We start from the raw sequence: 57671 nt of genomic DNA, 5'->3' as shown, positions 1-57671 counted from the left end.
TTTCTAATAATGAACCAAATGGTAAAATTTCTTATGTAACAATTATTTTATCAGATCCTTCTAAATAATGATAAGAGTTTGTGGATTTTGTATATAAAATACTACAGTATTAAAATTTAAACCAAACCATATTAAACGTATATTCATACTTTTTTACCTAACAAATTACTTTTGTTAGTGATTTCCATGAATATACGTTTAACTTTAATTTTCTATCTCTAATTTTTCTATTTTTATAGATGGTATTTTATGCTCTACATTGCTTTCATCTTTAATCACCGAGCTACCTACTTCCCCTATAACTTTAATCTTATCATTTTCTTTTAGTTGATACGATTTATCATAATCTCCAACTATTCCAACGATTTTTGAATCAGCAGCACAGCATGTCATTATAATCCTTCCTATAATTATTTGATCTTTATTTAAGTAATTTTCTTTACATACAAATCCATGTATTTCTAACTTTTTCCCTATATATTTTTCTGGATTAATCCGTATATCATCAAGCATTGTAGGATTATGTTCGTCAATTCTTATAGTTTCTTCATTGTTTCTTATGTTGCTCTTATTAAAATTATACTCAAATTCATGTTCATATAATGACTTTCTATCAATAACACTTGTTTTGTTTTCTAAAATTTCTAAATTCAGCTCTGAATGTTTAAATGTTTGCTGCTTATTAATAGATATGAAACCTATTATTAAGGCTAGTATTATTGGAAACAATTTTATTTTAATATTCATGCTGCCTTTAGGTGTAAATATATTTTTTATTTGAAAAACAGTAATTATACTTATCATTATTATAGTAATATAAAAATATTTAATCATATTACTACCTATATAAAAACCTATACTTCCAGTAGATATTAAATATATTATAGAGAAATCTAACAATATAAGAACAATAAACCATAAAAACTCATCAAAATTAAATCTTTTCACTTATTTTTCAGCTCCTTTTTATATTTAAATTGCTATCATTTAAAGTGCATCTTTATATTCCGCACATCATGAATAAAAAGGAGATTACAAATACAACAACTATTGTACTTATACTTAATTTAAGTACAAAACTTTTTTTAAAGGCTCCAATAATCATAATAAGATTTTTCAAATCAAGCATTGGACCTAAAATTAAAAATGCTGTAACTCCACTAAGTGAATAGTTAGTTAAAAAACTTTTTCCTACGAATGCATCCACTTCTGAACAAAGAGATAAAAAGAATCCAAGCAACATCATTGCAACTATTCCTAGAATCTTATTATTAGAAATAAAGTTTATTTCTCCATGAGATACTGCCACTTGAAATACGCTAGATATAAATGTCCCAAGTATCAAGTATCCCATTATATCCAAGAACTCTCTATTTGTATGTTCAATTATTCCTCTTAATTTGTTTTGATTTTCCACATATGAATTACATCCGCAGTTACAATAGCTATCATTATCTATAAAATCTATCACTAATCCTTTCTTATCTTTTTCAAGCGAATTTACTATCATTCCAATTAGAATTGCAGCTATAAATCCTCCAACTATTCTAAGAAGCACCATAATTTTTTTATCGTAAAATGCATAGTAAGTAGACATTATTACAACAGGGTTAATTATAGGTACAGCAAGCATAAATGTTACTCCGAACCCAACAGGTACACCTTTCTTTATAAGCCGTCTTGTTATAGGAACAATTGCGCATTCACAAACCGGAAAAATAAGACCTATCAAAGCAGCTCCTAAATATCCTAAAATATTTGCCTTAGGTATTATCTTAGCAATAATCCTTTCTGATATACATGTTTGAATTATAGCAGATATGAGAGATCCTATTATGATAAATGGCATTGCCTCAAGAATTATACTTGTAAATATACTTGCAAAATCTCCTATAACTTCAATATATATAAGGGTTGGATATTTATTGTAAATATATATTGATAGTATTACTACACTTATAATAAAGAAAGCTTTAACCTTCTTCTTATAAAGATTCATACATTTTCCTCATTTCCCTCATATTTTATGTTAGTACTTTTTTTGTAGTTTATCATTTTAATTTTTATCTTTTTTAAACACCCATTGTCCAATACCCTTGCTTCCCTAAGTGTAGAATTCAAAATATACTTATTACTAACTCGTAAAATAAATGCTTTAGGATTTATATTCTTAACTTTTTTAAAACCTTCATTTAAAATTTCTTTTTTGCAATAATCTATATTATTAATAACAATCATATTGGCGTTTTGTATAAAAGGTATTATAAAGCCTCCCATATTGTCAATATATTGCTTTAATGTCTTACCATCTGCAACAAAGAATATAGTCGTAATCTTACTACATTCTCTATAAATTCTTTCATTCAATATATCGAATAATTCTTTTAAATCAGAGGTTCCATTATATTCAATTATTATTCTGTTAGGTTTATATTTTTTTATTGAGTATATCATTTTTTCTTTTAAATCTTTAATATCTAAAGCATCCTGGATTCTTACAAAATTACTTATGTTACTAGAATGTACAATATTTTTTTCTCCTTGCTCTAATTGAAAAACCAGTACTTTTTCTCCATCAACTAAACTTTCTTTTAAAAGTGAATTTATAAATGACGTTTTTCCAGCTCCTAAAAAACCTGTCACAATCTCAATATGTATTTTCATAATTCCACCACCTCTCTACAAAGTTTTAATAATTAATAATTCTTATATTTGCCTAATAAATAGACGTTCTAATTCCCTTTTATTTAACTCACTACCAATTATTGAAACCACTTTCTTATTTGACCATCTAATTTTCCTGCTTTTAAATTCATTAGGTACATAATCAAATTGATAATATTCTCCATCGTTTGCTTTAAAAACACCTTTAGCTCTTATTATTCTTCCGAACTTATCATTAGTTGAAATAAATTCGAATTTTTTTTGAATTTCAAGCATACTTATATTTTCTTCAAGATCTATAGGATAGCTTTCAAAAATTTCATTTGCACTATGATTTACTTCTCTTCTCATCTGCTTACTTGCGCTAGAGCTAATACTAGAATTTGCAGCAAAAATTTTTCTTTTTTCATTTATTACATTTGTACTAAGAAAATCACTTCCTTTTAATAACTCCCATGGTTTATATATTATTTTAGCTTTCAAATTTAACTTTCTTATAGAATCTATAGTTGTATCAATTTTTTTATTATCTACAAGTTGACTTCTGCTTAAAACTATAGTTTTTGCTCTTTTTATTTGATTCTCATAAAATTCCTTAAAATTTTTCAAATACATATCATAATTTCTAATATCAATTAAAGTAAAAATATTTCTAATTTCGAGCTCATGCTGAAACTTCTTTTCTTGGAGAATATTTAATATCTCACTTAATTTTGCTACTCCTGAGGGTTCAATTATTATATTGTTCGGATTATACTTACCTATAACTTCTAAAACAGCTTCTCCAAAATTTCCAGATACCTGACAACAAATGCATCCAGAATTTATTTCCTTAATTTCAATATTACTTTCTTTTAATATGTCTCCGTCTATTCCAACTTCTCCGAACTCATTTTCTATAATAACCGTATTGCTATCATAAACCTTTTCTGACAATAACTTTTTTATTAACATTGTCTTTCCAGCACCTAAAAAACCTGAAAATATATCAACTTGAACTTTCATCAAACTTTTCTCCTTCCATTGCAACCATACATTATATTCATATTTTTATTTATACTATAATTGCTCAATATATATGAATAAAATTTATTTACAATTTTTCATAACAAAAAAGTCCTTATAATTAATAAAAAGTTATTAATTATAAGGACCCTCGTTATAGCCTAAGCTAAATGAAATAATTAAATATGTTATGCTACTATTTTATTTAGATATATACTTTAACTTATAGCTATAAATTTATCTAGCATTTATAAAAATCCAAGAAAAATTCACATATATTTCTATTCATATTAACAACAGAATTAATATGGATAATAGAAGAAATGAGTAGCTCTATCTGTTGTCGCAGTATCTTGAAGAATAAGCCTTTTATGTAATACCGAATTTCCAAAGCTTGTCCTTTGGTTATCTACAATATAAGCATATCCATCTTTATCCCAACCCATAAAAATATAAACATGAGTATAATTATTTGTAAATACAATATCTCCTGGTTTAATCTGAGAGAAATCATAACTATAGACAAATCCCATATTCTTTAATATGTTCTCTAACTGATATGTATTTGCTGTTGAAGTTGGTATATTAACACCTATTCTTCTTAACGCTTCAGATGTAAAATATACGCAGTTATTACTAGTAATTCCGTCATGCAATGCAACAGCAGTACTATCTACACTTAATTGATTATTTACATTAGTCATATATTTAAATAGCTGATAGTTTGTACCTGAATGCGAATAATTAGAGGAAGTATTCACTGTTTCACCGCTAGGATTAACATATGTATAATTATCTATCCACACATTTTTAATTAATGAACCATCACTAGAAAATCTATATTTTTTACCGTTTATAACCGTATCCCCTGATGCCATTATACCTGACGTACCATCCAGATAGTATATCTTATCATTTAAAGTTAACCATCCATATTGCATTGCTCCTGATCCTGAAAAATAATAATAGCTATTGTCTATCTTTACCCATCCAGTTGCCATTGCTCCATTATCATTGAAAAAGTATTTAGCACCCTTTATTGTTTGCAATCCTTTTTCCATTTTTCCATCTTTATCAAAGTAATACCAATTTCCAGATATCTGCTTCCAATCATTTTTTATTGCTCCATTTATTCTATCATAATAGTACCAATTCTTATCCTTATCGCTTTCCCAACCATCTTTTACATTACCATCGTCATTGAACTGATATTCCTTACCATCGATAGTTTCAGTTCCTTTAAGCCTATTTCCATTTCTATCCAGATAGCACCATTTACCCTTTAAAAAATACCACCCCTTATCTAACCTAAACTTATTTCCTTCAACATCGCAATAAGTATAAGTACCATTTACTATTTTTTGAGTTATATTTTTAGGTAATCTCTTTAATTGATTATTTCCTAAATCTAAATAAGTTAATCTAGGTAAATCTCCCAAATAATCAGGAATATCTTCATATATATAGCAAGAATTTAAGTTTAGATACTCTAGATTCTTTAACATCTTTATTTCTTCCGGTATATTATTACCAACTCTTTTATGGCTTAAATCAATTTTTTTGATATTCAAAAAATCTGCTTCTGTTAAGTTGTCCACTTTTTTACTTAACTGCTTGGCCACTTCTTCTGTAAGCCAGTTGTCATTAATTTCAACACCACTCTTTTCTACAACTTCCCCACTAATCCTTGCGTCTTTTGCATAAGTTATTACTGGAATACTATTAATACATAAAAATACTGCTAATATTGCTATTTTTTTTACTCTATTGCGTCGCATCTAATCGTCTCCCTTGATTTTTTTCATATAAATTATACCATTTTAGACGTATAATCTCAAATAATTTTAAAAAAATCAATTTTAGGAAATTTAATAGTATCTGCTTTTTTCTCACTTATTCTATATACTTTTAAATTATATGATTTTCTAGAATATTACTTAAATCTATATCTCGAATTGAGTTAACAATCATATCTGCTTTAGATAAATCTTGATTTCCAGAGTTAATATTTTTAAATCCTATACAATTCATTTTAGCATCTTTTGCAGCAAATACTCCATTCCTAGAATCTTCAATAACGACACATTCTTTTGGCGATATTCCCAATTTTTTTGATGTTTCAATATAAATATCTGGTGATGGTTTCCCTCTTTCAACTTCTTCTCCGCTTATAATATATTTAAAGTATTCTTGTAATTTAAACTTTGATACAACTATATCAATTAAATCTTTAGGTGATGATGATGCTATTGCAGCAGGAATATTTCTATTCTTTAATTCTATTAACAATTCTTTGATTCCATCTATTGGCTCTAAATGAGATTCAATAATCTTCATTTTAGTCAATTCTACTTTATAGTCTATTATTTCTTCCAGTGATTTTTTTATATTGTAATTTTCCTTTATATCCGTATACATATATTCATTTGTTGATCCTACGTATTTTTCCAATTCTTTTTCTGAAATATCACAACCTAATTCTCTTATTGTTTGCATATCCACCTCAAAATGAATTGGTTCACTATCAATAATTACTCCATCCATATCAAATATAAATGCTTTCATAATATACCTCCAAATTAATAAAATACATAAACTTTACATCGCTTTAGAATTTGCTATAATGATCTAAACAATTCCTCAAACGTATCGAATTCAACTATACCTTCATCACTAATCTTATCTTTTTCGCATGCTGTATAAATATATCTAAATGAACTAATTCCACTTAATATCTCATTAAATTCTTCTATTTTCTTTTTAAAAAACTCGCTTGCATTTTTAAATTCTCTATATCCATAATCCATCCCCTCCTTTTGCATAATAGAATTATGCAAAAGTTACTAAAATCGTTTCTTAAATTTATCTATATCACTTATCTTTTATCTCAAAAGCTACTTTATATAACATACATTTAATTTTGCAATCCTACTAATAGATTATGATTATTTTTTAATTAGTTAAGTAAGAATATAATAATTTAATAGTATTTTCAAAAGCACTATAATGAGTCCTTTCCATGCCATGAGATGCGTGGACACCTGGTCCTATCAACGCTCCGCGTATATCATTTCCACCTCTTAAAGCAGCCCCTACGTCTGAGCCGTACATTGGATAAATATCTACAGCATATTTAAGCTCATTATCCTTTGCAAGATTAATTAGTTTTGTTACCATATTATAATCATATGGTCCTCCTGAATCTTTGGCGCATATTGATACATCATATTCACTGCAAGTTAAATCATCGCCAATACATCCCATATCTACTGCTATCATCTCAACTATATCGCTTGGTATATATGATGCTCCATGTCCAACTTCTTCATAAGTTGAAATTAATATCTTGGTAGTATATTTAGGAACTATTTTTTCTCTATTAAATAATTCCAATAAACCCATTAAACAAGAAACACTACCTTTATCATCAATAAATCTTGACTTTATAAACCCACTCTCAGTAATTGTTGTTTTAGGATCAATAAATATAAAATCTCCTACACAAATACCCAACTTTTGAACATCACTTTTTGAATGAACCTCTTCATCAATTCTTATTTCCATATTTTTTGGATCTCTTGTTTTACTTGAGCTATCCTCAAAAACATGGGCTGCAGGACTTGTGCTTAAGAATGTTCCTGTATATTTCTTTCCTTCCCTTGTTCGTATTGTACAATATTCGCTGTCTAAAGTCGGAACAATTGGTCCTCCAAGTAAGGTAAACTTTATTTTTCCATCTGAAGTTATTGATCTAACCATGGCTCCTAACGTATCTACGTGCGCAGATAATCCTAATATTTTTTCATCCGATTTACCCTTTATAGTTATTATTCCACAACCTTTATTGGTAGTTTCAAAACTATATCCTAGTTCTTTAACTATATCTCTTATTTTATCAATTATCTCAAAGCAGAAGCCAGTTGGACTATCAAATTCTAATATCTCCTTTGCAACATCTAAAACGTATTCTTTATTAACACATAATTCCATAAAATCAACCTTCCTTCAAAAATTAAAATCTCTTTGTTAATTTCAAAAATGCCTAATCATAAATTCAGACAAAAATTTCATTATATCAATATCCTTAACTCTTACTCTATATGACTAATAACATTCTCTAATAAGTAAAATTAGATACAATTCACTAAATAGGATTTCCAAAAGTAATCCTATTTAGCGCATTGCATCCAACTTTGCTATACTTTTATCATAATTCTTTTTAATTATTACTCAAAATAAATCTTAATTTTCCAATTAAAATATCCATTTCTTCATCGGTTCCTATTGTTATTCTCAAAAAATTATCTATTCTTTCTTTATCAAAATATCTTACTAGTATTCCTTGACATTTCAAATTCTCATAAATAAACTTCCCAGAAGCACTGTTATGACTAGCAAAAACAAAATTTGATTTTGACTTTAAAACTCTAAAATCTAATTTTTCTAATTCCTTGACCACTTTTTCTCTTGTTTTTACTATTTTCTTAGTTATTTCCTCAAAATATTTACTATCTTGAATAGCTGCTTTAGCCCCAGCTAAAGCCACTCTATCTATAGTATAAGAATTTATGCTATTTTTAATTCTGTTTAATCCCTCTATTAAATCTTTATGACCTAGCGCAAATCCAACTCTTAATCCTGCTAATGAACGTGATTTTGATAATGTTTGAATTACTAAAAGATTATCATATTCATGTATATATTTAACCATTGACTGGCCACCAAAATCTATATAAGCTTCATCAATAATTACTACTCTATCTTTATTAGCTTCAATTAAACTTTTTAAGCTTTCTGTATTTATATATTTTCCTGTTGGAGCATTAGGATTTGGTATTATTACTCCACCATTTGTCTTTTTTAGCTCTTCCAATGGTATATCAAAATTATCGTCTAATTTTACTAATTCATAATTTAAATCAAAAAGTTCAGCATAAACCTTATAGAAAGTATAACTTATATCTGGAAATAATATTTTTTTGTTCTTTGAAAAGAAAGTCATAAACGAAAATGCCAAAATCTCATCCGAACCATTTCCTATAAATATTTCATTCTCATCTAACTTATAATAATTAGCTATTTCACTTATTAACTCACTACATGTTGGATCTGGATAAAGTTTCAAGTCACCATTAACTGCGTTCCTCATGGCTTCTAAAACTTTATCTGATGGTGGATACGGATTTTCGTTTGTATTTAATTTTATGTACTTTCGATCCTTAGGCTGCTCCCCAGGCACATAAGGCTCTATTTCTCTAACTTTATCATTCCAATATTTACTCATACAACTGCCCCCTAGTATGTTATGTTTTTACTATATTATACATTAAGTTTAAAATATCTTCTATTACTTTATTATTATTAATAATTCTTAAAATAAACGAAAGATTTCCAAAATTTTAACATTTTCTTATAATTTATTGGTAAAATGTTTATAGTAAGATAGAAATATTGCTATTAAAAACTTTTTTGCTTTATTTAAGTTCAGTATAAAAGGAGTGGTAAATTTAATGAATAGGTTATTCAAGGGTATTGTTATTATATTTTGGATATCGATCTTATTTATTTTTCTTAAATATCAATTATATAGTGATGGAGTTAATAAGATAATATTTTTTTTAAATACATATGAAAAATTCAGTGCAATTTTATTTTTCATAATTGCATCGCTAAGAATTTTCACACTAATACCTTGTACAATTTTTATAATTATTGCTGGAATATTGTTTAATCCATATGAAGCATTTGTTTTAACTGCAACAGCGAATTTGTTAAGTGAAATTCTATTATTTTTCTTTGCAAGACTTACGTTTGGAATGAGTTACCAAGATAAAATAGTAAATAAATATTCCAAAATATACAACATGATTAAAAAAAATAATGTGCAACTTCTAGCTTTAGGTGTATCTTCACCAGTTGTTCCCACCGACATTATTTGTTTTTTTTCTGTATTAGCTGAAATTAGCTTTATTAAATATACTTTAACAATATTTTTTGCAGATACGCCAATAATTTTGCTCTATACATTTTTAGGAATTAGTATAAAGTATTCTTTGTACGTATTTGCTGTTATGCTTTTTATTATCATACTAGTTAATTATTTTAATTTCAAAAAATGGAGTAATCAAACTAATTAAACAAAGATAGCTATTAATTATGTTATTATATTTACATAATCAATAGCTATTATTAATATTTATCAAATCTTATCGTTTATATAGGGATCTTACTTAAGCGCATCTATAGGCGAATTTCCTATACCTTTATAATCTTACATATAGCCCTTAAACACAACTGAATTTTTACGACAAATCCATTTCTTTATATGTTTGTTGCATCACCTAATATCAAACCTTTATGTTTATAAAATATTAAGCGAAATTTACAACACGACTTTTAATATTTAAATATCTCATTCTTTTTTCAATCAAATACAAAAAATATCTTATAAATTTATCATATTACAATCTTTTTTTAAATAAAATGAATATATTATACTAAAATAATTTTTAGGAGTTCCATATGATTCTTATATCACCTCTTTTACTAGCTATTTCAACAAATATAGTAACATTATCATTTTTTTTATCTTATGGAATTAAGAAAATACATTTATCTAAATCAAATAGTATTTTACTTGCAATAGTAACTTCTGCTAGTACATTTGTTTCTATGTATATTGGTAAATTAATTCTGCCCTTAATAGATCCTAAGGTCAGTAATATATTTGGTGCTATTCTTTTAAGTTATATTGGTATTTCTTTTATAGTTGAGAATATTCGCTTAGAAAAAAAACGTCTTGGTTACGATACTTCCTTTTATTATGAAAGTTCTTTTAAATATAAAAACCTCTTGGAGGATTCTTATATTCTAAATTTAGATAACTCTCATAATATAAATCTAAGAAAATGTTTAGCTCTTTCCATCTCACTATCTGTAAACAATATTTGTACAAATTTTGCTGCAAGTATAACAGGTGTTAATCTTAGTATAAGTGTATTTTTAAATTTTATTATTTCTATCTTATTTGTATATATAGGCTACTTTAATCGAAATATCAATTTTTCAAAATATTTGATTAGATATTCAAATTTTATTTCTGGAATTGTATTAATCGCTTTCGGAATTTATGAAATATTTGTTTAATAATAATATAATAATGCCATGGAGTAGTAATGCAGAATATATCCATGGCATTAAAAATTATTTTTAGAACATTAGCTTATTCTAAAATCCATTCTATTCGTATCTAAGTGCTTCTATAGGATCTAGTTCAGCTGCTTTCTTTGCTGGATAATATCCAAAGAATACTCCAATAAACATTGAAAATGAAAAACTTACTAAAATAACTAATGGCGATACTGTAGTTGCATATCCCATAGCTTTTGAACCAATTGCTCCTGCACCTAAACCAAGTAATATTCCTAAAATACCACCAATGGAGCATATTATAATTGATTCAACTATAAATTGCATCTTTATATGACTGCTTTTAGCTCCAAGTGCCTTTCTAGTTCCTATCTCTCTTGTTCTTTCTGTAACAGATACTAGCATTATATTCATAACTCCAATTCCGCCAACCACTAGCGAAATTCCTGCAATAGCAGATATAGCCACTGCAACTGTAGTCATCATTGATGTCATTGATTCAAGCATACTTTCCATATTGCTTGCTTGAGCTTCAAACTTTGCATTTTTTGCATAAAGCTTAGATAAGTAGTCTGATAATTCATTAGTAAATGACTGAACATTTACTTCATCTTTTGCTTTTATTTGAAATGTCTGGTAATTTTTATTAGTTGCTGTCTTCTTTGTTACAGTAACAGGAATATATAGGTCAGTAGTTAAATTTTCATCAGATGTTGTTCTATTTCCTCCCGAAGCCTTATATTTATATACTCCAACTATTGTGTATGTGTAAATTGCATTTGATGTATAAACTTTTATATCTTGATTTATGGGATCTACATTTGTTCCAAATATCTTGGATACTAATTTATCTGAAACTACTGCAACATCTTTTGCTCCATCAATATCATTTTGTGAAATATATCTACCTTCGGCCATTTCCAAATTTTTAACATCTTTATATCCAACATTTGTCCCTACTGTGCTTACATTAGAATACGTTGAATCATTTTTAACTTTACCTGAGCTACCACTTTCAGATACACTTATAGAACTTATTTCGTCACTAAAGTTTTCCTGTAAATCATTTATCTGTTCCATTGTCATAAGGTCAATATCTTTTGCAGTGCTACTTGATTTTCCTTGTCTTCCTGAACCTCCTGGAGGCATTCCTCCTCCGCTTGCTGCTTTCATTGCACCTGCACCTGGCACTCCACCCCCACCTTGTGGTGCGCCACCGCCTGACTTTGCGCCTCCACTATTATTTGGTGAATTGCCATTTGAGTTTTTCGAGTTTGAACTATTAGAATTTTTCGAACCTGAATTTTTTGAATTCGAATTATTTTTGTCCTTTAAATTCGAATTATCGGAATTCAACGAATTTAATGTACTTGTAGTACTTTTTTCTTGCACGTTAACTGTAATATTAGTTGCACCCATTGAAGACATTGAACTTGTTAAAGAAGAGGTCATTGCATTTCCTACTGAAACAACACCAATTACTGACGCTATCCCTATTATTATTCCAAGCATTGTAAGTAACGCTCTCATTTTATTGGATTTAAGCCCCGCAACTGCAAGCATTATATTTTCTTTTATAAACATACTTTGTCCTCTTTTGGAAATCTTCTGTAGTACATATCATTCTTTTTTTCAGATATTATATTTCCATCCTTCAAAGTTATAATTCTTTCTGTTTCCTCCGCAAGTTCGCTATTATGGGTTATAAATACAATGGTTTTGCCTTCCTGTTCATGAACTTTATGAAACAAATCCATAACCAATCTTCCAGTTGTTGAATCAAGTGCACCTGTAGGCTCATCCGCAAGTATTATACTTGGATCATTAGCTAATGCTCTAGCAATAGCCACTCTCTGCTTTTGTCCTCCTGACAGTTCATTGGGTTGATGAGACATTCTATCTTTCATTCCAACAAGATCTAAAAGTTCTTCTGCACGTATTCTTCTATCTTTTTTACTCATTCCATAGTAAAGCATTGGCAATTCCACATTTTTCAAAGCTGAACTTCTTGGAATTAGATTATATGTCTGAAATACAAAACCTATTTGTTTATTTCTTACTTCAGATAAACCATTATCAGATATTTCATTGATATTTGTACCATCTAAAATATAGTTCCCAGAAGTTGCTCTATCAAGTGCTCCTATAATATTCATTAATGTACTTTTTCCAGAACCAGATGAACCAACTATTGCTACAAATTCTCCTTCTTTTACACTAATATCAATTCTTTTTAAAATATTTAATTGATTTGGAGTTCCAATATAGAAGCTTTTTGTAATGTCTTTCATTTCTATTATATTTTTACTCAAAGACACTCACCCCCTACTTTGTTTTTCTAGAATTTATTTCTACTGGATCACCAACTTTATAGCTTGTTGGTTCATTAAGTATAATCATTCCATCTGATAGATCAGAACCATCAATTTCAACATTTGCATTTGATTCTATACCTTTAGTTACTGGAATCTCCTTAACGATATATTTCCCACCCTGTTCAACTGCTGCATAAACCTCGTTTTGTCCACTGTTATTAATTACTGCTCCATATGGTACTGAATAAATATCATCTTTTTCATCTGTGATAATATTTACTACTGAATTCATACCTACTTTCACCTTATCATTTTTACCGGTTAACTGTACCTTAACTGTGAAAGATACATCACTGCTTGTCGTATTACTAGTGCTACTAGTACTAGTGCTAGTTTTACCGTTACTACTACTAGTTGTACTTGTACTCGCACTGGCAGTACTAGAAACTGGTTCAACACTTAAAACTTCTGCATCAATAATATCAGAACCTGAAGCATCCGTTGTTATTTGAGCTTTTTGTCCCACTTTTACTTTTGCGACATCTGTTTCATCAACACTCGCATTAACAATTAAATTGTCTAAATCCTGAATTACAAATAATGCCCCAGATGCTTGTATACCTACTACAGCATTTACATTAGTTACTGTCCCATCTACAGTCGCTACAACCTGAGCATCTTGCAATTTCTTTTTCTTGTCTTCATATGCAAGTCTATTACTCTTATCATTAGCTGCTGCTTGAGCAGATTCATAAGCTGTTTTTGCTTCAGATAATGCTTGATCAGAATTAACTTTTGCTGCTTCTAATGCAACTGTTGATTTATCATAAACTCCTTTGGAATTTTCATAATTGGTTTTTGCTGTATTTAGATCTTGCTGAGAGATTTCGCCATTTTGAAACATGACCTTATCATATTCATAAACTTTACTCTTATCTTCCATATCGAGTTTTGCACTATCAACAGATTTTTCTGCATTTATTATATCAGTTTGTAAGTTATTATCATGTAAATACTGCAAATTGTCATATTTTTGTTTTGCACTTGTTAATGATAACTGATTTTTTTGCTCATTTGCATTTAGAGTTTGTTCTGCCTCAGCAAGTTGTTCTTGAAGAGTTGATGTATCTATTGTTGCAAGCACATCCCCTTTTTTTACTACATCTCCAACTGAAACATTAATTGATGCAACATTATATTCTAAATTTGAATATATATTAGTTGAATCTCCACTCTTTATAGCGCCTGATGAACTAATTGTTGTAGCAATATTTGTTTTCTTAAGAGTTGTATACTTAACGCTGCTTTGTGTTACTTTCGTTTTAGCAAATTTAACCTTATAAATACCTGCTCCTATTGCTAAAACAACTAATATCGCAACTAAACTTATAACTTTCTTTTTAGTTAAAAATTTTTTCTTGCTTGCTTCAGTTGTTTCCATAATTTCTTTATTAGCTAAAGTTTTTTTATTAAATAAAAGCTTCAATTTTAGTAACCCTCTTTCATTTCAATGTACTTTAAATAAGACAAATAGCATTGATTTCTTTTATTTATAAAATCCGCATTATCATTATCTAGAGTCAATTTCGCAGCATCTACATCATTTTTTGAAACAAATCCATAATCATATTTTGTTTGCTCAATTTCATATTCTTTTTGTTTCTGGTTTATTACATCATAACTGCTTTTTATTGAATTGTAAGAAGTCATTAAATCATTATATTGTTTTTTAAAGCTTGTCTCAGTACTATTCATTAGCGACTTTAATTTGTTATTTGCTTCTTCAACTTTATTATCATAAATATCTTTATTATCATAATCATCTTCAGCATCATCTAAATCATCAATCTCATCATTTTGAAGTTTTATATCAATATTATTTTCAAGCATTTTGCTCAAATCATCTTCATAATTAATTTTAGATATAACATCAAAATTTTTATCTATATCATTTTCAAATGTAACTTTACTCTCAGAACTTATTCCAAGTAAGTTAAATAGCTTAAGTTTATCAAGCTCTGCTGTATTCTTTGACGAATCCAAGTCGTCAACTGAAGTATTTCCTTGCAATAATTCAGTATATTTATTTTTAGATATAAAGCCACTATCATATTGAAGTTTATATATTTGTTCTTTCTTAGTATTAATATTCACTGTATCTTCTTTTATTTTTTCATTTGGTAAATCAGACAAATAAGTTATGTATGCCTGTTGAGCTGCGTAAACTTGATCTTCAATTTCCTTGTTATAATCATCCCTGGCTGTTTTAAAAGCATCTCGCTTTGTCGTTAAAGTTGTATCAGCATTATCATAAGCATTTTTCGCATCATAAGCTGCTTTGGCATTATCATAAGCTACTTTAAGAGTTTCTTTTTGAGCGTCATCTGTACAATTTTCATAAGCATTTTTTGCCGATTCATAGTTTGACTCGATATTCTCCTTATCACTATAAGCATCATATGAGCTCTTTGCACTACCATAATCATCTAATGCATCATGATATTCCTCTTGTGCTATTTTTAAATTATTCTGTTTAATCTTAATATCTAAATTATTTTCAGTCATGATATCTCTTATGTTTTCTAATGATACTTTAATCGTACCACTATCAGACACTTCGTTAACTGCACTATTATCAGTCGTAGCAGCATATGCACCTGGTATATTAAGAATTGATATGCCACCAGAAACCACTAAAGTTCCAATTAAAAAACTTATAAATGTCTTTCTCAATCTTGTCTCCTCCTCGATTTGTCATTTAGTAATATTATTCTATTTTAAATTTATTTTCTAATTATAATAAAGGATTGTAACATCTCTATTACACATATATAAACAGAATATAAACAAATGTTAAATTCATGTTAAATTTAATATTATAAATTAAAACTAGAGGTGCAAGTAACTTTTGCATTTTCTTACAAAAGTTACTTGCACCTCTAGCCAACATTTCATAATTTCATTATTTTCCCATGTGGTTTTTAAAATTTATAGTATAAACTCAAACCATTATCAAAATAAACATATTTTTATTCAATATGAAATAATTATTAGTTTATAAGTTAAATCTATATCCAGCTCCCCACACAGTTTCAATATACTCAGGATTACTGCTATCTAACTCAATCTTCTCTCTTATTCTATTAATATGTACAGTTACAGTAGAACTATCTCCTAAAGATTCTTCTCCCCATATCCTGTCTAGCAATGTATCTTTTGAAAATACGATATTAGGGTTTGAAGCTAAGAACATTAAAAGTTCAAATTCCTTGTTAGCAAATTTAACTTCATTTTTCCCTATATAAACTCTTCTTGCTTTAAGTAAAATTTTAATACGCCCAATAGTTATTGAACTTTTTTCATTATCGCTATTTTTTTCAATAGTTGTGAGACGTTCATATCTAGAAATATGTGCATTTACTCTTGCTACAAGTTCGCTTGGACTAAATGGCTTTACAATATAGTCATCAGCACCTATGCCGAGTCCTTGTATTTTATAGATATCTTCTTTTTTAGCAGTTACCATCAAAATGGGTATTTCTTTAACAGCTCTTATCTCCTGACAAACTTTAAATCCATCCTTTCCTGGCAGCATAACATCTAAAAGGATCAAATCAAATTCTTCATTTAGCGCAAGATCTAGTCCTTTATATCCATCTTGAGCAATTTCTGTTTTAAATCCAGTTATCTCCAGATAATCTCTTTCTAATTCAGCTATACTTTCATCATCTTCTATTATCAATATCTTTTTCATTGACTATCCTCCCTACCTTATAATATATATCTGTTTTACAATTATCTTTTAGGTAATGTTATTCTTATTGTAAGTCCATCATTATTAAAAGCTTCAATCTCTCCATCATGCGCTTCTATTATATGTTTTGCTATAGCTAATCCAAGTCCACTTCCTTCATTAGGCTTTGTTCGTGAAACATCTCCTCTATAAAAACTTAGAAATAACTTTGAAAGCTCTTCATCAGGAACCCCTGAACCATTATCACTAATTTCTAATATTGCAAATTCCTCATCTTCATACAATTTAATTTTTATTTTAACTAAATTCCTTTGCTTATATTTAACACTATTATCCAATATATTCAGAAGAACTCTATTTATTTCATTATAATCGAGTTTCACTAATGTTGAATTCTCACATTTACTTTCAAATGAAATTTCAACGTTTTTTCCATAAAACTCTTTCTTAGCACACCTGTAAAATCTCTCTATATATTCCCTAATGCTTACTACATCAAATTTAAATGGAAATCGGCCTGTATCTAATTTAGAAAAAAGGAACAGACTATCAACTAATACATCCATATCACAAGCCTTAGTATAAATTGTGTCTAAATACTTTTTTTGTTTTTCAGGAGTATTTGCTACCCCATCACGTAATCCTTCCACATAACCTTTAATTGCAGTTAATGGTGTTCTTAGATCATGGGATATTCCTACCACTAGTTGCTTTCTATCTTCTTCATATTTTAGCTGCATATCGACCGAATGTTTTAATCTTAATCTCATTTCATCAAAATCACCACAAACTTGTCCAAATTCATCATCACTTTCATAATTCATTTCAAAATCCAGATTTCCGTTTTTTATCTGTTCAGCTCCATAGCTTAAAAGTTCTAAAGGGCGAATCAATTTCTTATAAATCTTACTGGATAGTATAACATTAGTTATCGTAACAACAATTAGCGAAATTATAATAACTATTATTATATAGCTTATTACCAAAGTTGACATTTCATTTTTTATGTCAATCCTTACAGGTTTATATGATGGATTTATTGCAATAATATTTACTACTTTATTATCCTTAACAAAGCTATTTTTAACTAAAGATATGGAGTTCATCTCTAAAACTAATGAATTAGATTTGAAAAGTACATCATCTCCTATCATCGAAATAGCTTCTTTATCCTTATCTTCAATATTTGATGACACAATTTCCCCATCATATGTTATTATTAGATGATATCCCTTAGGATCAAGAAATTTCTGTAATTGCTCTGGAAATTTATCTAAATCATTTTTATTTTCTATATTTCTCATATCTGGTTTTAAACTTTGTTGAATGAAATAAGCATTCTGATCATGCTCCCTATAACCTTCAAATTTATTTTCATAAGCCTTTGAAAATGGAATATTCATTATAAATGCAATAATAAATATGATAATTACAGGTATAATTAACATGAATATATTTGAAATGGTTAGACGTTTCTTTATTTTCATAATAGTTCCTCAACCAAATTCTTAATAACATATAAACTTGATAAATTTATTTTATCTGGATTCGTCAACAGGGAATAATCCTTTATCCATAAATTACCCTGAACTATTTTGCACTCTTTTATTTCTTCCGTTGGATCTTCATCATAAACTTCTTCCAATTCCTTTGTCTTAGTAAGTACAACAATTCTTCTGCATGCCTCTTCATGCTCATCGTAAATATTAAAAAAGCTGTTATATGAATCGTAGTTTCTAACTGATGTCACTACCTTTAAAAATAAATTATATCTTTCTGCTGCTTCAATTGCTTTTATCAATTCTTTTTTCATACTATCTCTCCATGTGAATCAAAATATTTCTTCAAAACTATAGTGGTTTATATAATAAAAAGGCTAAATATCCCTATATTATAGAATTTACTTATAATTTTAACTATAACTTTACTATATTTAATTTAATTATCTCATAGGGATATATCCTTTTCAATAAAGTTTACTTATATACTTATCAATATTAGCCTAAAATTGATGTTAACTAAAATATTTTTTACCTAAGCAACTCATTTTTAAGGCTTTTTATTTCATTTTCCTCTAAGTACCTCCATTTTCCTATCTCCAGATTATTAAGCTTTATATTCATTATTCTAATTCTTTCAAGTTTAATAACCTTATAACCTAAAGCTCCGCTCATCTTACGAATTTGTTTATTCATCCCCTGAGTTAGTATAATTTTAAATGTATTATCATCTACCCTTTCTACTCGACATGGTCTTGTTTTAACAAATTTATTTTTTTCACGTTCTATATTTTTCAATTCTTTCAACTGTACTATGGATGAGTCACCTATATTTTCTTCCCCTAGTGGATTTTCTTTATCTTCTATTTTATTATATAAACCTAATTTATCACTTATCCTTCTAACACCAGAACTTTTATTCCCTGTAATCTCCACTCCATCAGACATCCTCTTTAAAAATTCATCATCAAAGTTTTTATTTACTTGAACTAAATATTCTTTTTCATGCATATTATCGCTTTCTAAAATCCTATTAGCAACTTCACCATCATTAGTCATTAAAATAAGCCCTTGCGAGTCTTTATCTAATCTGCCAACTGGAAATATATAGTGTGGATATTTCATATAGGAAATTATATTATCACTAACTTTATTCTCTGCAGTACAAGTAATTCCAACTGGTTTATTCAAAACAATATATACTTTTTCCACCGTAGAAATTGGTTTGCCGTCAAATATTATTTCATCCGAATCATTTACCCATTGTCCCTCAACACAATATCTTCCATTTATAATAATTCTCTTTTCTTCAATCAATCTATTTGTTTCCTTTCGAGAACAAATTCCATAGTTACTAAATAATTTATTTATCCTCATTGTTTACGCTATCCTTTCAAGCTACTAAAATTCAATTGTATATTAATATTAATCAAATATTATACTTTTAACAATAGCAAAAGCTTCTCTTGTATATGTTATAGGAATTAAATACCATACAGTGCAACTAGAATAATTGCTATAATTTACATATCCATTTCTCTTTGCTAAGATACTGCTTCTAAGAGCATGAAAATCGCTTGTTACTATTTTAATATTAAGTTTATCTAGAGGTTTCCCACTATTCTCTTCTATTTTTGCTTTTGAAAATTTAAGATTTTCATCTGTATTCCTTGAATTATCTTCAATTATTACTTTTTCCTCATCAACTCCTCTATTTAATAAATATTTTTTCATTGCATGTGATTCTGGCAGCTTCTCGTCAGATCCTTGTCCTCCTGATAAAACAATGAATCTACAATTATCTTCTTTTATGTATTCTAAAGCTGCATCCAACCTTCCTTGAAGGATTAAACTTGGGTTAGAGTTAGTATCAAGTCCTGCTCCCAAAACAATAATATAATCTGCATTCCCCTTATTATATTTAGGATAATTAATTATAAAAATTTCTATTCCTAAAAAAAATATACCTCCTATGCAAATTAGTACTTTTAAAACTTTAAAATACCTATATATAAACTTATTATTTTCTATTCCCCTCTTAATAAAATGATATATTATTAAAGTAACTCCTAAAATAAAAATAGGAATACTAAATGAGATTTTGGAGCTGCTTATAATATTTATTACTGCAATATATACTATAATAATCATGCCAAAGATAATATCCAAATTTTTTTTCATAACATGCACTCCTTAATTAAAATAAAAAATATTCTGTTATAATATTTATGCACGAAAAAAGAGAATAATCTGCTTTTTCATAGTTTTCCAAATTATTCTCTGTATCTTTTTATTATTTTTATTCTATAATTTTAGTATGTTTATCTACTATTATTTAATAATTCTCCTATTTCATCATTAGTAAATTCATATTTAGTATTGCAAAAGTTACATACTATTTCCTCATTCTTTTTGTCATCATATATCTCTTGAAGAGTTTCCTTTCCAATAGATATTAAGGCTTTTTCAACTCTTTCTCTAGAACAATCACATTTATATTCTGGAGTTAAAGAATCTAATACTTTTAAATCCATTCCATCAAAAATATACTCCAAAATTTCTTCTATTGTTTTTCCTTCACTTATTAATGTAGTTATTGGTGGAATTTCTTCTAATCTATATGTTATAACATCTGCAAGAAGTTCATCTGCGCCAGGCATCATTTGCACTATAAATCCACCTGCCGCCTTTATAGATAAATCTCTATCAACCAATACACCAAGTGATACCGCTGATGGTGTTTGCTCAGATGCTGTGAAATAATATGCAAAATCTTCTGCTATTTCTCCAGTTTGTATAGGCACTTGTCCAATATATGGATCTCTAAGCCCTAAATCCTTTATTACATATAAAATACCATCTGTTCCAATAGCTCCTCCAACATCTAATTTTCCTTTTTCATTAAGAGGCCTATCAACATATGGATTTCCAATAAACCCTTTAACAGATGCATCACTATGTGCAGTTACTGTTATTCCATTTATTTCTCCATTACCATTTATTTTTAAAGTTACAACTTCTTTTTCACTTTTTAGTGTAGTTCCTATAAGTGTACCTGCAGTTAACATTCTTCCTAAAGCTGCTGAAGCTACAGGCGTACATTCATGTATTTTACAGCCCTCATTTACTAAATTAGTAGTAATCCCTGCTATTATTCTAACCATTCCATCCTTAGCTGTTGCTCTAACTATTTTATCTTGCATTTTTATCTCATCTCCTATTTCACGTCTTATTTACTTACTATGTAAAGTATTCTTTCACTATTTTCATTTACTTCCTCATCAGAATATCCTGAAAATTTATTTATTATTCTAAAGTTACATTTTTTTAATATATCTTCTATATAGCTTTCTTTATAAGCTCTCTCAAAATGCTCTTCTTCAAATTTTTTATATAGTTCATTTTCGGTTTTTACGAAGAATGTTAAAAACATATTTAATACATCATCTTCAAATGAATTTTCCCACGTATAAAAAATTTCTTCAGAACTGTAAGTGTATATATTATTTCCGAGAACGGTAGAAAGTTTATAATACGAATTTATATCAAAAATAAATATACCATTTTCTTTTAAATGTTCATATACACTTGAGAAATAATCAAGCAAATCTTCATCCTCAGTTATATAATTAGTTGAGTCAAGAACAGAAGTTATAAGATCAAATCTTTTATTTAAACTTAACTCACACATATCTTGACAAATTACTTTTGCTTTAATTTTATTCTTTTTAAATTTATCAAAAGCTACATTTAACATATCATCTGACAAATCTACTGCATAAACAGTTTTAAAGTATTTTGCTACATTAATCGAAACATTTCCAGTTCCACATGCTAAATCCAAATAATCTTCAAACTTTAACTTATTTTTTCTACATATATTTATAATCTTATCTGCAACTTTATCATAATTAATATCTTCATATATTAATTCATCATATATATTGGCAAACTCTTTATAAGCCATCTGCTTTATCACGCCCTTAACGTAAATTTACTAATTCATCTAGTATATTATATCGTAATTATTTACTTAGTCAAATTAGTAAAAATATAGAAGCTTGTCATTTACTTTGGCACTTTTTTTCTTTTAGCCATTATTCCGCCTATTCTTCCGGTCTCTCCAGAAGATAGTCCGCCCCATCCTTCTTTATTAACTTTATCGATTAAACCAAGTTCTTCTGCAATTTCATATTTAACTTTTTCTCTCATTTTTTCAGCTTCAGTAAGCTCTTTATTTGCTTTAAGTTTTGCTTTTATTGTCTTTTTTACAGATTTATTACCCATTCTTTATCCCTACCAATCTTAATAATTAGTTTTTTATTGATATTTATTTATTTATGAAAAGAATAAAAGAAATAAAAAAATTCTAAGTTACTTGAATTACACTATAAAAATAAATTGTAAAGTTTATCTTTTCATCCAATATTATTTCCTTCTATCACTTTACTATTCTATAAAAATATATTTTTACAAAAATTACATTTAATTTATAATATTTATACGACATAATAGCTGCTAATAATTATTTCAGCTTCTTGCATATATATGCATAAATATACACATTATTTCATTTCCCCCCTAATTAATGGAATAAATAATTCTTTATGAATAGTTTTTTTCAACTTATTTTGCTCATTGACTTGATATTTATTCAATATTTAACTATAGTAATTGTATGTATAAAAATATTAATAAATAAATTTAGGAGGGATTATTGTGTATAATATTGCAATAGTTGGGGCTACTGGAAATGTAGGTAGAAAATTTTTAGAAATCTTAGAAGAAAGAAACTTTCCAGTAAATAATTTATATCTTTTTGCATCAAAGAGATCTGAAGGAAGTACTCTATCATTTAGAGGAAAGGATTATGTAGTTGAAGAAACTTGTGAAAAGAATATAAAAGATAAAAAAATAGATTATGCACTATTTTCAGCTGGCGGAGATGCTAGTACAGAATTTGCACCTATTTTTGCGCAATATGGGGCAGTAGTAATTGACAATAGCAGTGCATGGAGAATGGACCCTGAGGTGCCACTTGTAGTACCAGAAGTTAATCCAGAAGATATCAAACTTCATAAAGGAATAATTGCAAATCCAAATTGTTCAACAATCCAAGCAATGCCTATAATGAAAGCTTTACATGACAAATATGGAATTAAGAGAATAGTTTATTCAACATACCAAGCAGTATCTGGGGCTGGTGTCCAAGGTATAAGAGATTTAGAAGATGGTGTTAAGGGTGTTGCACCTAAGAAGTTCCCTTATCCTATTGCTGGTAATGTTTTACCTCATATAGATGTATTTTTAGAAGATGGTTACACAAAAGAAGAAGAAAAGATGATTAAAGAAACTAGAAAAATTCTTCATGAACCAGATTTAAGAGTAACTGCTACTACAGCTAGAGTTCCAGTACTTAATGGGCATAGTGAAAGCATCAATGTTGAACTTAATTCTGAATTTGATATAAAAGATATTTTCGAATTATTTGGAAACACTCAAGGTGTAACTGTATATGATAAAGTAGACGAATTAAAATATCCAACTGCTCTTGAAGTTTCAGGAAAAGACGACGTTTATGTTGGAAGAATCAGAAGAGATTTTAGTGTGGATAATGGTTTAAACCTATGGGTTGTTGGTGATAACATAAGAAAAGGTGCAGCACTTAATGCTATTCAAATTGCTGAAATAATGATAAAAGATAATAAATAGTTCTTAGTAATTAAGTTGGAGGAATCTGAATGTCAATATTTCAAGGCTCAGCTGTAGCTATAGTTACGCCATTTAATGAAAATGGAATAAACTTCGAATCACTTAAAAATTTATTAGAATGGCACGTTAAAGAAGGTACTGATGCCATTGTAATTTGTGGTACTACAGGTGAAGCTACTACGATGACAGAAAAAGAGAAAAAAGATGCAATTAAATTTACAGTTGATGTAATAAACAAAAGAATTCCTGTAATTGCAGGAACCGGTTCAAACAATACTGCTGCTGCTATTTCAATGAGTAAATATGCTGAAAGCGTTGGAGTAGATGGACTTCTTGTTATTACACCATATTACAATAAAACTACTCAAAATGGTTTGATAAAACATTTTAAAGCTATAAATGATGAGGTTAATACTCCTATTGTACTTTATAACGTACCGAGTAGGACAGGTGTTAATATTGCACCTAAAACTTTAGCTAAGCTTGCTGAATTAAGCAATGTTGTTGCGATAAAAGAAGCTAGCGGAAATATCAGCCAAATACTTCAAATGAAGGCGCTTTGCAGAGATTCTATAGATATTTATTCTGGTAATGATGATCAAATTGTATCTATAATGTCTATTGGAGGTATAGGCGTAATTTCAGTTTTAGCTAATATAATTCCAAGTAAAGTTCATGAAATAGCTGAAAAATGTTTAGCTAATAAATTTAAGGAAGCTTTAGATATTCAATTAGACACATTATCTTTAGCTAATACTTTATTTTTAGAAACGAATCCAATCCCAGTTAAAACAGCCATGAATCTTATGGGCCTCGATGTTGGTCCTTTAAGGCTTCCACTTTGTGAAATGGATAATAACAATGAGGAAATACTAAAAGCTGCTTTGCTAGATTATAAATTGATATAAGGTGATAATATGATAAAAATAGTATTAAATGGTTGCTCAGGTAAGATGGGTAAGATGATTACAGAGTGCGCTGATAAATTTAAGAACTTAGAGATTGTTGCTGGAATTGATAAATTTCCAAGTAATGCTCCATATCCTATCTTTGAAAGCACTGAGGATTTAAACATCCAATATGATGTTTTATTAGATTTTTCAAGAGCTGATGCTCTTCATAGTCTATTAGAAATAACAGAAAAAACTAACAAACCATTAGTAATATGTTCAACTGGCTTTACACCAGAAGATTTATCTTTAATAGATGAAAAGAGTACTACTCTTAAGCTATTTAGATCAGGTAACATGTCTTTTGGTATTAATTTAATTAATTCTCTTTTAAAGAAAGTAACTCCTCTACTCTATGGAAACTATGATATTGAAATAGTTGAAAAGCATCATAATCAAAAGGTGGATGCTCCAAGTGGAACTGCAATTATGCTTGCTGATTCCATAAAAGACTCTATAGAAGATACAACAAAGTACATCTATGGAAGAGAAGGAAATTCCAAAAGAGAAGAAAATGAAATTGGTATACATGCAGTTAGAGGTGGTGGTATAATTGGAGACCACGATGTTATCTTTGCCGGAACTGGTGAAGTAATAGAATTAACTCATAAAGCAATTTCAAGAGAAGTTTTTGCCGTTGGTGCCTTAAAAGCATGTGAGTATATGGCTTCTGTAACTAATCCAGGATTATATGACATGAGTGATGTTATAGGAATTCAATAAATTAGTTACTAACCATAATAAATAACTGTATTCTTGTTTCTAAGAATTTAGATGGATTATTCTAAGAATAATAACCATCTAAATTCCATTGAAACATATTATAAATGCTTATATTACTTATTTTTAGTGATATAAGCATTTATAATATTACCATCTACTTGTATCATTAACTGCTCTATTAAAGGCGATCAATCGAATTTAAATAATTCTGCTCATTAATCTTACATATCTATCCTAACATTCCCACTTATTTTTCTTCATATCAACATGATTACTATCTTTAAAGGATACTCCTTCTTCTAATAGCAGAAATCGTTGTTCCTCCCACCCTGGTACCAATCTTCCAGCATGATTTACCACACGATGGCATGGATATTGTCCATAAGCTTCTGCCTGGCTAAGAACCTTCCCGATAAGCCGTGCATTTTTGTCTCTACCAATAAGACTGGCAATTTGTCCATATGTAGCTACTTTCCCTTCAGGGATTTCTTCTACAACTGAAAGTACTTCATAAATTAATTGTTCATTCATTATCTTTTTCATATATTCACCTTTTATAATAATCCTTGCTTGAAGATATTGTATTGTGATGTTTTGTACTCTATCTTAATGTTTAATCTTCTGTTTTGATTATACAATACTAACAAAAAAGTAAACATTGTGTCAACGTAACACAATGAAGAGCAGTTATAATGAATCACCTGCTAAATTTACTTAAGCTATTTCGGATAGTTATTGAGTTTTACTTTGTTTAGCGAGTTCCCATGCTCGGAACACCATGAAGAAAAAAGCACCTGTAAAAACAGATGCTTTCATATCTCTATCTTTATAAGTATTTTTAATACCTTAACTATTCTTCAATATAAGAACAACAGTAATCTGCCACTTCTTTTACTATTAGACTGAATTTAGAATTTGCAGGTACTATAAAAGTATCTCCTTCTTTGTATGTAACAAATTTATCTGAACCTGGTAATTTTACATCCATTGAACCTCCTAGGATCTCCATTGCCTCTTTATCTCCAGTTCCAAATTCGTAATCTCCAGGTAACATTATCCCCAAAGTTTTTCTTTCACCATCTTCAAATATGATGGTTCTGCTAGTTACATTTCCATCGAAATATACATTTGCTTTTTTTACTGCTGTAACATTTTTAAATTCGCTCATTGTTATGCCCCCTATTTTTATTTATTATTTATATTAAAGAGTTCATTAAATAATAGCTTATCTTATTGTTTCTAAAACTTTTAATTAGCAATTTGTGAAATTTGATTTTAAAAATCTTTCAAATCTATCAAATGCCTCTTTTAAAATTTCATCACTATAGCAATATGAAATTCTCATATATCCTTCCCCTAAATCACCAAAGGCTGTACCTGGTACGCAAGCAAGCTTTCCTTCATTTAATAACTTTTCACAGAACTCTTCAGAAGACATATTGAACTTTTTAATTGAAGGAAATATATAAAATGCTCCCTTAGGTTCTGCAACTTCCAAATTAAGATCCCTTAATCTATTCAAACAGTAGTCTTTTCTTCTTTCAAAGGTCTTTCTCATATTTTCTACATCATTTAAAGATTTTTTTAGCCCTTCAAGAACTCCATATTGTGCAATAGAAGGTGCACACGAAACACCATATTGATGTACTTTCATTATTTCTTTCATGTACTGTTCACAGCATGCAACATAACCTATTCTAAGCCCTGTCATAGAAAATATTTTAGAGAACCCACTTACATATATGACTTTATCTTTTATTTCCTTTGCCTGTGCTACTGAATAATAATCATCAAAAATTATAGACGAATACATTTCATCTGTTATTACTATAATATTTTTATTTTTTATTAATTCAACAAGTTCGTTTCTTTGCTCCTTAGATAAAATTGCACCTGTAGGATTTGATGGAAATGACAACATTAATACTTTAATGTTTTCATTCTCTAATTTTTCTCTAATTTTATCTAAATTTAATGTAAAATCTTCATTTAAAGGATATGTTACTACATCTGCCCCTATCATTATAGAAATATTTTCATAAGCTGGATAAGCAGGTCCAGGTATTAATATTTTATCTCCTGAATTCATAACAGCAAATAATACTGAATATAATCCTTCACTTCCACCAACTGTTATGCATATTTCATCTTTATTATATTCAATATCAAATGTTCTTAAGTAATTACAAATTTCTTCTCTAAGTTCGTCAACACCTGCATTTGATGTATAAACCGTTTTATTATCTCTTATAGCCTGAATCATAGCCTCAGATATATCTATTGGCACAGGAAAATCTGGCTGTCCGATGGTTAGTGATATTGCTCCTTCAACTTTCTTAACTTTCTCGGCAAATCTTCTTATTCCCGAGATTTGTATTTTCTCTACTTGTTTATTCATAATTTATGCGCCCCCGTTTTGCAATATAAACTTATTTTACCTCATTAATAAAATTGATTCAAACTATTTGTGTTTTTTTACTTATTCCCCTTTTAATTGCGTTCAATCTTTATTATAATAAGGATGATTGCGAAAATAATGGAAAGGGTGATATAATGTCATATAATTTAACGGATCCTTATGAAATTGCTAGATTTATTAAGGAATCAAAAAAATCTACTCCAGTAAAAGTCTATGTTAATGGAGATTTAAGCAATGCTGAAATGAATGATGTAGAGTGGTACGGTTCTAACGGATTTTATATACTAATGGGAGAATCTGATTCTATAACTAAAATAGTTTTAGATAATAAACATCTTATAAAACACTTTAGAATAGAAAATGATAGAAGAAATTCTGCTATTCCAATGCTAGATTTACTTGAAGTTGACGCTAGAATTGAGCCAGGTGCTATCATCAGAGATAAGGTTACTATTGGTAAAAATGCAGTAATAATGATGGGTGCAGTAATAAACATTGGTGCTGAAATCGGAGATGGAACTATGGTTGACATGAATGCTGTAGTTGGTGCTCGTGGGCAATTAGGTAAGAATGTTCATCTAGGTGCTGGTGCTGTTGTTGCTGGAGTATTAGAACCACCAAGCAAAGAACCATGTATGATTGGAGATAATGCCTTAATTGGTGCTAATTCTGTAATCCTTGAAGGCGTTAAGATAGGTGCAGGTAGCGTTGTAGCTGCTGGTTCTGTTGTTACAGAAGATGTTCCAGACAACGTTGTTGTAGCTGGTTCTCCTGCTAAGATAATCAAGGCAGTAGATGACAAGACAAAAGATAAAACTCAAATATTAGATGACTTAAGAAAGTAATTATTTTTTATTAGAAATTCAAAATTACATAATATATTATTGAGAAAGTACCTATCAGATGTATAAAGTTAATATACTGGTTATTTCTCATAATTATAATAAAAGGTTTCAATAAATCTATATTAATTGAAACCTTTTTATTTACCAAAAAAAATACTATATTTATGTTACATAATGCTTATAGCTTTTTCGAATTTAGAATATTTATTTTAATTAAATAAACAATTCTATACTGCGCCCTCTTCTCCAGTGCTCTCTTCCTTATTAGCTCTTTCCATTTTTGAGATTGATACCTCATATGCAATCTTTTTCACAACTTCACTATCAGATACCTTTTTTTGATATTCTCTGCTTTGAAGTCTTCCCCATACCTTAATATTATCTCCAACATTTAAAGTTTGACAGAATCTTGAGTTCCTTCCCCAGGCAATAGTTGGAATATAATCTGATTTATTGTATGCTCTATTTACGGCAAGTAATACATCTGCAATCTCACGTCCAAATGGTGTAGTTCTATAAATAGGCTCCTTACAAATGTATCCATCTAAAAATATTTCATTGGGATTTTTACTTCTTTCTAGACATGGTTCAATGTTTCTTGCAAAAACAGTAAGTATTAGCTTGTTAGATCCATCAATAAACTTGTTATAAGATCTAAGTTGACCTTCAACAATTATTTCCACACCCTCATCAAGCTTTATGTCACTTAGTAATCTTTCTGAAACAGTAATATTTAATTTATCTACTGAATCACTTAATCTCATTACATCTAAATCAAAAGTGTAGAAACCCTCCCCATACATTTCATGACTAAACTCTAATCCAGATGTTACCTTGCCTTCAAGGTAAATTTTGTTATTTAACATCAAATTATCCATTGTAATCCCTCTCTCCATCGGAAATTATTTTATTTTGTGTAATATATGCTCCCACTAGCATATATTACCATTATAATACAAAAACTAGTTTATTTTCAATAAATATTAATTATTTTTATCCGATGACTAACTGCCCTTAGTAAATCACAATTTTAAAGATAGTAGTAAGTGGCACTAGTCCCTGGATAAGTTCGTCTAAGATTCAGCCCCAGCTGAATCAAGTTTCACTTTATGTTGAATCCCTTGATTGTCTACGCTATAGTTATCTGAATATATCATTTGACCTACTGATTTAAACTCATATCCTTTATCCTTTAGTTCTTTAATAATTCTATCTAAATTATTTGGAGTATACTTTGCATTATTATGAAAAAGAAGTATAGATCCTGGTTTAACGTTTTTCATAACTCTGTTATATTCAGTTTCTTCAGATATCTCTTTCCAATCTACAGAATCAACACTCCATTGAATTGGTACATATCCTAGGTTTCTTACTTTTGAAAAAGACTCTTTATTATAATCTCCACTTGGAAACCTAAATAGCTTAGGTCTTTCACCTGTATATTTTTCAATTGTATCATTAGTCTTTTCTATCTCCTCTTTCATTCTATCTGCTCCTATTTTAGTGAACATAGGATGTTTGTAGCTATGATTACCTATTTCATGCCCCCTCTCCTTTATTGCCTTAAGCTTCTCCACATTGTCCTCGCTGTAATTTACCCATCCCCCCATTATGAAGAATGTTCCTTTTACATTATATTTGTCCAATATGTCTAATATTACATTCAAATTATCTTTTTCTGCCCAATTTATATCAAATGTTAAACTAATAACTTTTTCATTAGTATCAACACAATATATAGGATCTTCTTCCTGAATATTACCCATTGCCTGTATCGCTTTGCTAATCCCTATAGATATAAATACTAAAAAGATAATCAAAAATATGTCAATACCGATTCTCTTTTTCTTCCACGTCACTTTCCATGCTCCTTTTAACTTTATATTTTATATTTAAACTATATGCATTACATATTTTTTTATGCTATTAAGTAAACTTAAACTTATAAATTATGATATACTCCTATTCACTAAAAAAAAATTTGTGTTATAATAAAAGGAGATTTTCATCAATTATGGAGGTAATTATGTACGAAAGTTCATCAGAATTAGCAGAAAATAAGTTATTAATGTTATATGTTTTAAAATCAATAAAAAATCCTATATCAAATACTCAGCTTACTGAAATAATTCTTGAAAATAACTTTATTAATTATTTTACATTCCAGCAATATTTATCAGAGCTTGAGGAATCTAAATTCGTTGAATATCATGTGTAAATGATAAAAAATTATTGATATTAACAGAAAAAGGAGATAATGTTCTCTCTTTATTTAAAGATAGAATATCCCCTTCAAAAATGTCTACTATTAATGACTATATAAAAGAAAAAATAGAGTCTATAAAAAAGGAATTAACTATACATTCTGATTACACATTAGGTGCAAACGATAGTTTTATTGTTAACCTTAAAGCTGTAGAAAACGACTCGTTATTAATGGAATTAAAATTATCAGTTCCATCCAAAAATCAAGCTACTTCAATTTGTGCTAAATGGAAAGAAAATCCTTCCGAAATTTATACCAATATAATAAGTTTATTAATTAATTAAAGTTACTTTTATCGATTTAAGACATAATCAAAAAAATAATATTTCCATCGGCCACGCCTATTTTCCACAATTGGAAGTTTGACTCGCATGCGCTCACTGAGTAAGCGATTCACACCAAATCATAGATTTGGGTTCTCTGTTTATCAGCGGAATGCCCTAATAGCAGGCTATGAGGCCATTCTACTTCCTTGCCTGATAAAAAATAATCATGGTATTTTGGACTTGTTATTTTCTTTCATATGTCTAAGTTAAAGTCATACCATTGGGTTCATTTCCTATTGGTATGGTTTTTATTCTCCTATTTTTCATATCTATTATCTTCAGTACTCCATTCAAAAAGTCTCCAACAAATATGTTATCTCTAGATTTCACTATTCCTCTAGGCATTCCGCCAATATCAATTTTTTCCTCTTCTTTAAGTTCATTTAAATTTACAATACTTATAGAACCATCACATAAATTAGAAACATATAGGAAGCTGTCTTCTTCAAATAAATCTACTGGCGAGTGTCCAACTTGAATTTTATTTATTAATTCAAGAGTATTTAAATCTATTATTCCAACACTACCATTTTTATCACGCCCAAGATAACTCATACATACGTATAAATATTTTTTATTTTGTGATACGCTTATCTTTGCAGGAGTATTTTCTACTTTAATTCGCTTTATCTCCTTATTATTTATATAGTCAATTATAGATATACTGTCATCTCCCATATTACTTATAAAAACTAAATTTCTATCTTTTAATAATGTGATATTATGAGGAAATCTTCCTGTTGGTATTTCGAAATTAATCCTATCATTTAGCAAATCGTATATTATTAAAGAGTCAGATTCTCCGCACGAAACATAAGCAATATCATTATAAGCCACTATATCATTTGGATGCGCTCCTACATATATATTGCCTTCTTCTTTAAAACTATTAAAATCTATCAACGATATGCTATTATTATAGTTATTTGCAACTAATAGCTTATTTTTATATAATGATAATCCATGAGGGCCAAATGGACCTTCACCAATAGATAAAACTATATTTTGAGTATTTAGATTCTCAGTGTTTATTTTATTCAAACTATCTGAACCAGTATTGCATAAAACAATATAACTCACTCCATTCCCCCCTTTTAAGATAATCATTCTACTATCTATAATATATTCTGAATATATATTATTGGTACAACTTATTAACTTCATTATCTTTATTTATTGACAAATTTCTTGTATAATAAAGTGAGCTTAACTAATTACATTTTCAAAGTAAGTAATTTGGGAAAATTCTTTATAGCTGCTTACTTTTCATGTATATAGTTATATTTTATCTTAAGGAGTGTGTGGAATGTTTTCATATAAAACAACTGGTGTTTGTTCATCTACAATAAATCTTGAAATTGAGAATAATATTCTTAAAAATGTAGAATTCGTTGGAGGATGTGCTGGAAACTTATTAGGCATTGGTCAATTAGTTAAAGGTATGCCTGTGGATGATATAATAAAAAGATTAGGTGGAATAGATTGTAGAAATAAAGGAACATCTTGTCCTGATCAGCTATCAAAAGCACTATTAGCTTGGAAGAAAGAAAATTCTATAAACTAAAAATAGATTATAAATTTCTAGCAATAATTTATTCAATTTTGCTAACATAAAAACCATGCATAAGTAAAGAAACTCTTCTTTCTTATGCATGGTTTTTATGTTTTATTGAACTTCAATCCGTACTATTTTTATTGCAAATAGTCTTCTCTCTCCCCAGATAGTAATGATAAAGTATTTGTTATTTCCTCAATTACATCTTTATAACTTAGATATATTTGAATTTTTATAACACTATAATCTTCACTTATCTCTTCTACTTTTCCATAAAGATATTTACCTTTATCTATTAAATTCTTTAATATTAAATTATTGTCTCTTGGAACATACCCCATTACAAATCCTTCTGTTGTTATAACTTCAATCGCATTTTTATCATATTCATTATCAAAATCTCTTTTTAAATATACAATATCCTCTTCCAATAATTTATTGTATATTTCACTCATATCAAAGTAGCTTGTTCCAGCAATGTTTACACTGGTTAAATATATATCTTTAACATGAGCATCAATATGCATATTCTCATCTATTTGGACATATTTTTTATTCTTTTTGCTACTTGATTTAATCAAAAGTGAATTTAATGCTCTTCGTACATCACTAACAATCTCTGTGCTAATAGCGTCCTTAATAGTTTCTTTATCCAATGAATCAAACTCGTCTTTAAATCTTTGAAGATTTGCAGCCGCTTGAATTCTAGTCTCAATTAAAGGTGATTTTAGCGCCTGAAAGTTAATATCCTTATACTCATCTATAAAATCTTCATATTGTGCATATTTTATAATTATAAAGAAACAAATTTGTGCTATATCCTCATAAAGTAAATTTTCTATTTTTAATTCATCCTGTCCGCTTAATATTTCAGTCATTGGTAATTTTCCCAACCCTAATTTAAAAGCACATTTTTTTATAGCCTTATTTCCAATGGAAAATGCATATTTATATAAAAGTGCATTTGTATAATCTCTTTTTATAATTAATTCAAATTCACTTTTCTTTAATCTGTACTTCGTTCTATCTGCACAACTTATTAATATACTACTTTCAATTTCTATATTGTGAACTTCATTCGCAATTACATTATGCCACAACTCTTTCTTGCAAATTTTTTTACAATTATCTACTATTTCTTTATAATCATTATTTAACTTATACGAATTTGAATTTCCTTTATTCTTATATTCATCAATAATAATAGCTTCTATTGAATATAAAATTGAAACTACAGCATATAACGAATATATGCCACCACTTATATTATCAATAATTTCTAATAACTTATTGCAAACTTTTGTTGAATACTTAATATCATCCAAACTATAGTCTGAAAGCAATGTACTGAAAGATTTTGCAAAAACTTCAATCTCTTCTTTTGAAAATTTTGTATCCTCCAAATAGCTCAGAAGATCTAATGAAAGCATAGTGTAAGATAATAATTCCGTAATGCCAACACTATTATCACAACCTTTTTCAATCATCCATTTTTTTATCTCATAAGTTGTAGGAGTAAGATTCATTATACAAAATATCTTCCCATATCCTTTAGATCTTTTTGAAATCTCAAAAATTATATTATTACAACTTCCAATATATTCATATGACTTGATTGTATAGAAAATATATTCATTATGAATAGAAAACACATTTAATATATCCTTCAAGTTTTTAATGCTGCATATAGGCGAAAGTAATATCCCTAATTTCACCGCTTCTGAATACGAACTCTCTTTAAGTAAATTATTTACTCTCTTGCTCATTGCTTGTAACATCTCTTTATTATTCTCCATAGAGTCTTTGAAGATTTTAATCAAGTTTTCATAATAACCGATGATTGGATTTAACGTAATATAATCATGGACACTTGATAATTTTTCTTCATCCAAAGCATAATTACATAAATGTCCTACTAGCTCACTAGCTAGCCTATTCTTTTCATAATCCTGAAGTTTACGAACTTTGTTCGTAATAATCTTAAATTCCCTTCTTCCAGCCACTTCAAAGTCTTGATAGCTATATAGTGTATCTGGATTTCTATCACGAAATTCTTTTAAATCATAATAGATTGAGTTCTTATTATTGATGTAATTTTCTATTTCTATCTTAACCATATAACTTTCACTACTCCTTTTAATCAAAATTCCGAAGCTTGCCTCGGAATCTTTTGATTTATATTCTTTTAGACTAATTCGGAAAATATATGTGCCCCAATTCTACTTATTAGGAAATTTATTTCTTATAATTTTTCTCATATCTCCAATCATGTATAATGATCCACTAACTACAATTAAATCCTCTTCCTTAGCTTCTTTTAACGCTAGAGAAAAAGCCTCCTCATAACTTTCTAATGCAATAGTATTTGAATTATAGTTTAATATTTCCTCTTTCAAATTTTCACTAAGTTCAGCTCTTTCACTATGTGGTGTAAGTGCATAAACTTTTTCAGCTAATGGTGTTATTTCCTGTACCATTTCTTTTACTTGCTTATCTGCTAAAATACCAAGCAATAAGTATAATTTATTATATTTAAAATACTTTTCTATATTTTTTCTAAGAGCTTTAATTCCATCTATATTGTGTGCCCCATCAATTACTATCGTAGGTTTCTTTTTTAAGACCTCGAGTCTTCCTATCCATACAACTTCCTGTAAAGCTTTCTCAATTAAGCTTGTATTTAATTCTATTTTTTCATTCTCGCATAATACCTCTATTGCACTTAAAGCAACTCCCAAATTTAATATTTGATGTTCTCCAAGCAAAGGAAATTTAATCTTATATATATTTTTAATACTTTTAACAACTACATTTTGATAAAAATCATCATAATTGATATCAACCAATTTTCCATTTTGTTCATTCACAAAATATACTTTTGATTTTTTTTCTTCCGCTATCTTTAATATTACTTCTTCTGCCTCTTTTTTTTGAGGATAGAGTACAACCGGTATATTTTCTTTTATAATTCCGGCCTTTTCTTTTGCGATATCTTTTAAATTATCACCCAATATATTTATATGATCTAAACTTACTGATGTTATTACACTAACCTTAGGCGTTAATACATTGGTAGAATCTAATCTTCCACCAAGACCAACTTCAATTACTCCATAATCTATTTTTTCTCTATAGAAATGCAAAAACATTAATGCAGTTATGATTTCAAACTCAGTAGGATGTTCATATCCTTCTTCAATTACTTTATTAACTACTAATTTAATTTCTTCTACTAAGTCTACTAATGATTTTTTGCTAATATTACTTCCATTTATTTGAATTCTTTCTTCAAATTCTTCTAAATATGGGGATGTATACATTCCGACTTTATATCCCATTCCAATTAATATTTTTGATATCATAGCTGTAGTTGATCCCTTGCCATTAGTCCCTGCAATATGGATAAGTTTGAGTTTTTCATGAGGATTTCCAAGTAACTCTAAAATTCTAAAAGTTCTTTCAAGTCCATAATTAGATCCAAACTTCCCCACGCTTGTAATATAATCCATTGCTTCTTTATAAGTCATGCTCATTTTTCTTACCTCTTTGTCTTTTATGTTTTTCTATAAATGCAAAATCTAAATAGTATGTATTTACTTTACATTATATCTTAATTCTAGTGAAATGACTAATTAAAAGCTAAACAAAAACATCTCTGTATTAAATTTATTCCATAATTCTTCAAGAAGAAACTCGAAGGCGACTGTGGTTAAATTCCGTATTGTGCCTTTGCGCCCTTTTCATAATATCTATAATCTTCTTTTACACCAATTTCTAAACTTATCAAATTCACTTAATAATAGAGATATTAATATACTAGCTAATAAAATAGACAATATAATCAACACAGAATTTGTAACTGAAATTTCAATTTCCCAAAACAATATTACTAACTTTATTCCCGTAAAAATTAATATACATCCAACTCCATATTTCATGAACTTGAACATATTATTCATCTTTTCTAATATATAGTACATACTTCTAAGTCCTAAAATCGCAAAAATATTAGATGTATAAACTATGAAAGTATCCGTTGTTATAGAAAAAATAGCTGGGATTGAATCTATTGCAAAAATAATATCTGAAAATTCTATTATTAAAAGTACTATAAAAAGAGGTGTAGCATAAATGATCTTATTCTGCCTAACAAAAAATTTATTTCCATGCAAAACATTTGTTATAGGCATTGTCCTTCTTAAAATCTTAACTGCCAAATTATCATGAAATTGAATATTATCATCTTCCCTAAGAAATATTTTTGCACCACTAAGTAGCAATAATACTCCAAAGATAGATAATATAAAACTAAATTTATTTACCATAGCTACGCCAAGTAAAATGAAAATTAACCTTAATACCATCGCCCCTATAACGCCATATAGAAGTATCCTTTCCTGGTATTCTTCCTGTATTCTAAAACTTGAAAATATCATCAGAAATAAAAATAAATTATCTAAACTTAACGACATTTCTACTATGTAACCACCAAAGTATTCTATTGCTGATGTTTCACCTCGTGTGTAATATATAATAATATTAAATAAGATTGATAAGGATATCCAAAAAATTAAGTTAAGTAAATGCCTTCTCGCTTTCAAAATTCAAACGCCTCCATATATATTATTCTAGAATTATATATATTAATAATCCTCCTATTATATCCTTACCTTTCAAAAATTTTTAACTTTTTTCATTTTACTAACTATATAATAATTTAATGCATGTTTGTTTATATGCTATAATAGCTCCCTTATCTTTTAGAGTAAAACTTTTAAAAAATAAAAAGATATTACCAAGCTCCAAGGAACTTAGTAATATCTTTTACTGAATTTCATTAAAATTATTTTAAAGCTTCAATTCTAACTTTAACAGCTTCTAACATTTCAACATACTTAACTCTCTTTTCTTTTTCAGCGTCAACAACTGCTGCTGGTGCTTTAGCAACAAAACCTTGATTTCCTAGCTTTTTATCTATTCTATCAATTTCTCCTTCTAGTTTCTTTGCTTCTTTATTTAATCTGTCTAATTCCTTATCTTTGTCTACTAAGTCAAGTAGCGGCATAAATAATTCTCCGCCTTTAACAACTAGAGATACAGCATTTGCAGGAACATTAGCCTTATCACTAATAAATTCTACTTCTGATGCAGACGCTAACTTTTCAATGTATGCTACACCTGAGTTAAATGCTTTTTTAGCATCCTCAGCTATATAGCAGATTACTTTTGCCTTTCTTGAAGGTGGTACGTTCATTTCAGCTCTAACATTTCTTAAACCTTTTATAGCTTCAATTACAAATGCCATATCATCTTCTGCTTCTTTATTTACTAAAGCTTCGTCAAATTCAGGCCAAGCTGAAGTTGTTATAGTTTCCTCATCACTTAAGTGAGTGAATATTTCTTCTGTTATAAATGGCATAGCTGGGTGTAATAATTTTAATCCTGTAATTAAAACTGTATTTAATACGTTGTAAACTATTCCCTTAGCTTTCTCATCATCTCCATAGAATACAGGTTTAACAAGTTCTATATACCAATCACAGAATTCAGTCCACATAAAGTCATAAACTTTTTGCATAGCAATTCCAAGTTCATATTTTTCCATGTTTTCTGTTACTTCTTTTATTAAAGTATTCATTTCTGATAATATCCACTTATCAGCTAAAGAATATTCTTTGCAGTCTTTATATTTGTTCATTACTTCTTTATCAAGGTTCATCATTACAAATCTTGAAGCATTCCAAATCTTATTTGCAAAGTTTCTTGATGATTCAACTCTTTCAGGATAATATCTCATATCATTTCCTGGAGCATTACCAGTAGCTATCATAAATCTTAAGGCATCAGCACCATAAGTTTCAATTACTTCTAGTGGATCAACACCATTTCCTAAAGATTTACTCATCTTTCTACCTTGAGAATCTCTAATTAAACCATGAATAAGAACTGTATTAAATGGAGTTTCTCCCATGCAGTGAAGTCCTGAGAATATCATTCTTGCAACCCAGAAGAAGATAATATCATGTCCTGTAACTAATGTACTTGTTGGATAGAAGTATTCTAAGTCTTCTGTTTTGTTTGGCCAGCCAAGTGTTGAGAATGGCCATAATGCTGAAGAGAACCATGTATCAAGTACATCATTATCTTGTTTAATATTGGAGCTTCCGCATTTAGTACATGCCTTTGGAGCATCTTCAAGTACCATCATTTCTCCGCAATCTTGACAATAATATACTGGAATTCTATGTCCCCACCATAATTGTCTTGAAATACACCAGTCTTGGATATTTTCCATCCAGTTGAAGTATATCTTATCAAATCTTTCAGGAACAAATTTAGTTTTGCCATTCTTAACTACTTCTACTGCTGGCTTTGCAAGACTTTCCATCTTAACATACCATTGTTTTGAGATTATAGGTTCTACCGTAGTTCCGCACCTATCATGAGTTCCAACATTATGAGCGTGATCTTTTATCTTAACTAAGAGACCTGCTTCTTCTAAATCCTTAACTATAGCTTTTCTTGCTTCATATCTATCTAGACCTTTATATTTACCACCTTTTTCATTGATAATTCCCTTATCATCCATTACTCTTATGATTTCTAAGTTATGTCTTTTACCAACTTCAAAGTCGTTAGGATCATGAGCTGGAGTCATCTTAACTGCACCAGTTCCAAATTCTAAATCTACATATTCATCGCCAACTATAGGAATCTCTCTATTAACTAGAGGAAGTATTACAGTTTTACCTATAAGGTGTTTATATCTTTCATCATTAGGATTTACAGCTACACCACTATCTCCAAGCAATGTTTCAGGTCTAGTTGTTGCTATTTCAATAACCCCGCTTCCATCAGCTAATGGGTAATTGATATGCCAAAAATGCCCTGCTTGTTCTTCATATTCAATTTCTGCATCTGATAATGCTGTTTGACAGTGTGTACACCAGTTAGTTATTCTATTCCCTTGATAAATCAAACCTTCATTATAAAGCTTAACAAATACATGTTTTACAGCAGCACTAAGGTTTTCATCCATTGTAAATGCTTCTCTTGTAAAGTCTGCAGATACCCCAAGCTTTTTAACTTGGTTTCTTATTGTAGCTCTATACTTGTCACTCCATTCCCAAACTTTTTCAAGGAATGCTTCTCTTCCCATTTCTTTTTTATCATAACCTTGTTCTGCTAACTGATTTGCAACTTTAACTTCTGTCGCAATTGACGCATGGTCTTCTCCAGGTAACCATAATGTACAATATCCTTGCATTCTCTTAAATCTAATAAGCATATCTTGAAGAGTATCATCAAATGCATGCCCTAAGTGAAGTTGACCTGTTATATTTGGTGGTGGCATGATTATTGTATATGGTTTTTTATTCTTATCGATTACTGGAGTAAAGTATCCCTTCTCCTCCCAATTTTTATAGATCCTATCTTCAAATTCTTTTGGATCATATGTAGTTGATATATTTTTTATTTCTTCTGACATTTTAATTCCTCCAAACTTAGTTAAACTAACAATTAACTTGTTAACTTTTTATATTCTAAACAATAAATATTGTAAAGAATATTTATTCCTAAGAATATATATTCTTTAGAATATGCACTGCAATTGCTGTGTCTTAATAAGTTAAATCCGACTCACATTCAGTCTCTTTTGGCTTTCGAATAAGCGAATATAAAATACAGACTGTGAAAGTTCCAAGAAGCAAATATAAAATTTTGATTCTCAACGCAAAAAGAGCCTTCATCACAAAAGGACGAAAGCTCGCGGTACCACCTTTATTTCCACATATACAGAATTACTGCATTAATGGACTCTTAATTTAAATAACGATTCAGACAAACCGTCTTTAGCTACTATTATTTCACTAAAGAAGCTCAAAAGCTACCTTCAAAATTTCTTGCATAAGGGTTTTCAGCGCCTCCCTCTCTCTTCCTAGTTCTTGCTAGTTCTTTCTAAATCTATGATTTAGCTAAAGAACTGTACTCCTCAGCTCGTCTGAGTGAGTTTCCTTGCTAAAAGAACCGTACTCCTAAACTCTCCTGAGTTAGTTTCCTTTTAATGCTCAAAAATTTCTACTCCTCTTTTTCATTGCTTTTATATATTATATTATTACTTTAACTCACATAAACTTCATGATTAACTTTAAAGTGTTAATCATGAAATTTGAACTCTCACTTATGATATCTTATAGTATAATTTTTGTCAATAATAGTTTTCCAGTACTTTTTCTATGATAGTCTTCCTTATAATACTTTTTCAAGACCATTATAAGTTTTATCCTATTTAACCCGCATTATTCCTATAAATATTTATATATGTTCCTATGTATATAGAAACATATTTTTCTATATACATAGATAAATTTAATCATATATTACTTTAAAACTATATTTCTATAAATAATTGTTCATATAAATATAGTTTCATTTTTATTGAATTTAAATAAGATAATTACTTAAGGATGATATTTAGCATGCCTATCTGTAGCACCTTTCTACAGCTTCTAATAATCTATCCAATGCTTCTTTAAGCACCTTTGTTGGACATGCTAAATTTATTCTCTCGAATCCTTTACCCTCATCGCCAAAAACATAACCTTCATCTAAGAAAAACATCGCTTCTGTTGTCATAAATTTTTCTAATACCTTATGATCCTTCTCCAATGTTCTAAAATCTAGCCATTGCAAATAAGTTCCTTCTAGGTTTATTATATTGACCTCAGGAATATTACTCCTAAAAAAGTCTTCTACAACTTTTCTATTCTTATTTATAGTCTGTATAAGTTCCTCAAGCCATTGCTCGCATTCATTATAAGCAATTTCACATGCTTTATATCCAAAAATATTAAGACCTAAATTTCCTGTAGACTTTCTACGTTCATACCTGACTTTATCTCTTATTTTTTTATTTTTAATAACAATATTAGAAACTTGAAGACCTGCTAAGTTAAAAGTCTTACTTGGTGCTGTACAAATAACTGAATTATTCGCAAATTCTTCAGATATATTTGCAAAAACTGTATGTTTAAACCCTGGCATTATTAGATCAAAATGAATTTCATCAGATACTACAATAACATTATTATCACAACATATTCTACCAATATTTTTTAACTCCTCTTCACTCCAAACTCGTCCGACTGGATTATGTGGATTACATAAAATTAGTAATTTGGTATCCTCTAATTTGGCCTTCTCTTCGAAATCTTCAAAATTTATTTCATAATGATCTTCATTAAGTATTAATTCACTTTTTATTATCTTTCTATTATTATCTATAATTGCTTTATAAAAAGGATAATATACTGGAGTCATCACTAAAACATTATCTTCCTCTTTAGTAAGCGCTCTAACAATTGTATATAGTGCTGGCACAACACCTGAGAACTCAGTAATCCATTCTTTCTCTATATTCCATGTATGTCTTCTTTCCATCCAATTGCATACTGCTTTATAATACTTATCCGTAGCTTCTGTATATCCCATAATACTAGAGTCTATATATTCTTTAAGCCCTTCAATAATTTCTGGTGGATTTTTAAATTCCATGTCTGCAACAGAAAAAGGCACTATAGATTCACTAACATCATTATTAATTTTTCTCATCAAATTCCATTTACTTGCACCTACATTATTTCGAGATACTAGTGTTTCAAAATCATACTTCATTAAAAATACCCTCCTTAATAATTTTTATTGCCTCATGTGCTTATTCATGTAATTCTAAGGGCAGACCATCTGGATCACTAAAAAAAGTAAATTTCCTATTTGTATATTCATCTATTCTAATTGGCTCTGTTTCAATCCCTTTTTCATTTAACTCTCTTATTACTTCTTCAATATCTTTTACATGAAAAGCTAAATGTCTCAGTCCACATGCTTCTGGATATGATGGTCTCTTAGGCGCATTTGGCATAGAGAAAAGTTCAATTTCACTACTTCCTATCTTTAAATCCAGTTTATATGAATCCCTATCTTTCCTATAATTTTCTCGTATTATTTCAAATCCTAATATATTTACATAAAAATTTTTTGATACTTCATAATTAGACGCAATTATCGCAATATGATGTATATGATTTATATCCATAAAATTCTCCTTTTTAAGCACTAAATTATATAAAATTATATATTTATGTTTTATAAAAAACAAGATGCAAAATTATAGGGATGATTATAAAATAATCATCCCTAATATTGTGAAAATATTATTACTTATTAAATACTTACATTACTTTCCCGGGCAATATTGCATCTAATATTCCAATAACTAAAGCAGCTAAAATTGCTCCAATGATAGATACTGCCATAGTTGGAACAAAAAATTGAGCCACATATAATATTATTGCTGCTATGAAAAATCCTTTTATACCTCTTCCAAAAGGTGATGCATCAACACCCATGAACGCCTCTACTAGATAATCTATTACACTTATTACCACCGCAGCTATTAAAAATGACCACATTCCTGTAATAGTAAAGCCAGGTGTTAAGAAAGATGTTATGCCTAAAACTACAACTGTTAAAACCAATCTTATAATCCATCCACCTATGCTCCTGTTATTAGAACCCTCTTTTGCTGAATGTTCTTTATCATGTACCATAAATAATTACCTCCTTAAATTAAAAAATTAATTTTATTTGGGTGTAATTATATTGTTCCCACCTTATAAAAATATATTATGTTTTTTATATGTAATATTAATTAGTATATAAATGATACTTCCAATACTGTATAAATAATCAAATTAAACAAATTTTCCTTGCTCAGGTCTTGCAATTTCATAAAAATTATCTATGAGATATTTTAGATGCTCTCTCAATTCGCTCCCTTCCATGGGCTTTCCATAACTTGGAATTTCCAAATTAGGTTTTAACTCCCAAAGTAAAATAACTAAGTTTATTTTAAAAAAACTTTAAATTTCTAGGATTCATTTCTTAAAGTTATACTTAATATTTCTGGCATATTAAATAATCTTATACCGGGTTTACTATGTCCCATTCCTCTACTTACAATAAGCTTTTTCGTATCTATTGTATAAATTCCACTGTTATACTTAGGGAAAAATTTTCTTTCTGGAGAAAGTATTCCACCTATAAATGGTAATCTAATCATTCCTCCATGAACATGTCCTGATAAAACTAAATCTATGTCAAATTTTGTATATTCTTTAAAATATAGTGGATTATGAGCTAATAATATATTATATTCTTTGGAATCGCACCTCTTTAATACTTTCCCAATTACTTCTTCTATATTTGAAGGCCTATTTCTTGTTTTATAAAATGAAAGAGGGATATTTATGCCATAAATATTAAGACAACTACCCTTTTCTTGAATAGTGAGTTTTTCATCATTTAGTATAGTTATATTAAATTCACTCAGCCTTTTTGTAATAAAATCTAAATCGTGTTTTTTTAATCTCTGTTCATGGTTACCTATAATATAATATATTTTATAACTTTTACTCAAAGTTTCTGCTAGCTTAAAAAAAACGCTAAAATCTTTATCATATTTATTAACCATGTCTCCAGTCATAACGATAATGTTTGGAGCTTCAGTATCAATTTTTTTAATCACCTGGAAATTATCTTTTCCGATAAAATTATAGTTATGAAAATCTGATAAATGAATTATCTTAAATTTATTAAATTCTTTTGGAATCTTATTACTTTTTATTTCATATTTAGATAATTTTATAATTTTATTATCTAAATATATTAATGCAGAGATTAAAGCAAAACCTGATAATGTCAATAAATTTTTAATCATTTATTTACTCCATTTCTTTCAATACTATTTTTTATACCTCTAAATCTCATTCTCAATCCTATATATCAGCTCATCAACTGCACTTGATATGCTCTGTATTAAATCTATTTGGCTCTTATCTATTATTTGTAATTTTTTTATCGACATACTTTCCAATAACTTCATTCTTACTACTACATTATTAAGCAATTCCTTTGAATTGCTTTCCTCTACAATAACAAAATCCTTCCAAAACAATAATGGTAAGATCAATATCTCTGATACAGCATATCCTATACTAAAAAATTCTTTATAGTTAGAACAACCATCATGGCAAAACATTATTAAATACTCGCCTAATGATTTAAATAGATTATCCTTACCATCAGTCCTGCACAACATGAGCTCTATTACATTTACAATGCCATCTATCACTAAATATCTTAAATTATCGGGTAAATTTGATATTATGCTAGAAGAAAAGTAATTAATTATTTTTGAAAATTCAGCTTCATTTGTCTCATCTCTTAAATTGCCATTTCCGTCTAAAAGCACACTTGCCTTGTGGTAATCAAATGGATTAATCTGGATTTCAGTTTTTATATATATATTCTTTTCTGATATCAAATTAAATAAACAATTTACATAATCGTATTTTGCATTTATAGATATAATTTTTTCCTTGTTTTTACTAATCTCTTCTCCATATCTACTGATAAATTCTTTCGAAAATCCCTGTCCATCAATAGAAACACATTTGCTTACCTTAGGAGAGAATATTGATACATATTGAGCCTTGTTCCCGCCCTTAGAATGGCCTGATACCGTAATATCACTATATTCAAGGTTATTTATATATTTTAAGGCCTCTATTTGTTCAAGTGTATCATATTCATAAGCACCTTTACCATTGTCATTCCATTCTTTTGTTGTAGCTGTTCCCCTAAAAATTACTGTTGCATTCCCCTCCTCGTTTACAAAGCAGGCATATTCCATTCCATTATTATAATCATTTATATTCTTAATTCTTAGATTACTTAAATTTGGTTTAACTTTTATTTGATTTAATATCATTATCCATTCTTTTGTATCCATTCTTATTATACAATCTCCAATGGCTTCCATAAGATAGTCAAAATTCTCACTTTTTAATAAATTATCTACAAGATTTATAAGTTTTTCGTTTTCTTTTATATCCCATTTTAAATATATCAGATTATCTAGAAGTATCAACTCTTCATAAGTCAAACTGTTCATTCTTCCTCCATATAACATTAGATTGATTATCTTTATATTAATAAATTATTCATATAATATAAAAATAAACCTATAAATCTCAGTTATATGAAATCTATAGGTTTATTATTTTAAAATATCATCTATTGCATATATAAGATCTTAACATAAGTTTCTCGAACTTATTACTTAAATACCTAAATAAATAGCTTAGCTATAAATATAATAAATGCTGAAAGAGCTGCTGTTATTGGAATAGTTAAAATCCAAGCCCAAACTATATTTTGAGCAACTCCCCATTTTACAGATTTAATTCTTTTAGAAGCTCCTACTCCCATTACAGTTGTTGAAATAATGTGAGTTGTACTTACTGGGGCGTGAAATAGTGTTGCTAAAAATATTACAGCTGCGCCTCCTGTTTGAGCCGCAAATCCATTTACTGGTGTAAGTTTTGCCATCCCGCTTCCCATTGTTTTGATAATTTTTTTTCCTCCAGATGCTGTTCCAAGAGCCATAGCTATAGCACAACATGCTATAACCCATGTTGGCACTTCAAATGTACTGATAAGTCCACCACTTAATAATGCCATAGTTATTAATCCCATAGACTTTTGAGCATCATTACTTCCATGATTTAATGCCATAAGTGAACCAGCAACAACTTGTAATTTCAAAAAGATTTTATTTATTATTCCAGGCTTAAATGGTTTTAATATCCAATTTAATAATATCATTAATATGTATCCCACTGTAAAACCAATAATTGGTGCAATAAATATCCATATTACAACATCATGAAAAAGATTATACCAATTTACTACATCAAATTTCAAATTATAAGCTATTCCGCCACCAACTAGTGCACCTATTAACGCATGAGATGAACTACTTGGAATACCAAAATACCATGTTATTATGTTCCATATTATTGCTGAAATTAAAACTCCTAATATAACCCATTGAGGCATAGAATTATGACTTACTATGTTTTCTCCTACAGTTTTTGCAACCGCTGTTCCTGAGAATGCACCAATGAAATTAAAAATTGCACATATTACTATAGCTGTTTGCGGTTTAAGCGCTCTTGTTGTAATAGAAGTAGCTACCGCTGTTGCTGTATCATGGAATCCATTGATAAAGTCAAATATTAATACTGTAATTACTATTAATACTGTTATAGTCATAGTACTAAACATTCTTAATGACAACTCCCTCTACAATATTTGCAATTTTTTCACACTTATCAATAGTGTTTTCTAATATTTGATATATTTCTTTCCATTTTATAATTTCTATAGGATCTTTTTCATTTCTAAACAAGTCACCTACTGTATTTCTAAATAAACGATCTACTTCACTTTCTATTTGGTTTATTGTTACTATCTTTTCATTTATATTATTTTTACCAGCTATTAAATGAAGTTCATCCATTAATTCAGATATGAGTTTTGTAGATTTTATTATCATATCAGCTAAATATTTTGCTGGTTCTGTACTTTCAGTAACGTTAAACATTACAAATCTATGTATTGTTGAGTTGATTAAATCTAAAATGTCATCTAATCTTTTAATCAATAAGTACATGTCTTCTCTATCAAAAGGAGTTATAAATGAATCATTTAATTCTTTAACCATAACATTTACTAATCTATCACCGTTATGTTCTAATTCTTCGATCTTGCTAACATTAAGTTCAATATTGGATAATGAGTTTAGGCTTTCTCTTAATACTTTTGCACCTTCCTCTACATTTTGTGCAGCTTCTATAAACATTTTATAGAATTTATCTTCTTTTGGATTTAAATTAAACATATTATCACATCTCCCTATAAAATATAAATATTCGACATATTGTTAAATATCATAATCCAGTAACAAGTATATTCTATTTTGTAACATTTTTAAACTCTTTTTAAAAAACTTAACCTAATTTTAATATTACTCACCTTATTTTAACAATTGTAGTATTTCTTGAATCACTTCAAATTATGTTATCTTACTACTAAAAAATTAATAGCCAACATCTACTCCTTTATCAATTGATAATAATCATATGATATCTTTTATTAATTTCAAGTAAAATTTAATAATATTATCATTACTTGATCAATTTATTAGGTGATAAAGTATTAATATTACTTGGCTTAAATAAGTAAATTAAAATATTTAAAGATAATATAAACAAACACTATTCTTTATGCTATAACTTGCATAATTTCATTATACGAAATATAAATGTATTATATATAATTGAATCCGATTTTCCCTCAAAATATATTAATAGAAAATACTTATTAAATATATAATAAAATTTAACATTACATAAAGAATATTTAAATATACTCATAATCATATGAAAAAACACGTATACATTAATATTATAAATTTCAATTGCATATGTAAAGAAAATTATAAAAATACTCTTCCAAATAATAAACTGTAAAAATTATATTATTCTATATTTTAATATAATTCCAAGAAAAACCTCGATATTTAACATCGAGGTTTTTCTATAATTTTAAATCACACTCAAATTAATGTTCTAATCTTTTTTTACTCTTGGGAAATATACTGTATGAAGTAACTCATGAGCTTTATTACTTAATGGATGATCTAAATATTTTTCATATATAGCAAGTACTTCTGGATTTTCATTTGATCTTCTAAGTGTCTTTGATCTATCTATATTATTCAATCCTTCTGCTCTTTTTTGCAATGCTGCCTGCTTATTTCCCTTTGTTTTAGGTTGACCACCACCGCCGATGCATCCACCTACACACGCCATTATTTCTATTGCATGGAAGAATTCTTCTCCTGATCTTATTTTATCTAACATCTTAGCTGCTTCCCTAAGTCCATGAGCAACACCTATTCTTAATTTTATATCTCCAGCTTCAAGTTCGCAAACTCTGAATCCATCCCAACCTCTAAGGCCTTCAAATTCTATATTATCGAATCTTTCTCCAGTCATCTTTTCAAGAGCTGTTCTTGTAGCTGCTTCTATAACTCCACCTGTTCTACCAAATATAATTCCAGCTCCAGTGTATTCTCCCATAACTGTATCTATTTCTTCATCTTCAATTTCTTTTAAGTTTATCCCTGAATTTTCAAATATTTTAATAAGTTCTCTTGTTGTGATTACATAATCAACATCATAGTTCATATCTACTGAAAATTCTGCTCTTGAAGCTTCATACTTCTTTGCAATACATGGCATAATAGCAACTGAAGTAACTTCATCTCTTGAAAGCCCCTTCTCTTTTGCCCATATTTCCTTAGCCACTATAGCAAACATCTCCATTGGAGATTTAGCTGAAGAAGGAACATCTAACATATCTCCATAATTCTGCTCTATAAATTTAATCCATGAAGGACAGCATGAAGTAAGAATTGGAAGTTTTACACTCTCATCCCCAGCTAGATGTCTTTCAAGTCTTTCTTGAAGTTCTGCAGCTTCTTCCATTATTGTTAAATCAGCTCCCCAGCTCGTATCAAACACATAATCTACTCCTAGTTTTCTAAGACCTGCTGCTATTTTCTTTTCAACATTCTCTCCTGGTTCAAAGCCAAAAGCTTCACCTATCGCAACTCTAACTGCTGGTGCCATCTGAGTAATTACAACCTTATTAGGTGTTGCTAAATCTCTAAGAAATAACATAGTATTATCTCCTGCACTTATTGCATCAACAGGACATGCAGAGACACATGCTCCACAATGTGTACATCTATTATAATCTATTTCATGTTTCTTTTTTAATTCTCCATTTATGCAATCAACAGGACATGCTCTTTTACAAGCTCCGCATCCAATACATTTTTTAGTAATTGTTAATTTTACTAAATGGTTACATTGTGATGTATAACACTTCTTTTCCTCTATATGTTCTTCAATTTCTTCATAGAATTTGTCTATTATTTCTTCCATGATATTATGCTTTTGGTTCATCTTACTTTTCACTGTCACTGCAAGATTTCTCAAAAGATAAATCTCACGCATATTAGACACACCTTTACTTATTCTGTTTAATATATTAAACATTTCAGTTATGTCCTCTTTAACAACTTCATAGTTCTTATAAGATCCATCTTTAATTTTTGCTAGTAAATATTCTATATAAAATTTTTCAAATTGAATAATACAGTCTTCTTGTGATAAAACAATAATTGTTCGTGCAATATTTTCATAAAATAGTCCAAAATCAAATTCTTTATCTAAGCTGTCCTCTGTTAAAAAACCACCGAAAGGAAGTCCTATTTGAGCTGCTTTAAAGTTACTTTTGTTTATAAGCCCACCACATAATTGTATTATTTCATTAAGTGTAGCCCCTTCCGGAACTTCTATTATCCCTGGATTGTTAACTTTTCCACATATAGCAATTTTTCTGCCGTTTGACAGTTCTTTTAATTCCTCTTCGCTAAAAACAGAAAAAACTGAACCTAATGCACTTTGTATAAAAGATTTTTTATTATCTCCCATAATATTCACTCCTTAACATTTTGTCTTCTTTTTATTTTCAAATCTAATCATATAAAATATATATTATTTAGTATAATTGTTTATTATTTTTAACAAAACCGTCGCATAATAATCTATTGTATCTATTAACGCACTATTTTAATAAAGAAAATCCATATATATGATACACCATATTTCGAGAATTTTTCAAGTTAATAAAACTTTCTTAACACGTTTAATAATAAACTTATTATCCTCCCCCTTAAGTTAATAACGAGATAAATACGAAGCTCTCAATTTTATGCATCGCCAGTCTATTATAACATATATTTATAGAAAATTATTAAATATTATATGATTATTTTATAAAAAAAGACAACAAATTTATTAATAATAAATTTGTTGTCTAAAATAAGTATTATTTTGGAATACTCTCCAAGCTATGTACCGCATTTTATCAAAATAGTAAGATAATAAATATTTATAAAAACACAATTTAACGTAAATTCTGAATATATTAATTATTACCTATCAATATTCTTACTTAAATACTCCTTAATATCTAGTAAATTCTCAAAGCTTTTATGACAATACTTTAGTATATCATTGTCGGCTTTCTTAAGATCTTCTACATGTATTACTATCATTTTAGCTTTATATGCTCCTTCAATACCTGCAGCAGAATCCTCTATAACAATACAATCTTCAGGATTTACACAAAGCTTTTTAGCGGCCTTTAGAAATATTTCTGGATCTGGTTTGGCTTTTACTACATCATCACCATAAACCATAACATCAAAATCTTCTTTGATATCCGTATTTCTAAACTGAATATTAGCTCGTTCTATTTTAGCTGATGTCGCAAGAGCTATTCTATATCCTCTCTCTTTTAGAAACTCTAAAATTTCCTTCGCCCCTTCTTTAATAGCAATTTGACCACTTTCTACTGCCTTCTTTAATTCCTTATCTTTTTCTTCATACATTTGTGTTATAGGCAAGTTTTCTCCATATAACTCTAAAAATTTCTTGATTACGTTTTTCCGTCCTCTTCCCATTACAGAAATATAGACATCATCACTCATATCATATCCATACTTCTTAAAAATCTTTCTCCAAGTCTCTAGGTATACTCTCTCTGTATCGAATATAACTCCATCCATGTCAAATAACACCGCTTTTATTTTTTTCATTATTCCCCCGTGAATTAATTTTTTATTTAATCAAAATTCTCTCTTTTTTAAAGACCTTTTAAATATCATTTATATAACTCCAAATTATGTATAAGGAATCTATATATCTATACCCTTTAAAACATCTTGATTAAATTTCTCAATTCCGATTCTATCAATAAAAAATCCCAGCTTTTCTCCTGCCTCTGCATTTTCTATATAATATTCAAAAATATTATCAACTAAACTCAATGCTTGGCTTTCTGTTATATCTTTAGCAATAATATCTGCCATTCTTGGGTTATAACCTCCTGATCCTCCTGCTGCAACAATAAAACCGGTTTTATCGGCTATCACTCCAATATCTTTACTATAAACGCTTCCACAAGCATTTCTACAGCCTGCTACTCCTATTTTAGTCCTACATGGCATTTCCATCCATTGATATTTTCTTGAAAGTTTCATTCCAGTCCCAATTGTGTTATATTTAGATCTTTTACAGTATCCAGCTGGACACATTTCAACATTCTTAACTGAATTTTGTGTTTTAACTGCTGGTTCCATTCCAAGTTCATTCCAAACATTTTCCAAGTCTTCTTGCTTAAGATTAGTTATTAATATTCTTTGTCCTGAAGTTATTTTTAATATACCATTATATTTTTTTGCTATATCCACAATTTTTTGCATAGTTTCTATAGTAATAAAACCGCCTGGAATATGCGGAGTTATTCCAAAAGTTCTCTTTCCATTACTTATCTTCTGAAGATTTCCAAAACTCATATTATATCCTCCTCTTATGTGTATTAATAATATTTAATACCAGATTAATGTTTATTTTATCATATTTTTAACATAAATAATTATTTACAGTTGATAAATTCTTCTTCAAAATAACTTTTTAATATTAGTAACAAAGCTATTTATTGTGTCCAAAATAGTTTTTGCTAATAACTGTATCCGCAATTCTAAAAGAAAATAATTCCATTATTAACTTGATACGCGTTCTTCACCAGTATATACTATTAATAATGCTATTTAATATATTATAAACCTATAAGTTACTTATGTTTATGAATATTTATTTAGCCATAATACTCTATATACAGAAAGGTTCTGAAATATAATGATTTCAACTAAAGACAATTCTTCTTTGCTTAAAAACAAATCATTAAGACTATTAATGACAGCACGTGTATCCACTAATTTCGCATATCAAATGATTACAGTTGCTATTGGATGGCAAATGTATTCCTTAACTCATTCAGCATTTTATCTAGGTCTTGTTGGACTAGTTCAGTTTTTACCAATGCTTTTTCTCTCCCTTTTTGTTGGACACATATCAGATAGATATGATCGCAGAAAAATAGTAACCTTAAGTCAAGTAACTCAAAGTGTGTTTATTTTTATTATGGCTTTTGGGAATTATAATGAGTTAATTACTAAAGAGCGATTTTTAATTCTCATTTTCTTTATAGCGGTAGCTCATTCTTTTGAAGGTCCACCAATGCAAGCCTTATTGCCTAATATCGTTAGTAAGGAGATTTTCCCGCGAGCTTCTGCTTTAATGTCTTCAGTTTCAGAATTTGCAGTTATTATAGGACCAGCTGTTGGCGGAATTTTATATACGTTTGGCACAACACTAGTTTTTTTATTAACTGGTATCTTATATTTAATATCAGGTATTCTTATATATCATATTTCAATTGAGAAAGAAATTTTTAAATCTGAGCCAACTAGCATAAAATCTTTATTCGCAGGAATATCTTTTATAAAGAGTAGACCTATAATACTTGGAGCAATATCACTAGATTTATTTGCAGTATTATTTGGTGGCGCAACTGCCTTACTTCCAATATACGCAAGTAGCATTCTAATGATAGGTTCTTTTGGTTTAGGCATACTAAGATCTGCTCCTGCCGTTGGAGCATTATTAATGTCTGCTTATCTTGCAAGGAAACCATTAAAGCACAATGTAGGGAAGACAATGTTCATAGCTGTTATATTCTTCGGTTTATCTACTATAGCTTTTGCAATATCTAGATCTGTTATAATATCTTTCATTGCTCTTTTGATTTTAGGTGCTTCCGATGTAATTAGCGTTGTTATAAGATCTACGCTTGTTCAACTTAATACTCCAGATTATATGAGAGGAAGAGTTAGCTCTGTAAATATGATATTCATAGGAACTTCTAATCAGCTTGGCGAATTTGAATCAGGAATTACAGCGTCTTTATTCGGGACTGTTCCCGCTGCTCTTATTGGAGGCATTGGAACTATAGCAGTTGTAATGTTATGGATGAAATTATTTCCTTCTATATTGCATGTTGATAGATTTGAAGCAAGCAAAAACTAAAAATGTATTTTTAGTTCATGAATTTTTTAATTAAATATTTTAAATAAAAAAACTTTAAATAGTATTATAGTAACTATTTAAAGTTTTTTACTTTGTAATAATAAATGCGCTACACCATTTATAATAGTCTAACTATTCCCCATTTTTATAGAAACCCTATTTCTCCCTAAACTCTTCGCTTCATACAAAGCTTTATCTGCAAATTTAATCATATTTTCCAAATCTCGTTCTCTAACTGATGTAAATATCCCAAAAGAAGATGTTATCTTTATGCATTTATTGTCATGGAGTATTTCCAAATTTTCAATCCTTCTTCTTATTGTTTCACCAATCTCTAAAGCTTTTTCTGAATTAGCATTATCTAGTAGAATTAAAAATTCCTCTCCCCCATATCTTCCTATATAATATTTTTTTCCCAATAATTCTTTACAAATATTCATTACCTTTTTTAGAACAATATCACCTGTAGGATGCCCATAAGTATCATTAATAATTTTAAATTTATCTATATCCATCATTAATAGAGACATATGTTTCTTATCCGAACAAGCTTCAATTTTTTCTTTTGCAATTTTATAGAAATACTTTCTATTATATACCCCTGTCAAAACGTCAGTGATGCCATAGTACTCAAGTTTCTTAATCATTAAAACCTGTTCAGTATTATCACTCAAAACAATAACTTTACCCTTCCCTCTGTTATTATTAATTAGTGTAAGCTTTCCTTTAAAATAATAGAGTTTGTTCTTGATTTTAATTTCACAGTTGAAACTCGTTTCTTTTTCTTCATATATATATTTGATAATTTCCTGATACTCTTTAAACTCTGTGCATACGTCTTGTCCTATTGCTAGCTTTGATTTTATATTAAAAATTTTCTCTGCTATATTATTCATATCTATTATTTTGTTTTCTTGGTCTAATACTAATATTGCTTCAGAAATATTATCAAAAACAACATGTCTAGCAATAGTAGCTGTTTCAAAGATATTTGATTTAAACAAAGCGTATGTATATATCAAACAAAATACTCCCATAAAAATTGGAACTATATCTATTCTTATAGACGTAATCCTTGACATGTATATCCAATATCCAATCCAAGGAATAAATGATGTAAGCATGATTTTAAAGCTTCTCTTTTTATATAAACTGTTTTCTTTTCTATAAAAAATTAAATACAGGCTATTCCCTACTATGAAGCATACATTTACAAAAATTACGCATATAACATATACAATGCCTGGTTTAAGATTTGCAATATATAGATTATCTGCAATGTCAACTGTGTAACTTTTATAAAAAAGATGATGATAGTCATTAGTAATATTTAATGCCACTAATACCATAGGCAACGAAAATAACAACATATAGAGCTTTTTAGTGATATACCTACTTTTATTAGTATATTCTAGGGCCATGATGACCCAAAAAGCCGGAATGGATGCTATTCCTATATACTCTATTCCAGTAAACAATTTCATAAAGGTTAAATTAGGACATATTAACTCAAAAGAATAAAATAAACTATATATAAAAACACATAAAATAACACCTAAAAGACCGTTTAAATGTATTCTTCTTTTTTTATAAAATAAAAATATGCATAATTGCGCCGAAACAAATGCCGTTAAAAACATTGCAAGAAATATTATATAATTAAACATCTAATATCCTCTTTCATAATCACTAATTCTTTAATAAATTATTATCCTAAAGCCAACTTTAACTTTTGGAATCAGAAACCTATTCTATCATTATATATTATAAAACCCACGTTATTCCATTTCAATAACTATTACAATATATTTCTGTAATTAAAGATTTCTTTATCAATTTTTACTCGAATCAACGTGATTTTGTGAAACTTTTAATTAACGAAAAAAAATCAAGTAGCTACAACGGCTACTTGATTTTTTTTAAATTCAAAATTTAATCCTATTCCCACAATGAGGACAAAATTGAAAACTTGGGTCAACTTCCATACCACAGTTCCTGCATATACCACTATTATAATTATCTCTATAATTACTGCTTTCTAGCTCATCAAGATCCCAATAAGTTATATTCACAGGTTCGTTATTCTCAATGGCTTTTCCTTTGTCTACTGAAATACTAAAGTTAGTTCCACATCCATCACATATTATATAATATTTTATATTCCACCTAAAAAGCGGAATAAAGAAAAAATGAAAATAATTAAAATTTTTTATCAGCTTTCCACGAAAAACTTTATTACATTTTTTACAGTTTAAATTGTCTAAAATCTTTATTTCTTTATTTTTATTTTCAATGCCAAATATACCTATAAAAAACATACAACCATTTACCTCTATCTATAAATATTATTATCATATATATCTGTAAATACTAAGTATACATTTAGAATCCTTATAAATCAAGTTATCCAATTAGGGCCACAATATTGGAACTTAATTGTAACATACATTATCCATTTTATTAAAGTATTCACATTTTTAATTCTATTCAGGCTTTATTGTATCTAGATAAGTAAACTTGCCATCTTTAACTATCTTTAAAACAGCTTCTTTTACTGCATTATTGTTTTCATCAATTGTTATTACTCCTGCTGCACCAGGAAAATCTTTTGTTTTTGCTATTTCATCTCTAATTTTAACTGGATCTGCAGAATTAGCTCTCTTAATCGCATCTAAAATTACTAGATATGCATCATACCCTAATGCTGTAGCTGCTGCTGGCTCCTTATTATATTGTTTTCTATATTCATCAAGAAAAATTTTAGATTCTTCAGTTATAGGTGTCTCAGTTGCAAAAAATGTTGAAAATACAGTTCCTTCAACATCCTCTTTACCTATATCTAAAAATTCCGGTGTCTCCCAGGTATCAGCTCCAATTATTGGTGCTGTAATTCCAAGTTGCCTTGCCTGCTTTATTATCATTGCTCCTTCAGTAAAATTCCCTGGAGCAAATATTACATCAGGATTGCTTCCTTTAATATTTGTAAGCTGTGCTGAGAAATCCTGATCTCCTGTGTTATAATTTGCTTTTGCTACAACAGCATTATTATCCTCAGTTAGCTTTTTAAATTCATCAGTAAAGAATTTGCAGATTCCAACTGAGTAATCACTTGAGACCTCTTGAAGAATTGCTACCTTTTTAGCCTTTAGCTTATTAGCTGCGTATTTTGCCATAACAGTTCCTTGAAAAGGATCAATAAAGCAAACTCTAAAGTAATAATCATTTCCTGCGGTTACTAAAGGGTTTGTACAAGTTACCCCTACAGCTGGAACCTTAGCTTCCTGTACTATATCCCCTGCTGCCATAGAGAAACCACTTCCATAGCTTCCTATAATAGCATTAACATGCTCCTGCTCAATAAGGTTTGCAGCTGCACTAGCTGCTTCAACTTTATCAGATTTATTATCTGCAAAAACCAGTTCAACTTTTTTACCAAGAACAGTTGGATAAATCTTGTTTGCAAGTTTTGCACCTTCTGTTTCTAATTGTCCACCTGCTGCATTTGCACCTGTCATTG

At 28.6% G+C, this 57671-nt stretch carries 53 protein-coding genes, 1 pseudogene and 1 other annotated feature (2 of these 55 running past the window's edge); of the genes and pseudogenes, 10 read left to right on the top strand and 44 right to left on the bottom strand.

The window, feature by feature from the left end:
• On the top strand, positions 1-68 hold the final stretch of the coding sequence (locus AXY43_RS24080; protein ID WP_023976833.1) for a hypothetical protein. Its footprint begins 511 nt before the window's first position; only the last 68 of its 579 coding nucleotides appear in the window; the start codon falls outside the window, past its left edge; its stop codon occupies positions 66-68.
• Between the two features lie 136 nt (positions 69-204).
• Here AXY43_RS24080 and AXY43_RS24075 read toward each other — a convergent pair whose 3' ends face one another.
• The 9 genes from AXY43_RS24075 to hisC form a co-directional block, all read right to left on the bottom strand.
• The gene (locus AXY43_RS24075) at positions 205-948 is read right to left on the bottom strand and encodes a TIGR03943 family putative permease subunit (RefSeq protein WP_017210052.1); all 744 of its coding nucleotides are present in this window, start codon (positions 946-948) and stop codon (positions 205-207) included.
• 52 nt (positions 949-1000) lie between these two features.
• Positions 1001-1999 (bottom strand): permease, encoded by a 999-nt coding sequence (locus tag AXY43_RS24070; protein ID WP_039772392.1) that lies wholly within the window; start codon positions 1997-1999, stop codon positions 1001-1003.
• The gene (locus tag AXY43_RS24065; protein WP_017210054.1) at positions 1996-2664 is read right to left on the bottom strand and encodes a GTP-binding protein; all 669 of its coding nucleotides are present in this window, start codon (positions 2662-2664) and stop codon (positions 1996-1998) included. Before AXY43_RS24065 ends, AXY43_RS24070 begins: the two co-directional genes overlap by 4 nt.
• 42 nt (positions 2665-2706) lie before the next feature.
• Positions 2707-3669 (bottom strand): GTP-binding protein, encoded by a 963-nt coding sequence (locus AXY43_RS24060; protein WP_023976836.1) that lies wholly within the window; start codon positions 3667-3669, stop codon positions 2707-2709.
• Positions 3670-3971: 302 nt separating this feature from the next.
• A complete protein-coding gene (locus tag AXY43_RS24055) occupies positions 3972-5447 on the bottom strand; it encodes a leucine-rich repeat domain-containing protein (protein WP_039772388.1) in 1476 nt (491 codons plus the stop codon).
• Positions 5448-5577: 130 nt separating this feature from the next.
• On the bottom strand, positions 5578-6234 hold the full coding sequence (locus AXY43_RS24050) for an HAD family hydrolase (RefSeq protein WP_011969137.1): 657 nt from the start codon (positions 6232-6234) through the stop codon (positions 5578-5580).
• Positions 6235-6287: 53 nt separating this feature from the next.
• A complete protein-coding gene (locus tag AXY43_RS24045) occupies positions 6288-6476 on the bottom strand; it encodes a hypothetical protein (RefSeq protein WP_017212999.1) in 189 nt (62 codons plus the stop codon).
• A 145-nt stretch (positions 6477-6621) separates the two neighbouring features.
• Positions 6622-7659, bottom strand: coding sequence for a M42 family metallopeptidase (locus AXY43_RS24040; RefSeq protein WP_017212998.1), 1038 nt, complete (start codon positions 7657-7659; stop codon positions 6622-6624).
• A gap of 229 nt (positions 7660-7888) precedes the next feature.
• Positions 7889-8953, bottom strand: a complete 1065-nt coding sequence (gene hisC, locus AXY43_RS24035; RefSeq protein ID WP_105412293.1) for a histidinol-phosphate transaminase — start codon at positions 8951-8953, stop codon at positions 7889-7891.
• 226 nt (positions 8954-9179) lie between these two features.
• Here hisC and AXY43_RS24030 point away from each other — a divergent pair, with 226 nt between their 5' ends.
• Together AXY43_RS24030 and AXY43_RS24025 are read left to right on the top strand one after the other, a co-directional pair.
• Positions 9180-9806, top strand: a complete 627-nt coding sequence (locus AXY43_RS24030; RefSeq protein WP_105412292.1) for a TVP38/TMEM64 family protein — start codon at positions 9180-9182, stop codon at positions 9804-9806.
• A 385-nt stretch (positions 9807-10191) separates the two neighbouring features.
• Positions 10192-10815, top strand: a complete 624-nt coding sequence (locus tag AXY43_RS24025; protein WP_023975342.1) for a manganese efflux pump — start codon at positions 10192-10194, stop codon at positions 10813-10815.
• A 93-nt stretch (positions 10816-10908) separates the two neighbouring features.
• Here AXY43_RS24025 and AXY43_RS24020 read toward each other — a convergent pair whose 3' ends face one another.
• The 12 genes from AXY43_RS24020 to AXY43_RS23965 form a co-directional block, all read right to left on the bottom strand.
• Positions 10909-12402, bottom strand: a complete 1494-nt coding sequence (locus tag AXY43_RS24020) for an ABC transporter permease (protein WP_017212996.1) — start codon at positions 12400-12402, stop codon at positions 10909-10911.
• A complete protein-coding gene (locus AXY43_RS24015) occupies positions 12393-13130 on the bottom strand; it encodes an ABC transporter ATP-binding protein (RefSeq protein WP_105412291.1) in 738 nt (245 codons plus the stop codon). Before AXY43_RS24015 ends, AXY43_RS24020 begins: the two co-directional genes overlap by 10 nt.
• 13 nt (positions 13131-13143) lie before the next feature.
• Entirely contained in the window at positions 13144-14619 is a 1476-nt protein-coding gene (locus AXY43_RS24010; RefSeq protein WP_039772385.1) for an efflux RND transporter periplasmic adaptor subunit, read from the bottom strand.
• A 2-nt stretch (positions 14620-14621) separates the two neighbouring features.
• The gene (locus tag AXY43_RS24005) at positions 14622-15866 is read right to left on the bottom strand and encodes a TolC family protein (RefSeq protein ID WP_017212994.1); all 1245 of its coding nucleotides are present in this window, start codon (positions 15864-15866) and stop codon (positions 14622-14624) included.
• Positions 15867-16188: 322 nt separating this feature from the next.
• On the bottom strand, positions 16189-16887 hold the full coding sequence (locus AXY43_RS24000; RefSeq protein ID WP_017212993.1) for a response regulator transcription factor: 699 nt from the start codon (positions 16885-16887) through the stop codon (positions 16189-16191).
• Between the two features lie 41 nt (positions 16888-16928).
• Positions 16929-18374, bottom strand: coding sequence for a HAMP domain-containing sensor histidine kinase (locus AXY43_RS23995; RefSeq protein WP_017212992.1), 1446 nt, complete (start codon positions 18372-18374; stop codon positions 16929-16931).
• Entirely contained in the window at positions 18371-18700 is a 330-nt protein-coding gene (locus AXY43_RS23990) for a hypothetical protein (RefSeq protein ID WP_039772383.1), read from the bottom strand. The genes AXY43_RS23995 and AXY43_RS23990 overlap by 4 nt, the downstream gene beginning before the upstream one ends.
• A gap of 217 nt (positions 18701-18917) precedes the next feature.
• A complete protein-coding gene (locus AXY43_RS23985) occupies positions 18918-19763 on the bottom strand; it encodes a pseudouridine synthase (RefSeq protein WP_017212991.1) in 846 nt (281 codons plus the stop codon).
• Between the two features lie 48 nt (positions 19764-19811).
• Positions 19812-20567 (bottom strand): YdcF family protein, encoded by a 756-nt coding sequence (locus AXY43_RS23980; RefSeq protein WP_039772379.1) that lies wholly within the window; start codon positions 20565-20567, stop codon positions 19812-19814.
• A 140-nt stretch (positions 20568-20707) separates the two neighbouring features.
• Positions 20708-21589, bottom strand: a complete 882-nt coding sequence (gene hslO / locus AXY43_RS23975; protein ID WP_017212989.1) for an Hsp33 family molecular chaperone HslO — start codon at positions 21587-21589, stop codon at positions 20708-20710.
• 26 nt (positions 21590-21615) lie between these two features.
• Complete coding sequence (locus tag AXY43_RS23970; protein WP_039772377.1) at positions 21616-22353, bottom strand: class I SAM-dependent DNA methyltransferase; 738 nt, start codon at positions 22351-22353, stop codon at positions 21616-21618.
• A gap of 101 nt (positions 22354-22454) precedes the next feature.
• Positions 22455-22673 (bottom strand): small, acid-soluble spore protein, alpha/beta type, encoded by a 219-nt coding sequence (locus AXY43_RS23965; protein ID WP_011969121.1) that lies wholly within the window; start codon positions 22671-22673, stop codon positions 22455-22457.
• Positions 22674-23105: 432 nt separating this feature from the next.
• Here AXY43_RS23965 and AXY43_RS23960 point away from each other — a divergent pair, with 432 nt between their 5' ends.
• The 3 genes from AXY43_RS23960 to dapB are packed head-to-tail and all read left to right on the top strand — an operon-like array spanning position 23106 to position 25771.
• Positions 23106-24098: an aspartate-semialdehyde dehydrogenase gene (locus AXY43_RS23960; protein WP_011969120.1), complete on the top strand. Its 993-nt coding sequence runs from the start codon at positions 23106-23108 to the stop codon at positions 24096-24098.
• 29 nt (positions 24099-24127) lie between these two features.
• Complete coding sequence (gene dapA / locus AXY43_RS23955) at positions 24128-25006, top strand: 4-hydroxy-tetrahydrodipicolinate synthase (protein ID WP_011969119.1); 879 nt, start codon at positions 24128-24130, stop codon at positions 25004-25006.
• A gap of 9 nt (positions 25007-25015) precedes the next feature.
• Complete coding sequence (gene dapB, locus AXY43_RS23950; protein ID WP_011969118.1) at positions 25016-25771, top strand: 4-hydroxy-tetrahydrodipicolinate reductase; 756 nt, start codon at positions 25016-25018, stop codon at positions 25769-25771.
• Between the two features lie 234 nt (positions 25772-26005).
• Here the strand turns inward: dapB and AXY43_RS23945 are convergent, their stop codons facing one another.
• The 3 genes from AXY43_RS23945 to AXY43_RS23935 all read right to left on the bottom strand — a co-directional run bounded on the left by AXY43_RS23945 (position 26006) and on the right by AXY43_RS23935 (position 28169).
• The gene (locus AXY43_RS23945; protein WP_077829201.1) at positions 26006-26314 is read right to left on the bottom strand and encodes an MGMT family protein; all 309 of its coding nucleotides are present in this window, start codon (positions 26312-26314) and stop codon (positions 26006-26008) included.
• Positions 26315-26621: 307 nt separating this feature from the next.
• Positions 26622-26939: a pyrimidine/purine nucleoside phosphorylase gene (locus AXY43_RS23940; protein ID WP_105412290.1), complete on the bottom strand. Its 318-nt coding sequence runs from the start codon at positions 26937-26939 to the stop codon at positions 26622-26624.
• Positions 26940-27023: 84 nt separating this feature from the next.
• On the bottom strand, positions 27024-28169 hold the full coding sequence (locus AXY43_RS23935) for a pyridoxal phosphate-dependent aminotransferase (RefSeq protein WP_039772370.1): 1146 nt from the start codon (positions 28167-28169) through the stop codon (positions 27024-27026).
• Between the two features lie 155 nt (positions 28170-28324).
• Here AXY43_RS23935 and dapD point away from each other — a divergent pair, with 155 nt between their 5' ends.
• Positions 28325-29035, top strand: coding sequence for a 2,3,4,5-tetrahydropyridine-2,6-dicarboxylate N-acetyltransferase (dapD, locus tag AXY43_RS23930; protein WP_011969114.1), 711 nt, complete (start codon positions 28325-28327; stop codon positions 29033-29035).
• Between the two features lie 227 nt (positions 29036-29262).
• Here the strand turns inward: dapD and AXY43_RS23925 are convergent, their stop codons facing one another.
• A complete protein-coding gene (locus AXY43_RS23925; RefSeq protein WP_011969113.1) occupies positions 29263-29913 on the bottom strand; it encodes a single-stranded DNA-binding protein in 651 nt (216 codons plus the stop codon).
• Positions 29914-30108: 195 nt separating this feature from the next.
• A complete protein-coding gene (locus AXY43_RS23920; RefSeq protein WP_105412289.1) occupies positions 30109-30894 on the bottom strand; it encodes a polysaccharide deacetylase family protein in 786 nt (261 codons plus the stop codon).
• A gap of 167 nt (positions 30895-31061) precedes the next feature.
• Here AXY43_RS23920 and AXY43_RS23915 point away from each other — a divergent pair.
• Positions 31062-31585: pseudogene (locus AXY43_RS23915) on the top strand (DUF4364 family protein).
• 243 nt (positions 31586-31828) lie between these two features.
• Here AXY43_RS23915 and AXY43_RS23910 read toward each other — a convergent pair.
• Positions 31829-32707, bottom strand: coding sequence for a YncE family protein (locus AXY43_RS23910; RefSeq protein WP_039772366.1), 879 nt, complete (start codon positions 32705-32707; stop codon positions 31829-31831).
• A gap of 226 nt (positions 32708-32933) precedes the next feature.
• Here AXY43_RS23910 and AXY43_RS23905 point away from each other — a divergent pair, with 226 nt between their 5' ends.
• Positions 32934-33191: a TIGR03905 family TSCPD domain-containing protein gene (locus AXY43_RS23905; protein ID WP_011969109.1), complete on the top strand. Its 258-nt coding sequence runs from the start codon at positions 32934-32936 to the stop codon at positions 33189-33191.
• A gap of 128 nt (positions 33192-33319) precedes the next feature.
• On the opposite strand, the gene AXY43_RS23900 is transcribed toward AXY43_RS23905, so the two are convergent.
• The 14 genes from AXY43_RS23900 to AXY43_RS23835 form a co-directional block, all read right to left on the bottom strand.
• Complete coding sequence (locus AXY43_RS23900) at positions 33320-35299, bottom strand: HIRAN domain-containing protein (RefSeq protein ID WP_039772364.1); 1980 nt, start codon at positions 35297-35299, stop codon at positions 33320-33322.
• A 102-nt stretch (positions 35300-35401) separates the two neighbouring features.
• A complete protein-coding gene (locus tag AXY43_RS23895; protein ID WP_039772361.1) occupies positions 35402-36715 on the bottom strand; it encodes a bifunctional folylpolyglutamate synthase/dihydrofolate synthase in 1314 nt (437 codons plus the stop codon).
• Between the two features lie 216 nt (positions 36716-36931).
• Positions 36932-37783, bottom strand: coding sequence for a TerC/Alx family metal homeostasis membrane protein (locus tag AXY43_RS23890; protein ID WP_105412288.1), 852 nt, complete (start codon positions 37781-37783; stop codon positions 36932-36934).
• A 242-nt stretch (positions 37784-38025) separates the two neighbouring features.
• Positions 38026-40671, bottom strand: a complete 2646-nt coding sequence (locus tag AXY43_RS23885; RefSeq protein WP_105412287.1) for a valine--tRNA ligase — start codon at positions 40669-40671, stop codon at positions 38026-38028.
• A gap of 264 nt (positions 40672-40935) precedes the next feature.
• Positions 40936-41154 (bottom strand) — a binding site (T-box leader).
• 512 nt (positions 41155-41666) lie between these two features.
• On the bottom strand, positions 41667-42857 hold the full coding sequence (locus AXY43_RS23880; RefSeq protein ID WP_105412286.1) for a MalY/PatB family protein: 1191 nt from the start codon (positions 42855-42857) through the stop codon (positions 41667-41669).
• 40 nt (positions 42858-42897) lie between these two features.
• The gene (gene gloA2, locus AXY43_RS23875) at positions 42898-43278 is read right to left on the bottom strand and encodes an SMU1112c/YaeR family gloxylase I-like metalloprotein (RefSeq protein ID WP_011969103.1); all 381 of its coding nucleotides are present in this window, start codon (positions 43276-43278) and stop codon (positions 42898-42900) included.
• Between the two features lie 136 nt (positions 43279-43414).
• Positions 43415-43792, bottom strand: coding sequence for a phage holin family protein (locus tag AXY43_RS23870; protein WP_011969102.1), 378 nt, complete (start codon positions 43790-43792; stop codon positions 43415-43417).
• Positions 43793-44112: 320 nt separating this feature from the next.
• The gene (locus AXY43_RS23865; protein WP_011969101.1) at positions 44113-44961 is read right to left on the bottom strand and encodes a metallophosphoesterase; all 849 of its coding nucleotides are present in this window, start codon (positions 44959-44961) and stop codon (positions 44113-44115) included.
• A gap of 39 nt (positions 44962-45000) precedes the next feature.
• Positions 45001-46197, bottom strand: a complete 1197-nt coding sequence (locus tag AXY43_RS23860; protein ID WP_011969100.1) for an Mbeg1-like protein — start codon at positions 46195-46197, stop codon at positions 45001-45003.
• A gap of 176 nt (positions 46198-46373) precedes the next feature.
• Complete coding sequence (locus AXY43_RS23855; RefSeq protein ID WP_011969099.1) at positions 46374-47372, bottom strand: inorganic phosphate transporter; 999 nt, start codon at positions 47370-47372, stop codon at positions 46374-46376.
• On the bottom strand, positions 47365-47988 hold the full coding sequence (locus AXY43_RS23850) for a DUF47 domain-containing protein (protein WP_011969098.1): 624 nt from the start codon (positions 47986-47988) through the stop codon (positions 47365-47367). Before AXY43_RS23850 ends, AXY43_RS23855 begins: the two co-directional genes overlap by 8 nt.
• A gap of 730 nt (positions 47989-48718) precedes the next feature.
• Positions 48719-50653 (bottom strand): [FeFe] hydrogenase, group A, encoded by a 1935-nt coding sequence (locus AXY43_RS23845; RefSeq protein ID WP_011969097.1) that lies wholly within the window; start codon positions 50651-50653, stop codon positions 48719-48721.
• 503 nt (positions 50654-51156) lie between these two features.
• Complete coding sequence (locus AXY43_RS23840; RefSeq protein ID WP_105412285.1) at positions 51157-51822, bottom strand: HAD family hydrolase; 666 nt, start codon at positions 51820-51822, stop codon at positions 51157-51159.
• A 99-nt stretch (positions 51823-51921) separates the two neighbouring features.
• A complete protein-coding gene (locus AXY43_RS23835) occupies positions 51922-52581 on the bottom strand; it encodes a nitrite reductase (RefSeq protein WP_039768402.1) in 660 nt (219 codons plus the stop codon).
• 343 nt (positions 52582-52924) lie between these two features.
• On the opposite strand from AXY43_RS23835, the gene AXY43_RS23830 reads away from it, so the two are divergent.
• The gene (locus tag AXY43_RS23830; RefSeq protein WP_039768399.1) at positions 52925-54154 is read left to right on the top strand and encodes an MFS transporter; all 1230 of its coding nucleotides are present in this window, start codon (positions 52925-52927) and stop codon (positions 54152-54154) included.
• Positions 54155-54282: 128 nt separating this feature from the next.
• On the opposite strand, the gene AXY43_RS23825 is transcribed toward AXY43_RS23830, so the two are convergent.
• The 3 genes from AXY43_RS23825 to AXY43_RS23815 all read right to left on the bottom strand — a co-directional run.
• Positions 54283-55821, bottom strand: a complete 1539-nt coding sequence (locus AXY43_RS23825) for a histidine kinase N-terminal 7TM domain-containing diguanylate cyclase (RefSeq protein ID WP_039768397.1) — start codon at positions 55819-55821, stop codon at positions 54283-54285.
• Positions 55822-56079: 258 nt separating this feature from the next.
• On the bottom strand, positions 56080-56472 hold the full coding sequence (locus AXY43_RS23820) for a zinc ribbon domain-containing protein (RefSeq protein ID WP_039768395.1): 393 nt from the start codon (positions 56470-56472) through the stop codon (positions 56080-56082).
• A gap of 165 nt (positions 56473-56637) precedes the next feature.
• Positions 56638-57671 carry the 3' portion of an ABC transporter substrate-binding protein gene (locus tag AXY43_RS23815; RefSeq protein ID WP_011969091.1) on the bottom strand. Its footprint extends 130 nt past the window's final position, so 1034 of the gene's 1164 nt are visible here — the last part of the coding sequence; its start codon lies off the right edge, out of view — the gene reads right to left on this strand; it ends in the stop codon at positions 56638-56640.

The organism is Clostridium sp. MF28 (genome assembly GCF_002969175.1).
Lineage (GTDB): Bacteria > Bacillota > Clostridia > Clostridiales > Clostridiaceae > Clostridium > Clostridium beijerinckii.
The sequence above is the reverse complement of the archived record's forward strand: the minus strand, read 5'-3'. Positions and strand labels throughout refer to the sequence as shown.

Excerpts from the sequence above, each read along its gene's own strand:
- AXY43_RS23980 (WP_039772379.1), bottom strand. The coding sequence starts at position 20,567 with ATGAAAAAAAATTTGGATATTATCTTTGGCATGATTATTATAGTATAT.
- hisC (WP_105412293.1), bottom strand. The coding sequence starts at position 8,953 with ATGAGTAAATATTGGAATGATAAAGTTAGAGAAATAGAGCCTTATGTG.
- AXY43_RS24070 (WP_039772392.1), bottom strand. The coding sequence starts at position 1,999 with ATGAATCTTTATAAGAAGAAGGTTAAAGCTTTCTTTATTATAAGTGTA.
- AXY43_RS23860 (WP_011969100.1), bottom strand. The coding sequence starts at position 46,197 with ATGAACAGTTTGACTTATGAAGAGTTGATACTTCTAGATAATCTGATA.
- AXY43_RS23985 (WP_017212991.1), bottom strand. The coding sequence starts at position 19,763 with ATGAGGATAAATAAATTATTTAGTAACTATGGAATTTGTTCTCGAAAG.
- AXY43_RS23945 (WP_077829201.1), bottom strand. The coding sequence starts at position 26,314 with ATGAAAAAGATAATGAATGAACAATTAATTTATGAAGTACTTTCAGTT.
- AXY43_RS23935 (WP_039772370.1), bottom strand. The coding sequence starts at position 28,169 with ATGAATAAACAAGTAGAGAAAATACAAATCTCGGGAATAAGAAGATTT.
- dapB (WP_011969118.1), top strand. The coding sequence starts at position 25,016 with ATGATAAAAATAGTATTAAATGGTTGCTCAGGTAAGATGGGTAAGATG.
- AXY43_RS24045 (WP_017212999.1), bottom strand. The coding sequence starts at position 6,476 with ATGGATTATGGATATAGAGAATTTAAAAATGCAAGCGAGTTTTTTAAA.
- AXY43_RS23995 (WP_017212992.1), bottom strand. The coding sequence starts at position 18,374 with ATGAAAATAAAGAAACGTCTAACCATTTCAAATATATTCATGTTAATT.
- AXY43_RS23855 (WP_011969099.1), bottom strand. The coding sequence starts at position 47,372 with ATGTTTAGTACTATGACTATAACAGTATTAATAGTAATTACAGTATTA.
- AXY43_RS24055 (WP_039772388.1), bottom strand. The coding sequence starts at position 5,447 with ATGCGACGCAATAGAGTAAAAAAAATAGCAATATTAGCAGTATTTTTA.
- AXY43_RS23830 (WP_039768399.1), top strand. The coding sequence starts at position 52,925 with ATGATTTCAACTAAAGACAATTCTTCTTTGCTTAAAAACAAATCATTA.
- AXY43_RS24025 (WP_023975342.1), top strand. The coding sequence starts at position 10,192 with ATGATTCTTATATCACCTCTTTTACTAGCTATTTCAACAAATATAGTA.
- AXY43_RS24050 (WP_011969137.1), bottom strand. The coding sequence starts at position 6,234 with ATGAAAGCATTTATATTTGATATGGATGGAGTAATTATTGATAGTGAA.
- AXY43_RS23820 (WP_039768395.1), bottom strand. The coding sequence starts at position 56,472 with ATGTTTTTTATAGGTATATTTGGCATTGAAAATAAAAATAAAGAAATA.
- AXY43_RS24065 (WP_017210054.1), bottom strand. The coding sequence starts at position 2,664 with ATGAAAATACATATTGAGATTGTGACAGGTTTTTTAGGAGCTGGAAAA.
- AXY43_RS24040 (WP_017212998.1), bottom strand. The coding sequence starts at position 7,659 with ATGGAATTATGTGTTAATAAAGAATACGTTTTAGATGTTGCAAAGGAG.
- AXY43_RS23925 (WP_011969113.1), bottom strand. The coding sequence starts at position 29,913 with ATGGATAATTTGATGTTAAATAACAAAATTTACCTTGAAGGCAAGGTA.
- AXY43_RS23940 (WP_105412290.1), bottom strand. The coding sequence starts at position 26,939 with ATGAGCGAATTTAAAAATGTTACAGCAGTAAAAAAAGCAAATGTATAT.
- AXY43_RS23870 (WP_011969102.1), bottom strand. The coding sequence starts at position 43,792 with ATGGTACATGATAAAGAACATTCAGCAAAAGAGGGTTCTAATAACAGG.
- AXY43_RS23900 (WP_039772364.1), bottom strand. The coding sequence starts at position 35,299 with ATGGTTAAGATAGAAATAGAAAATTACATCAATAATAAGAACTCAATC.
- gloA2 (WP_011969103.1), bottom strand. The coding sequence starts at position 43,278 with ATGGATATAAATCATATACATCATATTGCGATAATTGCGTCTAATTAT.
- AXY43_RS23850 (WP_011969098.1), bottom strand. The coding sequence starts at position 47,988 with ATGTTTAATTTAAATCCAAAAGAAGATAAATTCTATAAAATGTTTATA.
- dapA (WP_011969119.1), top strand. The coding sequence starts at position 24,128 with ATGTCAATATTTCAAGGCTCAGCTGTAGCTATAGTTACGCCATTTAAT.
- AXY43_RS23840 (WP_105412285.1), bottom strand. The coding sequence starts at position 51,822 with ATGAAAAAAATAAAAGCGGTGTTATTTGACATGGATGGAGTTATATTC.
- AXY43_RS23885 (WP_105412287.1), bottom strand. The coding sequence starts at position 40,671 with ATGTCAGAAGAAATAAAAAATATATCAACTACATATGATCCAAAAGAA.
- dapD (WP_011969114.1), top strand. The coding sequence starts at position 28,325 with ATGTCATATAATTTAACGGATCCTTATGAAATTGCTAGATTTATTAAG.
- AXY43_RS23865 (WP_011969101.1), bottom strand. The coding sequence starts at position 44,961 with ATGATTAAAAATTTATTGACATTATCAGGTTTTGCTTTAATCTCTGCA.
- AXY43_RS23970 (WP_039772377.1), bottom strand. The coding sequence starts at position 22,353 with ATGGCTTATAAAGAGTTTGCCAATATATATGATGAATTAATATATGAA.
- AXY43_RS24020 (WP_017212996.1), bottom strand. The coding sequence starts at position 12,402 with ATGTTTATAAAAGAAAATATAATGCTTGCAGTTGCGGGGCTTAAATCC.
- AXY43_RS24000 (WP_017212993.1), bottom strand. The coding sequence starts at position 16,887 with ATGAAAAAGATATTGATAATAGAAGATGATGAAAGTATAGCTGAATTA.
- AXY43_RS23825 (WP_039768397.1), bottom strand. The coding sequence starts at position 55,821 with ATGTTTAATTATATAATATTTCTTGCAATGTTTTTAACGGCATTTGTT.
- AXY43_RS23895 (WP_039772361.1), bottom strand. The coding sequence starts at position 36,715 with ATGAGCATGACTTATAAAGAAGCAATGGATTATATTACAAGCGTGGGG.
- AXY43_RS23835 (WP_039768402.1), bottom strand. The coding sequence starts at position 52,581 with ATGAGTTTTGGAAATCTTCAGAAGATAAGTAATGGAAAGAGAACTTTT.
- AXY43_RS23965 (WP_011969121.1), bottom strand. The coding sequence starts at position 22,673 with ATGGGTAATAAATCTGTAAAAAAGACAATAAAAGCAAAACTTAAAGCA.
- AXY43_RS24030 (WP_105412292.1), top strand. The coding sequence starts at position 9,180 with ATGAATAGGTTATTCAAGGGTATTGTTATTATATTTTGGATATCGATC.
- AXY43_RS23905 (WP_011969109.1), top strand. The coding sequence starts at position 32,934 with ATGTTTTCATATAAAACAACTGGTGTTTGTTCATCTACAATAAATCTT.
- hslO (WP_017212989.1), bottom strand. The coding sequence starts at position 21,589 with ATGCAAGATAAAATAGTTAGAGCAACAGCTAAGGATGGAATGGTTAGA.
- AXY43_RS23845 (WP_011969097.1), bottom strand. The coding sequence starts at position 50,653 with ATGGGAGATAATAAAAAATCTTTTATACAAAGTGCATTAGGTTCAGTT.
- AXY43_RS23990 (WP_039772383.1), bottom strand. The coding sequence starts at position 18,700 with ATGAAAAAAGAATTGATAAAAGCAATTGAAGCAGCAGAAAGATATAAT.
- AXY43_RS24060 (WP_023976836.1), bottom strand. The coding sequence starts at position 3,669 with ATGAAAGTTCAAGTTGATATATTTTCAGGTTTTTTAGGTGCTGGAAAG.
- AXY43_RS23880 (WP_105412286.1), bottom strand. The coding sequence starts at position 42,857 with ATGAAGTATGATTTTGAAACACTAGTATCTCGAAATAATGTAGGTGCA.